Origin of the sequence: Allorhizobium paknamense, assembly GCF_030815125.1 — a bacterium.
Classification (GTDB): Bacteria; Pseudomonadota; Alphaproteobacteria; order Rhizobiales; family Rhizobiaceae; genus Allorhizobium; species Allorhizobium paknamense.
Genome location: NZ_JAUSWH010000003.1, coordinates 341,727 through 384,549, shown reverse-complemented (window position 1 = coordinate 384,549; position 42,823 = coordinate 341,727). Strand labels below are relative to the sequence as shown.

Genomic DNA, 42,823 nt, shown 5'->3' with positions numbered 1-42,823 from the left:
CGGTTTCAAACGTTCCCACTGGTCATCTCGAAGAACCTCACCATCCATCGCCAACCTCCAAAAGTTAGCGTTGAATCTGATTTGCGCCTCAAAGGGAATCCCAAACCATTAATTTGTCACTACAGCCTAGGGTCTGTGGACATGTGCCCTTGATCGACACAGAAACGCCGCCGGTAGTCTCCGGCGGCGTCGTCCGTTTCGAGGTGTATGATACGAAGAGCCATTGAAAATGACTCTTCGTATTCCCCTTTCGAATATCTCAAGTCCCTAATACATTTGAGATATTCGAAATTCTTTCAAGGCGAGGATGCGTTAGCATCTTCGAGCCTTGGTATGAGAAGCTTACGCCGCGTGGCGCTGACCGTAATGGGCCGGTGCCGCCTGGGTGCGAAAGCGGCGGATCATCTCGGCGAGATTTTCCGTTTCCTGCGTCAGGCTTTGCGCCGCTGCCGTGGTTTCTTCCACCATCGCCGCATTCTGCTGCGTTACCTTGTCCATCTGGTCGGCGGCACCCGTCACTTCCCGCAGGCTGCCAGCCTGTTCGCGGGCGGAGTTGGCGATCTCGGTGATCGTCGAGCTCATCTCGACAACCTGATCGACAATCTCCTTCAGCGACGAACCGGAGGCGCTGACGAGGTTCACGCCCGTCTGCACCTGGCTGCTGGAGGTCGAGATCAGGTCCTTGATCTCCTTGGCCGCCTGCGCCGAGCGCTGGGCCAGTTCACGCACTTCCTGCGCAACCACCGCAAAGCCCTTGCCGGCTTCTCCGGCACGCGCGGCTTCGACACCGGCATTCAGCGCCAGAAGGTTGGTCTGGAAGGCGATCTCGTCGATGACGCCGATGATGTTGCCGATCTTTTCCGAAGACCCCTGGATGGCCGTCATCGCTTCGATGGCGCGCGAGACGATCTCTCCCCCCTTGGCGGCGTTATCACGGGCGGCAGTAACCGCATGCTGGGCGCGGCTTGCGCCTTCCGCCGTGCCGTTGACACCGCGAGACACGTCACCAAGAGCTGCAACCGTTTCCTCCAGAGACGCCGCCTGCTGTTCGGTGCGCCGTGCCAGATCGTTGGAGGCGACCGAGATTTCCTTCAGGCCCGAGCGGATCGTGCTGACTGCCGTCACCACAGACCCCATCGCCTCTTCAAGCGAGGCAACGGAGGTATTGAAGTTCTGGCGGATCGGCTCGAATTCCGGTGCGACACGGTCCTGCATACGGAAGGTCAGATCGCCTTCGGCCAGCGCCGTAAAGCCCTTCTGAACCTGGAGAACGAAGAGGCGCAAATCCTCGGCCTTGGCGTTGTCGAGCGCCGACTGGCGCTGACGTTCGCTTTCCACCGTTTCCCGCAGGCGGTCCTGTTCGGCCTGCACGGCCTGGCCATTGGCGAGATCATGGCGGAATTTTTCCAGCGCACCGGCCAGAAGGCCGAATTCGTCGCGGCTTTCAAGCCCGGCCACTGGTCTTGCATAATCACCGGCGGCCATGGCGCGCACGGCGTCCACCATATGGCCGAGCGGCTTGCGGACGATAATCGAGGAGACCGCATAGATCATGGTCAGCGCTATCACCAGCAGCACGAGGCCGCTGATGGCCGTGGAGGTCACTTCATGCACAACCGGCGTGGTGAAGGTGGCGGCGGGCACATCGAGAATGGCGGCCCAGGTGCGGTTCATGCCCGGCGCGGTGAAGGGATAGACGAGACGGGTCGCACCATCCGGCAGCCCCTCGATGACCCGCATCTTGCCATCGGCAAGGGCGGCCTTGACCTGATCGGCGCCGGTTTCGGCATAGGGCTTCAGCAGCGTATCCTTGCTCGGATGCACCAGCCACTTGGTGTTATCGGCCACCAGCATGACGCGGCCATCGCCGAAGGGGCGCATGGCGTTGAGCGTGGCGGAAAGGTCATCGAGCTTGATATCGACGCCAGCCAGACCGACAATCTTGCCGGAGGCGCGCACGGGGATGGAGACCGAGGTGATCAGCCGGCCGACCGTGGAAATGTAAGGCTCGGTAATCAGCCCGGCATTGCTCTGCAAGGGCGCGGCGTACCACTGCTCCTTGGGATTGATGATCCAGGTGGAGAAATCCAGCGCGCCGCTATCGGATTTGGTCCAGTAGGGCGTGAAGACGCCGTCCTTGTTCAGGCCCTCGGTGCCGGTGAGTGCCTTGTCCTCAGGGCCGCCGGGAACCTCGCACATCCATGCGCCGAACAGGTTTTTATACTGGCTGGGCACGCCCTTGATGAAGTTGACGATCTCCGCCCGCGAGCGGGCGCCGTTTTCAATATAGCTCGAAAGGCTGCCCGCCAAGGCCGTCCCGGCGGATACCGCCGTGGTCACCTCACCGGCGACATTGGCAGAGACGGAGGCCGCCTTTTCCGTGGCCAGTTGCAGGACCTCTTCCTGTACGCGCTGACTGGCCTGCCAGCCGGCAAAGGCCGAATAGGTGACAATCAGGCCCGCCATGGCGGCGCCTGCGGCAAGCACCAATTTACCCGATACTGTTCCAACCCCGAATTTCATCTGTTCAACCCCGGTTTGCTTTTCGGCAAAACGTGGCACGTCTTTCTCACTAAAGTCTAAATCGGGTTTTTGCACTTCCCAGCAGGGGTTTTTATAAATCACTGAAAAGAAAAGTATATTAACTTCCCCTTTTGGTTGAATTTCTACAGATAAAAAAATTTTCTTTTAGATATGAGTTGTCTTTCCACAATCTAAAATCCGAAGTTGTGGAAAACAAACGAAAACGCCGCCGGAAGTCTCCGGCGGCGTCATCCGTTTCGAGGTGTATGAGAAGATTACGCAGCGTGGCGCTGACCGTAATGGGCCGGGGCCGCCTGGGTGCGGAAGCGGCGGATCATCTCGGCGAGATTTTCCGTTTCCTGCGTCAGGCTTTGCGCCGCTGCCGTGGTTTCTTCCACCATCGCCGCATTCTGCTGCGTTACCTTGTCCATCTGGTCAGCAGCACCCGTCACTTCCCGCAGGCTGCCAGCCTGTTCGCGGGCGGAGTTGGCGATCTCGGTGATCGTCGAGCTCATTTCGACAACCTGATCGACAATCTCCTTCAGCGACGAACCGGAGGCGCTGACGAGGTTCACGCCCGTCTGCACCTGGCTGCTGGAGGTCGAGATCAGGTCCTTGATCTCCTTGGCCGCCTGCGCCGAGCGCTGGGCCAGTTCACGCACTTCCTGCGCAACCACCGCAAACCCCTTGCCGGCTTCTCCGGCACGCGCGGCTTCAACACCGGCATTCAGCGCCAGAAGGTTGGTCTGGAAGGCGATCTCGTCGATGACACCGATGATGTTGCCGATCTTTTCCGAAGACCCCTGGATGGCCGTCATCGCTTCGATGGCGCGCGAGACGATCTCTCCCCCCTTGGCGGCGTTGTCACGGGCGGCAGCAACCGCATGCTGGGCGCGGCTTGCGCCTTCCGCCGTGCCGTTGACACCGCGAGACACGTCACCAAGAGCTGCAACCGTTTCCTCCAGAGACGCCGCCTGCTGTTCGGTGCGCCGTGCCAGATCGTTGGAGGCGACCGAGATTTCCTTCAGGCCCGAGCGGATCGTGCTGACTGCCGTCACCACAGACCCCATCGCCTCTTCAAGCGAGGCGACGGACTTGTTGAAGTGATCGCGGATTTCGACATAGCGATTGTCCACCGCGCCGATGCGCACGGTCAGATCGCCCTGGGACAGGGCATCGAGGCCGATGGAGATCTGCTCGAAGGCATGCGCCATGCGCTGGGCGTCCTCCGCCTTTTCGCGGTCCTGGCGCAGACGCTCTTCTTCTGCGGCCAGACGCGCCCGTTCGGCTGCCAGTTCCGCAGCCACCTTGCCGCGACCGGTATCCTGGAACACCAGCAGCGAGCGGGCCATGGCGCCGAGTTCGTTGTTGAACTCGGTGCCGGTGATGACGAGATCGTTATTGCCCCGGGCCAGTTCGTTCATATTGGCGGCCATGCGGGTCACAGCGCGGGAAATCAGCAGGCCGATGACATAAGCAAGCGCCAGACCGAGCACGATCACCACAACGCTGAAGGACAGGGTGAACCGGTTGGTGCTGTCAGCGCTTGCAACCGCCTCATGGCTCTGGGCGTTCTGACGCTGGCTGATATCCTGCTGCAACTGGGCGAACTGCCGGGCGATCTGCGGACCGATGGTGCCGAGCTGGCTATCGATGAGCCCGTGGGTTTCCTTGACCACGGCCTGAAGATCGGCCAGACGGGCGCTGTAATTGCCCATGAGGCGGGCTGCCGCCTGGACACGGCCAAGCTGGAGCTTGTTGTCCTTCACCACCTCGGCCAGTTGCTTCTGTTCGGCCAGCGCCTGGGTGAGTAGAGCCTGCGCCTTGTCGTAATCGGCAATATTGTCGCCTTCCAGAAATTTGCCGGAATAAAGCATGGAGGTGGCCATGGTGGCCGCCACCTGCTGGCCCTGATGCAGCGCCTCGATATCGCCCTGACGCCAGGCGGAGCGCAGAACGTCTTCGATGGCGATATTGGTCCAGGGGCCGAACTCGAACACCTTGTCGGCGAGCTTCAGCTTGCGCTGCCACAGCACGACGACCTTGTCGAAGGTGGCCTCATAGGCCGAAACATCGCCGCGCACCTTGTCCAGCGCTGCCGCGATTTGCGGCGAGCCCTGGAAGGCGGCGGAATCACGCTTGAACTCCTCGATGGCCTTCTTGACGCCAGCGGCCTGCTCGGCCTTGTGCTCGGCGGTATAGCGGGCGGCGTTCAGCCGCAAGGCCGCGAGGTCGTCGTTCAGTTCGGCCACCAGACGTGCGCTTTCGGCGCTGCGGCCCTGCTCGTCAATGGCCTGCGACAATTGCCCGACGCCGCTGACGGCACCGAGGACCAGAAGGCCCATCAGCGCGATCAAGGCCAGGAAGCCTATAGAAATTTGGGTTCGAATACCGAGTCTGTTCCAGACTTGCATGATGATCTAGCTCCATCGGATCAGGCAGTAGATGGCCTGACGGTCAACCGGAAACGGGGATGCGCCGGATGGGCGACCACGCCGTTTCGGCGCTGTTGTTGCAGGAAGAGGGTTCCGCGGGGCGCTTGTTGAGCGCCCTCGGGGAGAGCGCATGCAGAGATCGCTCCGCAGATCCTTGATCGGGATCGGCTACTGGGTCTTGGCCACGAACTGATCGATATTGGCCGGTGTCACCAGCTTGAACGGCACCGTGATGCGCTGCGCCACCGTTTCGCCGGAGGCGAGCTTGATGGCGGCCTCGACGCTGGCCTTGCCCAGGCCCGCGGCATCCTGCAACACGGTCACATCCAGATCGCCGGCCATCATGGCCTTCTTGCCGTCCGCCGTGGCGTCGATACCGGCGACGACGACCTTCTTCATATCGACATTATGCCGCTTCAGGGCGGCGATGGCCCCGAGCGCCATGGAATCATTGTTGGCGATCACGCCATCGAACTGCACACCGGCCTTCAGCCACTCTTCCGTCTGCTGGTCGGCCAGATCCGTTTCCCAGTCGGCGGACTGGTGCTCCACCACCTCGATGCCGTTGCAGGGCGCTTCGGAAAAAATCTTTTCCACCACGGCAGTGCGCGTGCGTGCGGCTTCATGATAGAGCGGGCCGGTGAGGATCACCGCCTTGCCTTTGCCGTTCATCAGGCGGCAGACTTCCTTGCCCTGCAAGGTTCCGGCCTCCTGCTCCTGCGAAGCGACGAGCGTCTCCTTCGGCGGCAGATCCTCGACATTGCTGGGCGTATTGTTGACATAAACCACCGGCACATTGGCCGCTGTCGCCATTTTCGAAACTTCCGCGCCCATGTCGCTGTCGATCAACGCAAGAATGGCGGCATCCGGCTTGGCGGCGATGATGGCCTTGATCTGCTCCATCTGCTTGGCCGGATCGGCCTTGGCATCGGAGACGGTGAGTGTCTGGCCGGACTGCTTGGCGGCATCTTCCACCGCTTTCAGAAGGCCTGACTGAAACGTGTCGCTGGCATTGGCGATGGCGAAGGCGAGCGTCTTGCTCCAGGCCGGTGCAGCCGAAAGCGAGAGCATCACCGAAACTGCGATAAGCGAACGCATATCGATCCCCCGAATGATATGAAACTGGCTAACCTTCGGCGAAACAATTTAAGAATTGAATAAAGCGGTTGTAGCGCGCAGATATTTGCGAGGAGAGGCAAGCAACCCGCATGTTTGACAGAGTGTTCGCAGATAATGCCGCCACCAGCGGGCCGGAATTGTTTCAACAGCCGAGGAAGAACACGCCAGCAGCGCCTGGAGATACTATATTATAAATATCTAATTTTATTTTTACTTATATATAGGACAGGGCCCGGCGGGTAGGAAAACCCGCCCCTCCGGCCCCTTACAGCGCCGTGCGTTTTATCAAACGCACAAAGGACGCTGTAAGGCTTTATGTCTGCTGCATAATTTTCACCTTAAATCGATTAGGATTTAAGGAATTATGCAGTTTGCGAGAAGATCAAACGAACTGGCTGAGGCCCGGTACGGAGGCCACGACCTTATCCACCACCTCATCGCCTGCATGCTCACGGGCAACGGCCATGGTCTCGCGGGCAAGGCTGGTGATCTCACCCATGCCGAGGCCAAGGCTCATCAATTGTTGGCCAAGGCCCATGATGCCGCCGCCAATGGCGCTCATCAAACCGCCCAGCAGGCCGCCGCTCTTGCCTTCGCCATTGTAGCGGGCGACGAGTTCCGGTGCGCCGGGCATGGCTTCGATCATGCGCGCCACGGCGCCGTCATCGCCCTCGCGTTGCAGGAAGCCCAGCATCATGCCAAGGGCCTTTTCCGCGACATCCGGTGCGATGCCGACATTGTCCGCGATGCGGGTGACGATTTCACTCATGACTTTCCTCCGAGGATTGACGTTAACGTCAACGTAATGGATCGAGGCCGTTGACTCAAGGGGGTGGGTTTGCGCCCTCCCCCTTCTTTAACGGGACCTTATTCACTATTCTTTTTAGAGCATTTCCAGGAAAAGTGGAATCCGGTTTTCCGTCCGGAAATGCGTAAAAACAAAGAGTTATAGCGTTTCAGTGTTTCCATGAAACACTGAAACGCTATAGAGCATAATCCGACCGGAGTGAAACGAGGACGATCAAGCTTATGCTTCAAAAAGAAATTTTTAGAGCGCCGATCTGATTCAAGCAGATCGAAAAGCGCTCTAAAGACGATGACAATGACCGGAATGAAAATGGTTACAGATCAGGGAAGGAGCCCATGGCGATGACGGAGGACGGCAGCCTTTTTCTCGGCGCAAGCCGCAAGGCCGATGGCAGCTTCAACAAGGCGGAATTTCTGGCCCTGAAATTCGCCAACCGGCACGGGCTGGTCACCGGGGCCACCGGCACCGGCAAGACGGTAACGCTGCAGGTGCTGGCCGAGGGCTTTTCCGCGGCTGGCGTGCCGGTGTTCTGCGCCGATATCAAGGGTGATCTTTCCGGAATCGGCGCGCGTGGCGAGCCGCGGGATTTCCTGCTGAAGCGGGCCGAGGAGGTCGGGCTTGAGCCTTACGCGATGACGGAGTTTCCCGTGATCTTCTGGGATCTGTTCGGGGAAAAGGGCCATCGGGTGCGCACCACCGTGGCGGAGATGGGGCCGCTTTTGCTGGCGCGCCTTCTGGATGCGACAGAGGCGCAGGAAGGCGTGCTGAACATTGCCTTCAAGATTGCCGATGAGGGCGGGCTTGCGCTGCTCGATCTCAAGGATCTTCAGGCGCTGCTGACCTATATGGCCGAACAGGCAGGCGCCTTGTCCGCCGAATACGGGCTGATCTCCAAGGCGTCCGTCGGCTCCCTGCAACGGGCGCTTCTGCTGCTGGAGCGCCAGGGGGCCGAGCATTTCTTCGGCGAACCGGCGCTGGCAATCAGCGATATCATGCGCATCGACGCCGATGGCCGCGGCACGATTTCCGTGCTGGCCGCCGACCGGCTGATGATGAACCCGCGCCTTTACGCCACCTTCCTGCTGTGGCTGCTATCCGAGCTTTTCGAGGAATTGCCGGAAGTGGGCGATCTCGACAAGCCGAAGCTGGTGTTCTTTTTCGATGAAGCGCATCTTCTCTTCAAGGATGCGCCGAAAATCCTGATCGAGCGGGTGGAACAGGTGGTGCGGCTGATCCGGTCCAAGGGGGTGGGTGTGTATTTCGTGACCCAGAACCCGCTCGATGTGCCGGAAAGCGTGCTGGCGCAGCTTGGCAACCGGGTGCAGCATGCGCTGCGCGCCTATTCCCCGCGTGAGCAGAAGGCGGTGAAGACCGCTGCCGAGACCTTCCGCCCCAATCCCGATTTTTCCACGCAAGAGGCGATCACGGCGCTCGGCACCGGCGAGGCGCTGGTTTCGACGCTTTCCGGCAAGGGCGCGCCCTCCATGGTGGAGCGCACGCTGATCCGCCCGCCTTCGGCCCGCGTGGGGCCGCTCAGCGATGCCGAGCGGCAGAGCCATCTGACGACAGGCCCGCTCTCCGGCGTCTATGATGAGACGGTGGACCGGGAATCGGCCTATGAAATTCTCGCCCGCCGGGCCGGAAAGGCAGTGGCACCGCAACAGGCCCCCGCCTCTCAGCAGACCCCTGAAAGCGATAGTGCCGCCAGCCGCTGGAAACTGCCGGGCTTCGGGCATGAGGACGAGGCACCGGCGCGCGAGGAGAGCCGCGCCCCTGCCCGCTCCCGCCAGCGGGAAACCGTGGTGGAAGCCGCGATGAAAAGTGCCGCCCGCTCCTTGGCCAGTCAGGTGGCCAACCAGCTCGGCCGGGCTTTGGTCAGGGGAATTTTGGGCAGCTTGAAGCGGTAGGGCAGCACATAGAGCATAATCCGACCGGAGTGAAACGAGGACGGTCAAGATTATGCTTCAACAATAAACCGTTACAGCGCCGATCTGATCCAATCAGATCGGCGCTGTAATGGATCAAGCCGGGAAGGCTCGGATCTTCATGCTGCCTTGGAGTAGGACGAGCGGCGTTCCCGGATGGTGAAGCGGCTGACCAGTTGCATCAGGCGGTTGCTTTCATTGGCAAGCGAGGAACTGGCGACGCTGGTTTCCTCCACCATGGCGGAGTTCTGCTGGGTCACCTGGTCCATCTGGTTGACGGCAGTGTTGACCTCCGACAGGCCGGTGGACTGTTCACGCGACGAGGTGGTGATGGCATCCATCAGGTCGTTGATTGACTGGACGTGGCTTTCAATGACCTTGAGCGCCTCGCCGGTCTGGCGCACGGCCTGCACGCCGCTTTCGACTTCCTGGGTGGAGTTGCCGATCAACTGCTTGATTTCCTTGGCAGCCTTGGCGGAACGCTGCGCCAGTTCGCGCACTTCCGTGGCCACCACGGCAAAGCCGCGCCCGGCCTCACCGGCACGCGCTGCTTCGACACCGGCGTTCAGCGCCAGAAGGTTGGTCTGGAAGGCAATCTCGTCGATCACGCCGATGATGTTGGAGATCTGGTTGGACGAATTTTCGATACGCTGGATGGTTTCGATGGCGTGGCTGACCACTTCGCCGGAGCGCACCGCGCTCTGATTGGCCTCCCGAGCCACGGAGCGCGCCTCTTCCACCCGCTTGGCGGCATTGGAAACGTTGACGGTGATTTCATCGAGGGCGGCGGCGGTTTCCTCAAGGGAAGCAGCCTGCTGCTCGGTGCGGCGCGCCAGATCCTCGGCGCTGCGGCTGACTTCCCGCGAGCCGCTATCAATGGTGCCGGCTGAATCGGCGACCGAAGCGATCACATCGCCAAGCTGGGTGACGGCGCTGTTGAGATCAACCCGCAAGGCTTCGAATTCCTCCGAGAAGGGCTCCGTCAGTTCGAAAGAGAGATCGCCCGCCGCCAGACGCTTGAGAGCTGAGGCAAGACCGGCCGTGGCATCCTGCAGCTTCTTCTGCGCGGCAGCGTCTGCCTCGCGCTGGACGCGGATCTTCTCAGCCTCGGCCTCCTCCCGCTGGCGGGCGGCATCAGCTTCCAGTGCACGGTTGCGCAGAATGCCATCCTTGAACACCTGCAGGGCGGCGGCCATGGCGCCGAGCTCATCCTTGCGGCCATTGCCCGGCACAGAAACGGATGTATCGCCCTCGGCCAGACCATGCATGGCCCGGGTCATCGCCGAAATCGGCCGCACGATATGCAGGAAGCTGACAGCCATGGCCACCAGCGCCAGGATGATGGAGATACCGAGCGCAAAATAGGTCACCTGCTGGGTGAAGCCGATTGTGTCGATATTATCCTTGCCCTCCTGGGTGACATTGTCCTTGATATCATCAACAGCAGCCTGAATGGTGTCACCGGCCTTGTTATAGACCGTCAGGCCCTCGCCAATGAACAGGGCAAGCGCTTCTTCGCTGCGGCCAGCATTTTCAAGAGCGACAACCTTGGCCCAGAAGGCCATGCTGCTCTTCCAAAGATCGTCAAATTGGCGAAACAGGGCGCGGTCTTCCGCATCCACCAGAACGGTTTCGTAAAGCTTCTTGTCTTCCTCGACCTTGCGTACGGCCTCGTCATAGGCCTTGGCAAATTGTGCGCGCGTCTCTCCGGAAGATTGCAGCATATGGGCCTGGGCAATGCGCACATCCCCCAGATCAGCATTCATCTGGCCAAGCGTCGTCAGCGCCGTGACACGCACGGTCTGGATATTTTCCGTACCTTGGCGAATATCCGTCAGCGAATGGACACCATAAAGCCCTTGCCCTGCGGCGATCATCACCAGAAGGCAGAACAGGCCGCTGAGAACCGTACCAATCGACAGACGCATCATCATTCCTTCCTCGAACGGAATTACAAAGGCGGCTCATGCCTGCCACGCATTTTTGCGGTTTCGCAAAGGGCGATGTCGTCCATCATGGACAAGAATTGTTCCATTTATAATGGGCGGCAGGTTAATTATTGCTTATATACGGAACAATTGATTGCTCTTTAAATTCCGGGAGGTTCTTGGCGAGTGTGAAACAGGAGCACGATGGAAGTAAAAAAGGCCGGTGTGCGGACCGGCCTTTTTTGATGAATATCAAGTTCATATCCCAGCATATGTTCTGGGGCACGCTTCCCGGATCCGCAGGAACGGTGTCCGGAAACTGTCCTGATCACGCGAGCGTGACCGGCACTTCCGTCGCCGTGCGCATGGCGTGGCTATAGGGGCAGACGATATGGGCGGCCTGGACCAGCTTTTCGGCAACATCGCGATCAAGGCCCGGAAGCTCGGCGGTGACGCTGGCTTCGATGCCGAAACCGGTGCCGTCATCACGCGGGCCGATGCCAACCTTGACAGTGATCTTGGCATCATCCGGCACCTTGATTTTCTGCTGGCCGGCGGCGTAGCGCAGCGCGCCCAGGAAGCAGGCCGAATAGCCAGCAGCAAAAAGCTGCTCGGGATTGGTGCCGGTGGCGCCATTGCCGCCCAGTTCCTTTGGCACGGTCAGCGTCACGTCCAGAACGCCATTGTCGGATACGGCGCGGCCGTCGCGGCCGCCGCCGGTTGCCGAAGCGTGGGTGGTGTAGAGAATGGCCATGGTACTCTCCCTTTCGGTTGGCGGGCTTCGTGGGAGCCCTGTTATCAGCGGCCTGTCCGCTGCGGATGATTTTCTATATCGCAAAATTAAATAGCGCACAATATAATTTTGCAAATTGATTTTCGCGCCGATTTTTGCGAGAAAGCTGAACTATGACGGATGATCTTGAAGCCTATCTGACACTGGATCAGCAGCTGTGTTTTGCCCTTTACGGCGCAACGCTCGCGGTTACGCGCACCTACAAGCCTTTGCTGGAATCGCTGGGCCTGACCTATCCGCAATATCTGACGATGATGGCGCTGTGGGAGGAGGACGGCCAGGGGGTGAAAAGCCTGGGCGAGAAACTGGGCCTGGATAGCGGCACGCTCTCCCCTCTTCTCAAGCGGCTGGAACAGAGCGGCTTCATTACCCGCAGGCGCGATGCCAGCGATGAGCGGCAGGTGACGATTTCGCTGACGGAGAAAGGTGCCGATCTGAAGGTCAGGGCCGTGGACGTCATGGCGTCGATCGGCGACGCCATGGGCTGCAGCCTGGAGGAGATGGCCAGCCTGCGCGAGGCGCTGCATGGCCTGCGCGACCGATTGAACGCCGCGCAGGACCATTCATCGTAGTTACTGCAAGACGACGATTTTCGCCTTGTTCGGCACGCGGTCGTAAAGATCGATGATGTCCTGATTCATCAACCGCACGCAGCCGGAAGAGACGGCCTTGCCGATGGAGTTCCATTCCGGCGAGCCGTGCAGGCGGTAGAGCGTGTCCTGGCCGTTCTGGAAGATATAGAGGGCGCGCGCGCCAAGCGGGTTCATCAGGCCAGGCGCCATGCCGCCATTGGCAGCGGAATATTGCGCAAGCTGTGGCTGGCGGGCCACCATTTCATCCGGCGGGGTCCATTTCGGCCATTTCTGACGCCATTGGATGACGCCTTCGCCCGACCAGGCAAAGCCTTCGCGGCCAATGCCCACGCCATAGCGCATGGCGGTGCCGCCGGGCTCTACGAGATAGAGGAAGCGGTTGGGCGTATCCACCACGATGGTGCCCGCCGGATAGCCGGTCGGGTCCTGCACGCGCTGACGATAATAGCGCGGCGGAATCTGGCGGTAGGGAATGGCGGGAATGACGAAACCGCCATCCTGCATTTCGCCATACATCACATCCAGTTCCGGATTGGAAGGCGCAAGCGGCGCGCTGGGGCTGACCATGCCGCCGAGGCTGGCGCCCTGATAGGGCGGCGGCGAATAGGTGGAGGCACAACTGGACAGAAGGGCGGCTGCACCAAGGCCGGAAAAGGACAGAAAGGCGCGGCGGGAAAGATCGATTGACGTCATATAAGCACAGGGTTCCTGCTGATCAGCGTGCAACAAACGGGCCGGACGCCGATTTGTTCCGCAACGCAGTATGGGTGGGAACAAAAGCGAAAGCCACCTTTGCCCCCTTCAACGCGGTTTCACTTTTATGCGACGAAGCATGGCGAAAATGCGCAGAAAATGTGACCGCCATGCCATGACCTTGCCCCTGTGGGAAAGATGTCACAGACTAAGCATTTCCAAGGAAAGTGGATACCGGTTTCCTGTCCGGAAATGCGATAGAACAAACACGCATTTCCAAGGAAAGTGGGCACCGGTTTCCTGTTCGGAAATGCGAAAACGTTAGAGGACCACGATCTCGGCGCGCTCGCTGACGCGATTGTAGAGATCGATCACATCCTGGTTGAACATGCGCACGCAGCCGGACGAAACCGCCTTGCCCACGGATTGCCAATCCGGCGTGCCGTGGATGCGGTAGAGCGTATCCTTGCCGTTCTGGAAGATATAAAGCGCGCGCGCGCCGAGCGGATTGTTGAGGCCGGGCTCCAGCCCGCCTTCTGCCGCCGCGAAATGCCTGAGATCCGGCTGGCGGCCCACCATGTCGTCGCTGGGTGTCCAGCGCGGCCATTTGCGCTTGAACTGGATGGTGCCGCGGCCCTGCCAGGCAAAGCCCTGCTTGCCAAGCCCGACGCCATAGCGCATGGCGCGGCCATTGCCTTCGATCAGATAGAGATAATGCGCCTTGGTATCCACCACGATGGTGCCAGGCCGCTCGCTGGTGGGATAATCCACCTCCTGCCGCAGGAAGCGGCGGTCGATCCGGTCCATCGGCAGGGCATTGATGGTGTGGCCATCATCCCGCATCTGCTCGTAGAGCGCCTTTTGCGGCGGCACGGAGAAGGCAGACGTGGTCATGGGATCCGTGCCTGGCACGCCATAGGACTGCACGCGGGAGGTGGTGAAGAGGTTCTTGAACTTGTCGCCAATGCTGGGCTCAGGCGGCGGCGCGGTCTTCAGCCCCCAGACGGGCGTGACCTCGGAGGCAAAGACATCCGGGTTCATGCGGCTGGTATCCGTGACGAACAGGCAGCCGCCGAGCAGCGAGAGCGACAGCCCCGTGGCCGCCAGCATAAGCGGGCGAACGAAACGCCGTGAAAAGGAAGTAGGCACCATGCGCAAACCTGCGAGTCTTGTCTCCAGATGGTGGCAAACTGGCAGGCGCGGCTGGTGCGAGGCTGGTGCGCGGGGGGCATGCAGTCATCAAAACTTCATTTGAACAGCACTGGCAGCGCAGCGGCGACATGCTACTTTTGATCAGGGGGCAGCGATGGAGGAAATGTAAGATGGCCTTGCAGCTTTACCGTTATGTGCCCGGAACCCTGGTGATCATCGGCAAACAGCCGGATGGGGATTCGGTGCGGTTCAGGCCCGACGATGCCGACAGTCTCAGCGATATTTACCGCGCGCATTTGCTGCGGCCCGCGAAAGATGGAACGCATCAATTGCGGCTGGAAGGCATCGACGCGCCGGAGACCCATTACGGCGGCAAGGCACAACCGCTGGGCAAGACGGTGCGGGACTATTTCCTGCGCGATGAACTTGGCTTTTCCTCGGTGACCTGGCAGGGCGAAAGCGTGGCGAGCGCCGAGCCCGAGACCTTGCGCGGCGCCATTCTCACCGCCTCCGCCGACGTGCATGGGCGGCCAATTTCCTATCTCCTTCCCGAGCAAAACCCGTTTGGCGGCGCGGACACGGGCGCGATTTCTCAAGAGGTGCTGAAGGCCTCGTTCAATTTCCAGCTTCTGGCCGGCGGCCATGTCTATCCCCTGCTCTACAGTTCCGCCCCTGTCGAGCAACGGCAATGGCTGACGGCATCGGCTCAGGAAGCGCGCAGCGCGGAGCTTGGTATCTGGGCGGTGGACAGCACACCGCGCTTTGCACTCGACACGCTGGCGGATGTGGGCTGGGCCAGCCGCAGCGACGTGGATGCCAGCGAAGAAAGCGGCAAGGGCCAGGCGCGGCTGATCTTCCCGAAGATCTTTCGCCGCGCGGTGGACTTTCTCGCCTCCGGCGAGGCCGATCTTGTCACCTGGCTCACGCAGAATGGCGGGGAGAACGATCTTGTCATCGTCGGCAACCGGCTGGAAGTGCCGCTCTCCCAGTTGATTCACAGGGAGAACGATCGCTACCGGCTGGAGATCGATGTGACGGAGGCGGTGTTTGTCGAGAAATAATCGTGAGGGGCAATTGCTCTTCAACGGTCGCATGCCTAAATCCAGCGCGTTCTTCAAAATTGTGGAAAGGCATGTTTCGTGCTTCTTGAGAAATTGAACTGGCGCTACGCCACCAAGAAAATGGACCCGGCCAAGTCTGTGCCGGAAGACAAGGTGGAGCGCATTGTCGAGGCCGCGCGGCTTGCCCCCACCTCCAGCGGCCTACAGCCGTTTCAGGTGCTGGTGGTGACCAACAAGGAGATCCGCGAGAAGATCCGTCCGGTCGCCTGGGATCAGGCGCAGATCACCGATTGCTCGCATCTCCTCGTCTTCGCCGCCTGGGATAACTACACGGTCGAGCGCATCAACATGATGTTCGACCTCGTCAATGACGAGCGCGGCTTCAAGAACGAAGGCTGGGAAGCCTATCGCCAGAAGCTGCTGGCCGCCTATCCGAACCGTCCGGCGGAGCAGAACTTCGAACACGCCGCCCGCCAGAGCTATATCGCGCTTGGCCTTGCCTGCGCCGCCGCAGCCTTCGAAGGTGTGGACGCGACGCCAATGGAAGGCTTCGACCCGGCAGCCGTCGACGAAATCCTCGGGCTGCGTGAAAAGGGCCTGCGCTCCGTCACCATCCTGCCGCTCGGCTACCGCGCCGCGGAAGGCGACTGGCTGGTGAACCTCAAGAAGGTTCGCCGCTCGCGCGACAACTTTGTTATCGATGTGAAGTAAGTCTAAAGCATTTCCAGGAAAAATGTCATCGCGGATTTCCTGGAAATGCTCTAAAGCACGTTTCGGCTTATCAGCCTCATGCAACGTGCTTTACGTTCTTGTTTTTACGCATTTCCGGACGGAAAACCGGATTCCACTTTTCCTGGAAATGCTTTAATGAGCGGCGAATCCGGCGACCAGGACAAGACACAGCGCTGAAAGATATTTAAAAAGCTTACTATCGGCCCCAGCACTTTTCAAAAAGAATTCGCGCGTCAGGCCGGATGTCAGCACTGTCAGCAGATCGAAGACAAAAGCGATCACCACAAAAATCACAGCCAGACGCGAGGCCTGAAGGAAGTAACCTTCTTCAGGATGAATGAAAGCAGGCAAAAAGGCCGCGAAGAACAAGGTAACTTTGGGATTCAACAGAGAAACAATCACACCCTGGACAAAATATTGTTTCTTCGGGATGTCCGACTGCTGATTTCCGCCGCCGGAACGAAGCGTCTTCCAAGCGAGATAGAGCAGATAGGCTGCTCCGATATACTTGATGATGTAAAGCGAAGCTGGAAAGGCGGCGAACAGAAGCGACAGGCCAAAAGCAGACGCCAGCGCATTGCCAAGCGCGCCAACAGCAATGCCCGACGCCGAAAGAACCCCCGCCCCAAAGCCACCCTCGACCGTGCGCGACAGAATATAGATGACCGCAGGCCCTGGTATGGCAACGATAGCAAGACAAGCAAGAACATAAATCCAGAGATCTGCCATTTTATAATTTCCCCTACACCAAAAATCAGTATTTTAAGCATAAAATTTCAATTATTATTTTAAAACATGAATTATAATAAAAAAATAAATAAATTTTCACCCAATATTCTATGCAAATTCCGCTATTATTTCTTTGATGATAGCCCTAAACACTTACATCTTAAAATTGGCGCACGCAACCGAAGATACATGCCGAAATCTCCTGGATGCACAGAAGAATTGAGCCGTTCGCGGATTGTGTCGCTCTTCCCGATTCTTTGATGGGGAACCCATTTAAGTTGAAAACCATATCCAGCAACTTTTGAGAGCGTACCGGAAGCGCTGCAACGCGCCCATACCAAGAGTCATTGAGATGACCCTTCGTATTTCATTTCGAATATCTTAAGCCTTTGATGCATTCGAGATCTTTTCACTGCGAGGATGCGTCAGCATCTTCGAGGCTTGGTGCAGAGCGTGCCCGTGGAATCCCTGTTCACCGGACACGCTCTAAGTTTTTGTTTTTACGCATTTCCTGACGGAAAACCGCGACTACACTGTTCCTGGAAATGCTCTAGATGGCAAAGTCCCGCTCGTGGAAACGCAATTCGCTCAGACGTTTGAAATCCTGGGTGACGTTAATCTTTTTCAGCCAGCGGTCGGAACCATCATATCGGGCCTGAAAGGAGCGACGTCCATGGACAGCACGATGGTTATCGACAATTAACAAATCGCCCTGATCGATTACCACGTCGCGCTGGCTCCGCTCGATACGCTCCACGAGACGTTGATATGCTGCTACAGATTTGTCTTGTGAATCAATAGGCTTCATGAATTGCGGATCAATGCGTATGTAGGGTTCCTTCAAATTCCCGAAAAGAACACTTTCAGCCGAGGGGTCGCTTAACATTGCCTGCATTTTCGCATGAGCAATTCGTCCGGCTTCCGTTGCCGCATGTGCAAGATGGCTCGCATGATCGGGATCAGGAATGAATACAAAGTTCTTGCTGAACAAGGCCTCCATGTCTTCCTTTTCCGTTTCGGGCGGAAGGCAAGCCACTGTCGTTGCCGCTTTTTGAGGATTGCGCATGCCAAACAACAGGATAAAGTCAGGTCGATATTCGGAAAATGCATCTTCCGTATGCCAAACCAGTTCCTCTTTGCTGCCAGAGCCCAACTGTGAAAACTCAGCCATTTTCATGGGAACAATATTCTGCGTAAGATGCCCCCCTTGCTGACTCGCGAACGAAAAGGGCGTCCCGAGACGACTGGCAATCAATGCAAGATAAATGTCCTCCCGCATGATGGGCCGGTTGGGATCAGGACGCGTTGTAAGAGGCGTTGAACCGATAACGGCGTCGTCGACCGGGAAGCCCGATATCTGTATCGCTGGCCCTAGAACTTCGGCTCGATAGTCGGCCAGCAAACGACGAATGGAAAGAGGCAACTCCTCACAGGCACGCCGAACGATTCGATGAAGTTCATTTTCATCGCGGACGGTTTTTTGGATCGAAGCGATGAGTTCCTCTATTGCCTCACGCTCATCGGCGTTCAGATCATAAATCTGATGCATAAAACCACCCTCACTTCATGCCTGGAATAATACGATTGGGACCGTGATCGTGCGGCTGCACGAAATCGAGAACGGTTCGCGAGCCGGAAATGAACCGAAGAAGCCGCTCAAACCCAATGCCGAATCCTGCTGTTTGAATTTTTCGGTTCCGTTTCCATTCTGCATGACCATGGGTGAGCGTGTTTTCCGGCTCTCCCAGATTGCTCAGCGACTGCGCCAGGATGGCTTCCCCGGTTTTGGGGCGAATACCTCCGGTTGCCAGTTCGCCATAGCCAAACGGCAGCATGAGATCATACGTATCGTAATTGCCTTCGGAATTTTCATGATACACAGCATCGCGGACGCCCTTCGGATAGTTATGTATCCAGAAGGGACGGTCGAATTTCTTGCTCAACCCCTGATCTTCTTCAAAAGTGAGATCTGTCTCACGGCCTTTTTCAGCACCGACAAGCTCCAACGCCTCGGCAAAGGTGATACGTGGAAAGTCACCCTTACAAATAGCAGCGATGTGATTCGGCGCATCAACTGTATTAATGTCGATTAAATCATTCGCCTTGGAAGACAAATAGGTTGCTATTCCAACCAATATATCCTCTCCAGCCCTCATCACCTCTTCCATTGACTCGGTCTTCAATTCAACTTCGATTTGAAAGAACGTATTGAGATGCTTCCGTGAAGAAGCCTCGCCCTTCTGAAGAAGACGTACGCACGGCGCGAGACAATAAACTTTTCCAAGAAATTCCGTCGCCTGCTGCTTCTCAAAGTTATGACTAACAGGAAGGTAGTAGGATTCCTTCCCCGTAACTGTTACTTGCCTTTCAATATTGCCGGTATCAATCCTTTTGACATCCGGGCGCAGACGATCGCCAATAACCGCATAGGAGTGGAACGCTCCTGGTTCCAGCTCACTGGACAGGATGGCTGGCACGATTTCATGAAATCCATGATCGTCCATGACCGTGCGAACAGCAGACAGTGTAACCGCTGTCCAGCCATAGGTTTGAGCATTTGAAAAGCTTCTCTTCTGATCAATCAATTTTATGTCTCCCTCAAAACGCTGAGGCTCGCCTCTTAGTGTCGGCTCTCAATTTTTACAACTTTTAATATTTATAAAAATTTAAAACTATCATAGGCTGTTTTTATGCCACCAAAATATGGTCGCCCGCGCTCCTTTTGCGGAACATCCGCAAACCCGGAGCTCAGTCGAAGAAAAATGTGCAACGGCTTTACGGTCAGACCTCTTTAAAAACAAAGAGTAAAGACATCTCGCGGTTCATTAGCCGCACGCAAAATGCTGTAATCCTATTATACCAAGGCTCGAAGATGCTCACGCATTCTCGCCTTGAAGGCATTTCGAATATCTCAATTGCGTCAGAGGCTTGAGATATTCGAAAAAGGAATAAGAAGAGTCATTTTCAATGATTCTTCTTATTCCGCTGTCAGGATCGACAATCCGCCAACGCCGTGACCGGGGCATTGACGATCAGCAGGCCGAAGGAGGGATAGAGCGGGGTCAGCACCGCCGTCACATCCGGAGCAACCACCCAGACCTGACGATCCTTGCTGCTGCAGGCTGCGTGGCGGGCGCCGAAGGCGGCTTCCAGCGCTTCATCGGTTTTGCTGAAACCCTTCAGGTCGTTATCGCCGGTGTTTAGAAACAGCCTGGACGGTTTGCCGAACATCGGCACGCCGCAGAGACGCAGGCTGGCGGAGAGCATGCCGATACCGCCCAGTTTTTCCGGCATCATGATGTCCAGCACCGCCGAACATTGATCGACATCCTGCCTGTTTGGCTCGCCATAGGGCTTCAGCCATTCGGCCATGGCCCTGGCGTCCGCCCAGGGCGGCGGTTCGGTTTTGATGCGTTGAAACAGCGCCGTCAGCGCCGCCTTGTCCACCAGCGCATTGGGGGGCGCGGCGTTGACCGTGCAATTGGCATCGGGAGGGTTGGAGGCCAGCAGGGTCAACTGCGCGATGGCCTCGCTCTCATAGACCTCCAGCCGCCACGAAAGCGAACGCATGGACGGCAAGGCCCAATTGGCACGATTGTCGTCGCTACAGGCGGGATCGGCGGGGCCGAAGCGCTGGACGAGCTGCTGCCTGAGTGCGTCGGCTTCCGCGCGGTTGTGCAGTCTGACCTCGATCAGCGTGCCATGGACATCCCCATGGATCATCGGCAGCACATAGACCAGCCCCGGAACATTGCCGGTGAGCTGATGCAGGGTTGAGGTTTCCTCCGGCGGGGAAACGAGCCCAGCGAAATGGGCCATCAAAACAGCCTCATCCCCCAGCGACTTTTCCGTATCGCCAAGCTTTTCGATGATTCTGGCGCCGTCCTGAGCGGAGAGAAAGCCGGGGTCAGGCGGCTGCTGAGCCCATGCCGCCGCAAAACCCGACAGGAGCAGGAATAACCATGCGGCAAGCCAGGCAATCAGGCGTGATGATGGAGCCATGCGAACTTTCGGCGAAAACCCTTATCTGTCCAAGTTAACACGGCCCCGTTATCGCGGCAAATCACTCTGCCAGCACCGCCTCCGGTTTAGTGCCGCGCGCCGTCGGCAATTGCACATTTTTCACGCAGCAGGCGGCGATGAAGCCGCAGGCGATCATCAGCGACATGGAGATGAAGACCGGGCCGAAGGCGTGGGCGTAGGTTTCGGCCACCAATGCCCGGGTTTGCGGGGAAAGCGCCGCCATGGCCGTGGGGGTAAGCTCCTCAATATTGCCGATGCCGGGAATGGCGGCGGCGCCATGGTTCATGAAAGCGCCGAGCACCGCGCCATAGATGGAGATGGCGATGGAAGCGCCACCCATGCGCGTCAATGTCACCGTTCCTGTGGCGGCCCCGACATCGCGCGGATTGGCGGCATTCTGCACGCCGATCACCGGCACCTGCTGGCCGATGCCGACGCTGATGCCATGCGCCAGCATGAGGAAGGTGATGAAGACAAGCGGCGTGCCGACAGGCAACTGGCTGAAGATGGCGAAGGCGATGCAGCTGCCCGCGCCGCTGATCATGCCGAAAATCTTGTAACGACCGGAACGGGCAATCAGCCGGCCGCTGGTGAGCGAGCCGATGGCAATGCCGCCGGTGGTGGCAATGAACAGCAGGCCCGCGCCCGTCGGTGAAAGGCCGGTGGTGGTTTGCAGGTAAAGCGCCACATAATTCACCGAGCCGATGCCGACGGCGCCGCTGGCGAGCGACACGATCAGCAGCAGCGGAATGGTGGGATTGGCAAACAGCCCGAGCGGCACCACCGGTTCGGCCACACGGCCTTCCACCTTGACCCAGAGAAAAGCGGCAAGCGCGCCGAAGGCGATGACGGCCAGGCTTTCCGGGGCAACCAGCGAGCCGAAGATCTGGGCGCTGTCAGCCCAGAAGACGAGGCTGGTGACCGCCATGGCCAGCAGTGCGGCACCGGCATAATCGATCTTCGGGCGGCGATGCGGCTTGCGATAAGGCAGAAACAGCGCGAGACCCGTGAGCACGATGATGCCGATCGGCAGGTTGACGAGAAAGATCGAGCGCCAGCCGAAGGCTTCGCTGAGGGTGCCGCCGAGAATGGGGCCGACCGCGCCGGAGGCCATCAGCACCAGGCTGGAATAGCTTTGATAGCGGGCGCGCACGCGCGGCTCGAACAGATCGGCATTGACGGAAAAGATCGACACCATGATGCCGCCGCCGCCCAGCCCCTGCAGCACGCGGGCGGCAATCAGCGTATTCATGGACACCGCCAGCCCGCAGACGAGCGAGCCGACGGTGAAGATGAAGATCGCCGCCATCATCACATATTTACGACCGAACAGATCGCCCAGCTTGCCGTAAAGCGGCATGACGGCGCTGGTGGCCAGAAGATAGGCCGAACCCACCCAGCCGAAGCGTTCCAGCTGGCCGAACTCGCCGACGATGGTGGGAAGGGCTGTGGAGACGATCTGGTTATCCAGCGTGGCCATGAACAGCGCCGCCATCAGGAAGCTGAACAGCACCATGCGCAGGCGCGGATCCGGCACCAGCGACTGGAAGCCGTCAGACGGGGGAGGATTGATGCCAGCAGCGGAGGCTGACCGGGGGGCGGGAGCTTGATCCATGAAATATCGCTTTATTCGGGTTGCGCTGAGGATGACGCGCCAGCAATTCAATGTCAACAGCACATATTTGCGAAAGTCATGCATTTTCATCAGGGCAAAGCTGTGCTAGAGACAAAGCATGACCCAACAGAACATGCAGAAGAGCTTTTCGCCCTTAACGCAGGCGGCTGAGACAGCGGATGCGCCGCAATCGCCTGATCGCGTAGAATTGATCGGCCGCATCGCCAGCGATATGGCGCGGCTTCGCCAGATGATGGGGCGGCGCTTCGTCTCGCGCATTGCGCTTGGTCGCCTTCAAGAGGGTCATGGGCTTGAGCTTTCGCATTTCGACGTGGTCACCTTCGTCGCGCGCCATCAGCGGGCAGCGCCCGTGACGGTAGGCATGATCGGCGAACAGATGCGCATCGACCCCTCCCGTGCCAGCCGGGTGGTGAGCGAACTGGTGAAGCGCGGCATTCTGCGCCGCGAGGCCTGCCAGGAAGATGCCCGCCGCACCATCGTGCGGCTGAGTGCCGAAGGACAGTCCCTTGCCGACTATTTCACATCGGTTCGCCAGGAAATTGTCATGCGGATACTGGAGGATTGGGAGGAGGCTGATCTTCAGCTCTTCGAACCCTTGTTCGACCGTTTTGTTGCCGGCCTTGAAAGCCGCATGACCACTTTGGCAGACGCGGAAACGGGTATGAAGGAATAAGGGCGGCCCCTCCGACAAACCCAGGTTCATCGGACAGACCGCCCTTTGATTTCACGCAATGTTCGAGGCAAGCCGCTAACACTTTTGCGCGACATGCCATCTTCCATCGCATGTCGCTATCGCAAAACCGCTAACACTTTTGCGCGACATGCTTGAGGTACAGCCCCCTTCACGCCATGCTCAGAAGCGGGCATCGATATCGACGATGTCGATCAGCTTGTGATTGACGAATTCCTTCAACCCCAGCCCCAGCAGTTCGCGGCCATAGCCGGAACGGCGAATGCCGCCGAAGGGCAGGTCCGCCTCCACCTTGGTGGGATGGTTGACGAAGACCATGCCGGTGGAAATGCGCTTTGCGACCTCCGCCCCGTGGCGCGGATTGCCGGTGAAGACGGAGCCGCCAAGGCCGAAGGGTGAGTCATTGGCGATGCGGATGGCATCTTCCTCGTCACGGGCGCGAAACAGCATGGAGACGGGGCCAAAGAATTCCCAGTAGCGGGCCGGATTGTCGTCTGCCAGTTCCGTCAGGATGGTGGGCTGAACGAAAGCGCCGCGATTGGGCACGGGCGGCCCCACTTCTTCGGCATGGGCGCCCAGCGCCACCGCCTCGCGGATCTTGTCGCGAATGTCATCGGCGGCCTTTTGGGAGGAAAGCGGCGCAAGCGTGGTGGCGGCGTCGAAGGGATCACCGGCGACCAGCGCCGCCACGCCATGCCGATAGCGGTTCAGGAATTCGTCATAGACCTCATCCACGATAATCATGCGCTTGGACGACACGCAGACCTGACCGCCATTCCAGTGCCGTCCGAACACCGCCCACTTCACCGTTTTCGCCAGATCGGCATCGGCCAGCACGATGAAAGCATCGGAGCCGCCCAGTTCCATGGTGGATTTCTTCAGCGCCCTGCCCGCCTGAGCGGCCACCACGGCACCGGCATCCTCCGAGCCGGTGAGCGCCACGCCATGCACGCGCGGATCATTGATGATCATTTCCACCTGCGCCCGCGTGGCATAGAGATTGGTGAAAGCACCGTCCGGCAAGCCGGCCTGTCGCATCAGCCTTTCAAAATTCGCCGCGCATTGCGGCACATTGCTGGCATGTTTCAAAAGCAGCGTATTGCCCGCCGAAAGCTGCGGGGCCAGAATTCGGGCAATCTGATAATAGGGAAAATTCCAGGGCTCGATGGCCAGCAGCACGCCCAGCGGCTCAGCCACCAGCACGGCCTCGCCCTCGGCCGGGTCCGCCACCGGCAGCCTTTCCGGTTGCAGCAGTTTTTCAGCATATTTCACGTAGTATTCGAGGATTTTTGCCGAGAGCTCCACCTCGGCCCGCGCTTCCGAAATCAGCTTGCCCATTTCCAGCGTCAACAGCCGGGCATGGTCATCGGCATTCTGCCGCAACAGATTGGCTGCCTTTTGCAGCACCGCTGCCCGCTCCGCAAAGGAGGTTTCCCGCCAGAACAGAAAGGCCCCATGGGCCGCCGTGATGGCATCCTTCACCTCGGCATCGGTCGCCTCGGGAAAATTCGCCAGAACTTCATTCGTATAGGGATTGATCGTCGCATAGGTCACAACACACTTCCTTCTGAATGGTTGGAGCAACTCGTCCAAGCCGCCTTATCCCCCTTGCGAGACCGATCTTAGGCCCCCTTGCCGCATCCACACTTGATCCAGATCAGGCTGGAAAACCGGTTCCCACTTTTCTCGGGACAATGCTTCTCCCAAACGCACTTCCAGACGGAAAACCGGTTCCCACTTTTCTCGGGACAATGCTTTTCCCGACGCATTTCCGGACGGAAAACCGGTTCCCACTTTTCTCAGGACAATGCTTTTCCCGACGCATTTCCGGACGGAAAACCGGTTCCCACTTTTCCTGGAAATGCTTATGCTCCCCCAGATTGCGTCTCGAAAAAATCTACCGGGGAATTTCATGGGTCTTTATACACGGCAGCTTATTGCCTCCTTCGCCGCCCTTTCTGTTCTTGCCGTCTCTCCCGCCTCCTTGTTTGCCGCCGTGCCCGCGCCGGTGGAAGGCAAGAACGGCATGGTGGTCACAGCCCAGCATCTGGCGACCGATGTGGGCGTGGAAGTTCTGAAAGCCGGTGGCAATGCCGTGGATGCGGCGGTGGCCGTGGCCTATACGCTGGCCGTGACCTACCCCACCGCCGGCAATATCGGCGGCGGCGGCTTCATGACGCTCCGGATGGCGGATGGCCGGACGGATTTTCTGGATTTTCGTGAGAAAGCCCCCCTTGCGGCCACCAAGACCATGTATCTCGATGACAAGGGCGAGATCGTGCCGCGCGCCAGCCTGGATGGCTATCTGGCTGTCGGAACGCCCGGCACGGTGAAGGGTCTGGAACTGGCGCGGGAAAAATACGGCAGCAAGGACCGCGCCACGCTGATGGCCCCGGCGATTGCCCTTGCCCGTGACGGCTTTACCCTGACTCAAGGCGATGCTTCCATCCTTGCGGGCGGCGCCAAACGGCTGGCGAAGGATCCGGAAGCGGCAAAAATCTTCCTGAAGAGTGACGGCACCCCCTATGGCGAAGGCGAGGTGCTGAAGCAGCCGGATCTGGCACGCGTGCTGGGCGAGATTTCCGCCAAGGGGCCGGATGCCTTCTACAAGGGCTTTGCGGCAGACTCCATCGTCAAGGCAAGCGAAGCGGGCAAGGGCATTCTGACCAAGGCTGATTTCGAGCAATATAAGGTGCGCGAATTCAAGCCGGTGGAGTGCGATTATCGCGGCTACCACATCATCTCCTCGCCACCGCCGTCTTCCGGCGGGGTGATCATCTGCGAAATCCTCAATATTCTCGAGGCCTATCCACTCGCAAGCCAGGGCTATGGCGCTGCCTCCACCGTGAGCCAGATGGCGGAAGCGATGCGCTATGCCTATGTGGACCGCAATGCCGCGCTGGGCGACCCGGATTTCGTGAAGAACCCGCTGCCGAAAATGCTGGACAAGGCCTATGCCGCCGAAATCCGCCAGAAGATAGATCCGGGCAAAGCCGGTAAATCCGCCGACCTCAAGCCCTTTGGCGGCAAGGAGAGCACCGAGACCACGCATTTTTCCATTCTCGACGGCAAGGGCAATGCGGTTTCGGTCACCTATACGTTGAACGGCTCCTTCGGCGCTGGCGTGGTGGCGCCCGGCACCGGCATTCTCCTGAACAACGAGATGGATGATTTCACCTCCAAGCCCGGCGTGCCCAATCTTTACGGGCTGGTGCAGGGCGAGGCCAATGCCATTGCTCCGCAGAAGACGCCGCTCTCCTCGATGAGCCCGACCATCATCACCCGTGACGGCAAGCCCTTCATGGTGATTGGCAGCCCCGGCGGGTCGCGCATCATCACCATCACGCTGGAAGCGATCCTGAATGTGGTGGATTTCGGCATGGATATTTCCATGGCCGTCAACGCGCCGCGCATTCACCACCAGTGGCAGCCTGACAAGATTTTCTATGAGCCCTACGCGCTTTCGCCCGATACGATCAAACTCCTGCAATCCATGGGCTATACGCTGGATGGCGGCAATGATGGCCCGGTCTGGGGCCAGGCTGCCGGCATTCTGGTGGGCGGCAAGAGCCTTGCCGAGATCGACAAGGCGGGAGCAAAGGCGACAGGCATGTTCGGCGCCATCGATGCCCGCGCCGTAGCAGGCTCCGCCAAGGGTTATTGATTGAAAATTAACGATCTTTTCCTGAAGCAGGCTCGGCGAACACCTGTTCGAAGAACCTGCTTCAGGAGTTTGTTTTACGCTCTTTTCATTTGAACAGAGCGCCGATAAGCTTCGATAAAAATCATTTCAAGGGAGTGTCCCCATGTTGAAGGTCTATGGCTGCTACAAGTCCCGCGCCACCCGCGTGCTCTGGCTGACGGAAGAGCTGGAACTGGCATTCGACCATGTGCCGGTTCTTCAGGCCAACAAGCTCCAGGATCCGAAGGCCGAGGGCGCGCCGATCAATACGCAATCGCCGGAGTTTCTGGCAGTCGCCCCCTTTGGCGGCATTCCGGTGATCGAGGATGACGGGCTGGTGCTGTTTGAATCGCTGGCCATCACGCTTTACCTCGCCAAGCAGTACAGCAATGGCAATCTGGGTCCGCAGGACCTGGAGGAAGACGGCCAGATGATGCAATGGGCGCTGTTTGCCGCCACCGAGATCGAAGCCAATGCGCTGAAGATTTCCAAGATCACCGCCGATGGCCGCCTGGACAGCGATGCCGGCAAGGCGGAAGCCGAAGTGGCCGCACGGCTCTTGAAGCGGCCCTTCGCAGCCCTTGAAAAACATCTTCTCAACCGCCTTTACATGGTGGGCGACCGCTTTACCGTGGCCGACATCAACACGGCGGAAATCGTGCGCTATGCCCAGGCCTACAAGCCGCTGATGGAGGCTTTCCCCGCTATTGCCGCCTGGCTGGAACGCTGCCAGAGCCGCCCCGCCTTCCAGGCGATGTGGGAAAAGCGGGCCGCAGAATGACAAGCCCCGTGAGCGCGGCACAGCCGGTGTTTCGGCTGGCGCCGCTTTCCCGGCACGACCGGTTTCGCGTCGAGCATCTGCAACTGCCGCCGCAGCAGCAGATGTTTGCCGGAACCATCGAGGCCGCCTTTGCCTCCGATGAGGCGGATGTGGATTTCCATATGGGGCTTGCCGGTGACGAGCCGGTCTGCTTTTTCAAGATCGACCGCGGCTATGCGGAAAGGCTGGCGGATTTCGATCTGGCGACGGCTGGCTTCGTGCCCGGCGATCTGGGCTTGAGAGCCATGATCGTCGGCAGCCAGTATCAGGGCAAGGGCTATGGCAAGGCGGCCATGGCGGCCCTGCCCGATCATCTGCGGCAGCATTATCCGGCCCACAATGCCTTTCTCACCGTCAACCTGAGAAATCCGGTGGCCATCGGCGTCTACAAAAAGGGCGGCTGGGAAGACACCGGCCAGCATTATCTCGGCGGCAAGGTCGGGCCGCAGCACCTGTTCCGGCTCAGGCTGCGGTAATGCGGTGGCTGCGGAGCGACCGGCACGGCGATCTTCCGCTCATTCTGGAGGCGTTGCGGCGGGACAGGCTTCGCAATGTCTCGGTGCTGAAATATCTCTTGGCCTTTCCGCAGAACAGCCTTGCCCTCCAGGTTCAGACGGCAGGGCGCGTCGCGACCGCCCTGCTTCTCGAACAGCGAGTGGTGGATTATGACCGGCAAGCCTATCCGACTGCCGAAACCATCATCTTCCTGCAAAGCGGCGATGCCGAACTGACCCGGCATTTGATGACGGCATTTCCGCAAGATCGGATCATCGTCTTCAAGCTGATGAGTACCGTGGACGAAGCAGTCCTTGCTGCCGGTTTTCCGCTGGAACGGCAGCGCGGCTATATGACCTATACCACCAGCAAGGCCCCCGACCTCCCCTCCTCTGCCCGGCTGGAAACAGCAGCAGACGGGCTGCCTTTCGACCTCTTTGCCGCCCAGGGCCACGCAGCGGGCTGGGTCCGCTGCATGGTGGAGACGGGCCGCGCCTTTGCCAGCGTTTACCGGGCAGCGGATGCACCGCTTGCCACCTGCCTTGCCTTTGAACTGGACGAGGGTTTGTGGGAAATCGGCGCGCTTTATACCGTACCGGACGCACGGGGCCGAGGGCTGGGGCGGCAGGTGGTGACCACCGCCCTTCGCACCATTCTCGAGGCAGGCCACATTCCTCGCTACCATGTGGAAGACAGCAACATGGCCTCGATGACTTTGGCGCAAGGTCTCGGGCTCAGCCGCGCTCAGGTGCTGACGCATTTTCTGAGCGTGCCGGGACGAGCACATCCGGTGACGACAGCCTCACCGGCTTCTCTTTGACATTTTGTTTTTAAGCACAAGATCTCACACCACGCCGGGCACATCCTGCAGCCTGTACCAGACGGGAATGCCGCGCTCGGTGGCGATTTTTACGTCATTGTCCGCCCCTTTCGAGGCACCGGGCAAGCGCAGTACGCCTTCGCACAGTTGCAGAAGGCGGTGCGCCGTGGGGTGGAAGATTTCCTCATACAAGGCGTCACCAATCTCCCTCCCGCCTGCAGCATGCCAGACCGGAAGGGCCACCCATTCACCAATCATCGGAATGTGCCCGGCCTTGAACAGCGCATGCGAGGGTGCCTCCAGCACTTTCAGGTTTGCCGCCATTTTTTCCGGATCGTCCCCTGTGCCCGAACGATAGGGACCGGCAATCAAGATCAACATGTCTTTCTCCTTTGCAGACTTGCACGAACACGCATGAATCCGCACGATTCTGCTTGAATGTCGAATCTTTTTTTGCGATGTTGTAGATAATATAAATTTTTGTGCGATTTCATGCATGCTGACCAGTCAACGCAAAGCCTTGATTCTCGACCGTCTCCGGCAGACGGGGCGCGCCGTCGCCAAGGAGATCGCGATGGAACTCGCACTATCGGAGGATACGATCCGCCGTGACATGCGGGATATGGCGGCAGCGGGGCTTTTGCAGCGGGTGCATGGCGGTGCGCTGCCACTTTCGCCTGAACTGCCGGATTTTACCGCCCGCAAAAGCCGGGCGACGGCGGAAAAGCAGGCTCTGGCCGCACAGGCCGTAACCCTGGTGGAAGCCGGGCAAACGCTGTTTCTGGATGGCGGCACCACCAATGCCGAGATTGCCCGCCGCCTGCCTGCCGGGACTGGGCTGACGGTCATCACCCACAGCCCCACCATTGCCTGCGAACTGGAAAATCGCCGGGATATCGACGTCATCCTGCTCGGCGGCAGGCTCTACCGTCATTCCATGGTCGCGATGGGCACGGAAACGGCCGCCGCCATCGGCAGGCTGCGGCCCGATCTTTTCTTTCTCGGGGCCACGGCACTGCACCCCCAGGCTGGCGCCAGTACCGGCGATCATGAAGAGGCGGCCATCAAGCGGATGATCGCCTCGGTCTCCCGCCGCACCTGCCTGTGTGTGACGGCAGAGAAGCTTGATCGGGTTTCACCGCACATCATTTTGCCGGTTGACGCGATTGCCCTGGCAATTCTTCCAGAAGACATCGGGGAAGCACGGCGAAAGCCCTATGAAGCCGCTGGCCTTATTGCATAATTCCTTAAATCGGAATCGATTTAAGGTGAAAATTATGCAGCAGATATAAAGCGCTACAGCGAACCTTTGTGCGCCATATATGGCGCACGGCGCTGTAGTCTGATGGCCGCGCAGTAGCGCAGCCACAATCCCACCCGTGAACGACAGTTAAATGCGGTCTTCAGACTGCGTTCTGCTGCGGCTTTGTACAAGGGAGGCGTTCAACCGCGGTTCCATCCGCCAAGGAGACGCCCCATGATCCGCACTTCTCTTATTGCCGCAACCCTTGCCGCTCTGGCTGGTTTCGCTTCCGTCGTTCCGGCCAGCGCCAATGATGTGAATATCGAGCAATATGGCTGGTCCAACCGTGCCGGTGGCGCGCAGAACGGATATTATAATCGCATCCGCAGCTATCAGGATGGCGATTATAATGGTCTGGCCGTTCACCAGCGCGGCAATCGCAACCTCTCGGCCATTGGCCAGCGCGGCTACAATCATTATGGCGCCACCTACCAGACCGGCAACGGCAATGTCGCGGGCGTCGGCCAGTTCGGCTCCAACCACACCACGATCCTGACCCAGGACGGCAATGGCAACATTACCGCCGGTGTGCAGGTGGGCAATGGCTGCGCCGCCAAGGTGCGCCAGGGCGGCAATGGCAATGTCGCGGCCTTCGTGCAGGCCTGTGATTAATACGAAGAGTCATTGAAAATGACTTTTCGTATTCCCCTTTCGAATATCTCAAGCCCCTGATGCATTTGAGATATTCGAAATTCTTTCAAGGCGAGGATGCATGAGCATCTTCGAGCCTTGGTATAATAAAGGAAAGTCCCGAAGGGAGATCCGCCATGCATCTTCTTCGCACTCTGTCTGTTTTTGCGAAAAACCGGCTGCCGCTTCTGCCGGACATGCGGCCGCGCCATCTTCTTGCTGCGGGGCTCGCGCTTGTCATTCCCGCCTCCGCCATTGCGGGGGCGATCATCACCGACCGGGGCGGCACATCCGGGCCGCTCCGGTGTGAAATCCGCGCCACGCCGCAAGGTGGCGGCATCGCCATCGAGGCCCGCGCCCGGGCAGACCTGCCCACCAGCGGCACCTATGCGCTGAAGGTGGAAGGCTCGGGCGCAGGCTCGGGCTCAGGCAGCACCCGGATCAACCAGGGCGGGGCGTTCATCGTCACGCCCGGCATTCCGGCCAGGCTTGGCAGCGTCACGCTCGCGGCCAATGGCGCCCGCTACGATATCTCGCTCGACCTCAGCACCGATGGCGGCACCGTGCGCTGCCAGCGAACGGTCGGGGACGATGGATAAAGCATTTCCAGCAAAAGTGGGAACCGGTTTTGCGTGCGGAAATGCGTAAAAACAAAAGCATTTCCAGCAAAAGTGGGAACCGGTTTTCCCGAAAGACAAACGAAAACAAGAGAGGCCAGAGCCTGTCTGGTTTGATCTGAACCTGACAGACTCTGGGCAAAGGAGAGGTCTGACCATGCGCACCATCGCTTTCCCCCTGATCGCCGCAGGGCTTGCCGCCGCCCTGCTGGTTCAAACGGCCCCGGCGCGGGCTGGCGGGATGTTTTCCTTCAACATTGCGCCCTCCAATCCCGGTGACCAGCAATTGCTCTCCACCGGCATGCATCTCTATTCGCTCTATCGCGGTTTCAGGGGTGGCAGCATTGAGCAATATGGGCAGGGCAACAGCGCCGGTCTTTCGCAACGCGGGCATGACAATATCGGCTTTATCCAGCAGCGCGGACGCGGCCATTCGGCCACGCTGGAGCAGACCGGCAATGACAATGCCTGGGCGATTTTCCAATATGGCCGCAATGCCGATAACCGCGTGGTGCAAAACGGCAATGGCGGCGCGGGCGCGACCTTCAGTTATGGCTGGTAAAACCCTGAGAATATCTGGCCAATATTCCAGGATGTGTGGACAGTCGCTCTAGAGAAACAGCGCATCCGTCACACGGACATCGCCGACATGGCGGCCGTTCCAGTTTTTCATCGACCGGTTCGCCATGACCATCAGCGCCGCACCGGCCTCGCTGTCGCGCCCCAGGAAACGGGCCAGAAGGGCCGTGACCATGGCTTCCGCTGCGCGCGTGGCGCCATCCTCCGCCTTGACGGCGATGGAAAGCCCTTCTTCCGGCAACACGGCGCAGAAAACGCCCTCGGCACCGGTCTTGGCGAAGATGCGTCCCGGGGCGAGTTCCATGATCTTCGTGCAGGCGCGGCCCGTGCCCGCCACGTAGAAGGGCGCGGCCATGCAGGCCTCGATCAACCGGCGGGCCGCCTTGGCGCGCAGCGGCTGAAGCCCCCTGCCGGTTGCCATGTTTGCAAAGCCGCGGGCAAGGCCGGTGAGCGGCACAGCGTAAGTGGGAATGGAACAGCCATCCGTGCCGCAATGATCGGCATCGAGAACAGCACCCGTCAGCCCCGCCATGATGGCGCGGATTTCCGCCTGCAGCGGATGGTCGTATTCCACGTAGCCTGCCGGTTCGATGCCCTGATGCACGCAGGCGCAGACAAAGCCGGAATGCTTGCCGGAGCAATTGTTGTGCAGGCAGCCGGGCTTTTCCAGCGTCCGGGCCTGATGGATCAGCGTCTTCTGGTCGGAAGACCAGTGCGCCCCGCATTCCAGCGCCGTCTCGTCCCGCCCGGCCCGCGACAGCATGGAGGCGGCCAGCGCCACATGCGCTTCCTCGCCGGAATGGGAGGAACAGGCCAGCGCCAGTTCCGAATGTCCGAAACCGAAAGCCTCCGCCGCACCGCTTTCCACCAGCGGCAATGCCTGCATGGCCTTGCAGGCCGAACGCGGAAACACGCCCGCCTCGACATCACCCGCCTGGAAGACGATCCGTCCATCGCCATCCACCACCACCGCCATGCCGCGATGGCGGCTTTCGACCCGGTTGCCACGGGTAACCTCGACGGTGACGGGATTGTGCATGATAATCTCTTTCAATCCATTGCTTTATAAAAAAGGCGCGGTACGCGGCGGCAGGGCCGGAACGTCGATGTGATCGGGGGCAAGGCCGTTCCGCGCCCGCTCGACCATCATCTCATAGCCCCGCTCCAGATGTCGCGTAAAGCGCTCCGGATCGAAAAGCGGCTTGGTGTCGCGGTTTTCGGCAATACGGTGGCGCAACGCGGCAAGATGGTCCGGCGCATGGGTCAATGCAATCGCCCGCTCGATGAAATCACCGGCATGATCGGCAACCAGATCCGGCATATCCAGCGCCTTCAGCAGGCTTTCTGAAACGCGAGACGCGAAATGTCGCCCCTTGAGCGTCAGAAGCGGAACGCCTGCCCACAGCACATCCGAGGTGGTTGCGTGGCCGTTATAGGGATAATTGTCGAGACAAAGATCGACGGCTGTGATGCGCGAAAGGTGCTCGTCATAGGGCAGAGTGCCGGCAAACAGCAATTGGCGTGCCGGTACACCCTTTTCCGCAAAGGCGCGGGCGACATTCTGCCGCTGAAGATCGAAGGGGGCAACCATCAGCAGATGCGCGTCCGATGCTCCGCGCAGGATCTCAGACCAGAGGTCCACGGTTTGCGGCGTCAGCTTGCGGATGTTGTTGAAGGAGGCGAAGAGAAATCCCGCCGGCAATCCCAGCGCCTCGCGGGTGACAGGCCGAGGAAGGGGCCGTGCGCTGCGGGTATTGCCCTGATAGGTTTCCGGCAGGCGGCAAAAACGCTCGTGATACCATGGAGCGCTTTCATCCGGCGTCACCACATGATCGCCAATAATATAATCGCAATCAATGCCGATCCCCGATCCGGGAAAGCCGATCCAGGCCACCTGAACGGGCGCAAGGCCCGCATTGAGCAGATCCGGCCAGGCGCCGCTGGTGGGCCCGTTAAGATCGACAAGTATATCGATGCCGTGGCCCCGCACAGTCTCCCGCGCTGCCTGAAGACCCAGATGGCCGAGCCTGATCACCCGGCCGAGAGAGGCCTGAAAAGCGCGTGTCGGTTCATCCGGCTCTGCTTTCGCAATGTCGAAAAAGGTTACATCGAAGCGCTGGGGATCGTGATTGGCGATGATGCCGTGCGCGATACGCATCACCGGGTGGTTTTCCTGAAAATCGGAAAACAAATAGGCCAGGCGGATGCGCGATTGAAACACATGAGGCTCGGCCCGCCGCCTGGCCCGAGACTCCGGCGAAAACGGCACCACAATCTCTGCCGGATCGGCAGAGGCCAGCACGGCCTCGTCGTCGCACCAGGTCACGAGATCGAAAAGAACCTCATGGCGGCGGCAGAACGGGTCGCCCTTGCGTAGTTTTTCCAGCACCAGCGCGTCCCATTGGCGAAGATCATCGATGGCGGCAAACTGGTGCATCGCATAGCGCAGATAGCGATAGGCCTGGGCGTGGTTCGGATCCTTTTCGAGCAGCAGTTTGGCCACTTCATAACCGTTGCTGCTCAGCAGTTTGCCGGCCAGAAGACGTCGCATGAAGGCGGCAAGCGATCGCTCCAGCAGGTCGCGTCGCGCGGGCCGGGTTTTCGTTGCCGCCGCACCGAAATAGGTGCCGGCAGCATCATCCGCCCCCACCGCCTCGTGGCTCTCTGCCAGCAGGACAAGACATTCGCATGACAGCGCCTCGGTCGCGCGCCATCTTGGATCGGCGCCTGCCATACGCACGACATCTGCATGATCTCCCCGCGCATGGGCGTGGCGAAGAGCAGCCTCCTCATCACCCTGCGCCGGGGCAAGATCTGCCGCCGGCAGGAAGGCAGAGTGGCGCGGCGGCAGGGCCGGAACGTCGATGTGATCGGGAGCAAGGCCCTGGCGCGCCCGCGCGGCCATCATCTCATAGGCCCGTTCCAGGTGGCGGGTAAAGCGTTCGGTATCGTAAAGCGGCATGCGGGCGCGGTTTTCCTGAAGCCGGGCGCGGAGCGTGGCAAGCGCCTCGCGGTTGCCCGCAAGGGCGACAGCCCGTGCCAGGAAATCCGTCTCATCCTCTGCCACCAGTTCGGGCAGGCCTATGGCCGTCAGCAGGCTTTCCGACACCCTGGCAGCAAAGGTCCGGCCCCGTCTGGTCAGCACCGGAAGCCCGCCCCAGAGCAGGTCGGAGGTGGTGGTGTGGCCATTATAGGGGAAGGTATCCAGCGCCAGATCGGCAAGGCCGACGCGGCTGATATGGTCGGCATAGGCACTGCCCTCGGCAAAGATCAGGCGCTGGCGCGGGATGCCGAGCCGGGCGAATTCAGCCGCCAGATTGGCCTGCTGCTCAGCGCCCGCGCAGAGGATCCAGAACAGGCTGTCCGGCACGGCCTCAAGCACACGCGCCCAGAGCGCCATGGTCTCCGGGCTGATTTTGGCGGGGGAATTGAAGGAGGCGAAGAGGAAGGTGTCCTCCGGCAGGCCGTGATCGGCCCGGCGCTGCGGTTTTGGGCGCGGCTTGGTGACGCTGCAATTGCCCTGATAGGTTTCCGGCAGGCGGCAGAGCTTTTCCTCATACCAGGGCTTGGCCGCGTCCGGCGTGACGATGGGATCGGTGATGTGATAATCCAGCCCCGCCCCGCGCACCGAACCCGGATAGCCGATCCAGGTGGCCTTGACCGGCGCGTCGGAGATGGCCACCGCGCCCAGCCGGTGGCCCGTGGTGTGGCCCTTCAGATCGACCAGGATATCGATGCCGCGGCGGCTGATCTCTTCGGCGATCTCCGTGCTGATCATCTGGCGCACCGGCACGATTTCCGCCTGCAGGACCGGATCCCAGGTGCTCTGGATGGCCGCCTGGCTGGCGGGGGTGTGGCAGAAAAAGGTAATATCGAAACGGCTGCGGTCATGGGCGACGAAGACGTCGTAGAGCAGATACATGGTGGCATGCAGGGTGAGATCGGAGGAGATATAGCCGATCCTCAGCTTCTCGCCCGAAGGCCGGATCGCCCGGCGCGGCATGGGCGTGCCATGGCTTGCGACAAGATGGTCGATGGTGCCGGAGGCACTGTTCAGCACCGCCTCGTCATCGCTCCAGTAGCGGCGCGACAGCGGCTGGTCGCGATAGAGGATTTCCGCCGTCAGCGGATCCTCGGGCGTCTTCATCATCTCCAGCCAGCGCCGGGCGCCGGTGAAATTCAGGCTGGAGCGGCAGAACATGAAATAGTGCATGGCGATGAAGCTGTCGTCCGGGCTTTCGCCATAACGCTGTTCGATCAGCGGCCTCAGCTTTTCCGGCTTGCGCGTCAGTTGATAATGGGTGATCACCGCCTGCAAATGCCAATTGTTGCGCATGTCGAGCAGCGGCACCAGCGCTTCCAACGCCGGGTGAATGCCCGCGCCGAGAAGCATGTTCGCCATTTCATAGATGAAATCGCCATCGCCGGCATTGGCCGCACCGGCCTCCGGCGCGATGGTGGCGAGAAGATCCGGTCGCCGCTCCATGACATAGAGCCGGGCGGCAAATTTCAGGAATTCCGCCTTTTGCTGGGGCGCAAACACGGCGGCCTGCCGGAAAGCCTTTGCGCTTTCGAGCTTCTCGCCGAGTTTCAACTGGCAATTGGCGATCAGCATCCAGACCTTGCCCGCCACTTCGGGATCGGTGGTGGTCGCGGCGCGGGCATGGCGAAGGGCAAGTGCGAAATCTCCCTTGCGATAGGCTTCGAACGCGACGATCAGTTCCTTATCCATCCCATGGCCCGTATCGGTTATTGCACTGCCCCGGAAACCGGCGTCACGGCATGTCCTCCGGGCAAGCGTTCAAAGAAAAGGGTGGGGAGCCTCTACATTCTCCCCTACCGAGGGGCATAGGGGAAGGGCATTGTCCGAGGCTTGCCCCAAACGAAAGGCAACAAAAAAGGGCCGCTTGCGCGACCCTTCCATGAGACATGGTCTTTTTGCGAGACCCGGCGGTGAAACACCGCCTGAGGAGGATGTGCTCAGGCCGAGGGCTGCCCCTTCCCGACCATCACCTTTCCAAAGCCTGCTTTCGAGACCAAACGCTCACTAGACATTGGATCACCTCCTTTCAATTTGTTGAACATGAAAGGAAGATAGGAGCGAAAGCAGCAGTGTTCAAGGCAAGTTTGATAAAGAAAAGTTTCACTTCGTGATGGAGAGCATGATCTTACCGATATGATGGCTTTCCTCCATCAGCCGGTGCGCGTCTGCAACCTCTTCGAAGGGCAGGACCTTATGGATGACGGGCTGAAGCTTGCCATCCTCCAGCAACGGCCAGACATGGGCGACGAGATCATCGCGGATGGCGCGTTTTTCCTCCGCCGTGCGTGGCCGCATGGTGGAGCCGGTGACGGTCAGGCGCTTGACCATGATCGGGCCGAGATTGACCTTTTCCGCCACGGCTCCGCCCAGAAAGGCGATGATCGACAGGCATCCATCCTTGGCAAGCGAAGCGATATTCTTTTCGAAATAGGCAGCGCCGATCATGTCGAGGATGACATCGACGCCCTTGCCGCCGGTTTCGGCCTTGATTACCTCGGCAAAATCCTCCGTGCGGTAATTGATGCCGCGTTTTGCCCCCAGCGCTTCGCAGGCCCGGCATTTTTCATCGGAGCCCGCCGTGGCGAAGGCGGTGGCGCCAAAGGCCTTCGCCAGTTGAATGGCCGTTGTGCCGATGCCGGAGGTGCCGCCATGGATCAGCACCGTCTCGTTTTCCGTGAGCCCCGCCATCTGAAAGAGATTGGCCCAGACGGTGAAAAAGGTTTCCGGCAGGGCTGCCGCCTTCACCGCGTCATAGCCCTTGGGAAAGGGCAGGACCTGACCGGCAGGCAGCGCGCAAAACTCCGCATAGCCGCCGCCATTGGCAAGCCCGCAGACGGCATCGCCCGGCTTGAACTCGCTTACCCCCTCGCCCACGGCCACGACCTCACCGGACACCTCCAGGCCCAGCACCGGGCTTGCATCCTTCGGCGGCGGATAGCTGCCCTGGCGCTGCGCCACATCCGGGCGATTGACACCGGCGGCTGTCACCTTGACCAGCACCTCGCCCGGACGCACCGGCGGCAGCGGGCCTGAGGAAATCCGCATGACCTCCGGTCCGCCATGGGACGGAAGATCGACATAGCGCATGCTTGTAGGGAGCGTCATGAAAAGCCTCTGAAGTTTTCTTTTGCCGATAATTAGGCAGCAAAGGCCGCAAAGAAAAGGAGGCGGATCGACGCGGGGGGCGGGAAACGCCCTGCCCCTACTGCATAATTCCTTAAATCGGAGTGGATTTAAGGTGAAAATTATGCAGCAGCTTTAAAGTGTTACAGCGTCCTTTGTGCGTTTGATAAAACGCACGGCGCTGTAATGCTCTATGCCTGCGGCGGGCGGATGGTGGAAACGTAGAGCCCGGCTTCGCTATCCTTGGCGCTTTTCTTCAGCGTGGCGATTTCCGCCGAAAGGCGGCTGACGTCGTCGATCACCAGGCCCTTTGGCAATTCCAGCACGCCGATGGAGCAGCGCATCAGCGGAAAGTCCCGTTCCACGCCATTGCGGTCCTCGCCGCGAATGCGACCCTGCTGCCGGTCTTCCGGCGCATAAAGCTCCACCACGTCACCATGAAAATCCGAAAGCAGCCGGTCGAGGATTTCGGTCAGTTCCTCGCGGGTCCAGTCGGTGAGGCCGATGAAGAAGTCATCGCCGCCGACATGGCCGAGAAACACATCCGCCGAGAAGAAATAGCGGCGCATCAGCGCGGCGAAGAGCGAGATGGCGTGATCGCCGAGGTGGAAGCCGTAATGATCGTTGAAGGGTTTGAAGTTGTCGAAATCGCAATAGCAGAAATGCCGCGCGCCATCGCTGTCGCGGCCCGCCTGCTGCATGAAATCGCGGATGGCGCGATTGCCCGGCAGGCCGGTCAGCGGGTTCTGGTCCTGGGCGTTCTTCAACTGCTTTTCATTGATGATGCGAATGAGCGAGGCCGCCGAAATCACCCCGGCATAGCGCAGGTTTTCCGTCAGCAGCACGCAGTCGGAGCCTTCCATATTGGCGAAAATCGACATCAGCCGGTCGGCATCGGCATCCAGCCCCACCACGGGCGCCCGCTCCACGAAATGCGAGATGGAGCGTTCATAGACCTTGTTCTTCAACAGATCGCGGCCGAAGGGCTGGTAGATATATTCTTTCAAATGCAGTTCGTGGATGATGCCGCGGGGCTCACCATTGGCATTGAGCACGGGAAAGAAGGACTGGCGCGGATTGCGCCGGAAAAGATCGAATACCGTTTCGATACTGTCATTCTCATAGACCGCCGGCAGAGTTTCCACCTCGCGGCGGATCAGGATTTCATCCAGCGACTGACCGACCCTACGCAGCGGCCCGGCTTCCTTGAGATGCGGATAGGCAGGCTTCAGTTCGCTCAGATGCGGGGTGGGCCGGGCAATATGCCAGCCCTGCACCAGATCGACGCCCATATCCCGGCAGGTAACAAATTCGCCTTCGGTCTCGATGCCTTCGGCAATCACCCTGACGCCCAGCACATGCGCCGTCTGCACGATGTTTTTCACCAGATGCCGCTTGCGCGGATTGTGATCGAGTTGGTGAATGAAATGCCGGTCGACCTTGAGGTAATCCACCGGATAATCGCAGAGCAGCTTCATCTCGCCATGACCGATGCCGAAATCATCGATGGCGAGCTTGAAACCGGCGCTGCGCAGGCGCGTGACGAGGCGCGAAAAATCGGCATGGCTGGTGTTGTCGCTGCGCTCCGACAGTTCGAAACAGACCGAGGACGGGGCAATGGCCGCCGCCCGCAGATGGGTAAGCAAGCCCTCCACCAGCGTGTCGCCATGGGCGATCAGCCTATGGTCGAGATTGAGAAACAGCGTGTAATGAGCGTGATCGGGCAGGCTTGCGAATTTCGCCAGCGCCCGGCTGGTGAGCATCTGTTCGAGCGCCAGCAACTGCCCGGCGCTCTCCGCCTGATCCAGAAGATCGAGCGGCGTCTCGAAGCCGATGCGTTCCTGCCCGCGCATCAGCGCTTCGTGGCCGAACACCGCGCCGGTCTGCACCTCGACAATAGGTTGGAAGGCATTTTCCATCACGGCCTTTGCAAGCGTCAGAAGCTGATCACTGGCATAGCGGCGCAATAAACCCGCTTCCACCGCAGCAGCACGTCCCGTCATGAAATCCCCCTAACCCTGAAATCGGCCCGGGCGTCTTATGTTGACACCTCGGATGTTTGAAAATGCCGCGGGAACATCCATCCGGGCGCTCCTCAGGCGCGCCCACGCTGGCGGAAAAGCCTCAACGAAAGCTTTCCAGAAGATGAAAGTTTGATGACAAGCCACAGAGGCAACGAGCCGAAGCCTTCCTGAAGAGAAAAGGCGGCGCAAAACCATCCGGGTTCGGCGCATTTTTTATTGATTGATGAGTCAATCAAAATTAAACTGGCATTCATCAAGGAGACAAAATGCCCAAACTCGGAATGGAGCCGCTCAGGCGCAAGGCATTGGTGGACGCAGCCCTGAAGGCCATTGGCCATCATGGGTCGCTTTCCGTCACCATGTCGGAAATTGCCCGCACCGCCGGCGTATCTCCGGCGCTGGCGCATCATTATTTCGGCTCCAAGGAGCAGTTGCTGATCGAAACGATCCGCTCGCTTCTCAGGCAATTGCGTGAGGATGGCGTGGCAGCGCTCAGGGCGGCGGAAACGCCAAGAGCGCGCATTTCCGCCATCATCCGCGTCAGCTTCCAGGCAGACCAGTTTGCGCCGGAAACGGTGGCGGCCTGGCTTGCCTTTTATACCGAGGCGCAGCGCTCGGAGGAGACACGACGCCTGCTGGTGCTTTATGCAAGGCGGCTGCGCTCCAACCTGCTGGATGCGCTGAAGGGCCTCACCCCTCGCGCTGAGGCCGAGCAGATTGCCGAAGGCACCGCCGCGATGATCGACGGGCTTTACCTTCGCCAGAGCCTGCGGGCTGTGCCTTTATCCATTGAAACCTCCATTAGTCTGGTGGAGAGCTATGTTCGCCAACATCTGGAGGACATGGCATGCCCGCAGTGAGAAAAGCGAAATTCGTCGATCAGGCCTTTGGGCCGGATATCGATAGCCCCGCCGACCCCTTGCTGATTGAGGCCTGGGATGCGGAAAGGCCCTCCGAGCAGGTGAAGCTGGCGAGAGCGGCGCTGAATGTCGATGCCGACGCCATCGACGCCTATAATCTTCTCGGCATTCATGCCGGCACGCACGCCGAAAGCGTGGCGCTGTTTCGCGAGGCGGTGCGCATCGGCGAACGGCTGTTCAAGCCGGTGCTGACTGACCCGGAGATGGAATGGTGGGGCTATCTCGGCACCCGGCCCTGGATGCGTGCCCAGCACAATCTCGGCCTGGCGCTGATGCAGCTTGAGGACTGGCAGGACGCCATTGCCGTTTTCCAGCGCCTGCTGGATCTGAACCCCAATGACAATCAGGGCATTCGCTATGTGCTGCTGCAGCTTTACTGCCGGACAGGTGATTTTGCCGGTTGCCGCCCCATTCTCGAGACCTATTCGGAAGACGGTTCGGTGACCTTCCCGGCCACGGCGCTGCTGGTGGACCTTGCAACGCGCAAGAAGATCGACTTTGCCAAGCATTTCCAGGCCATTCGCGACAGCAATGAATACGCTCTGCCCATGCTTGCCCTCGCTGCCCGTGAGGGGAAATGGCCGCCCATGCCCAAGCTTCCGGGTGGTTATGTGGAAATGGGCGGAAAGGCGGAGGCGGCGCTTTATCTGCGCGAATTCCGTGAAGCCTGGGAAAGGAGGGCGAAAGTGCTGCCCGCCTTCCTTGAAGCCTATGACGCCGACCTGAAACAAGCCGGAAAGAAACCATGAAAGCCCAGCCCAAAGCCTCTCACTTCATCGATGGCGCCTATGTGGAAGACACATCCGGCAGCGTGATCGAGAGCATTTATCCCGCCACTGGCGAGGTAATTGCCCGCCTTTATGCCGCCACACCGGCCATCGTGGAACAGGCCATCGCGTCGGCAAAGCGGGCGCAGAAGGAATGGGCGGCGCTTTCTCCCACCGCCCGCGGGCGGGTGCTGAAAAAGGCCGCCGAGATCATGCGGGAGCGTAACCGCGAATTGTCGGAACTGGAAACGCTGGATACCGGCAAGCCCATTCAGGAAACCATCGTGGCGGACCCGACCTCGGGCGCGGATGCCTTTGAATTCTTCGGTGGCATTGCCGCCACCGCTCTCAACGGCGCGCATATTCCGCTGGGGGGTGACTGGGCCTATACCAAGCGCGTGCCGCTTGGCGTATGCGTGGGCATCGGCGCCTGGAATTATCCGCAGCAGATCGCCTGCTGGAAGGCGGCGCCCGCCCTCGCCGCCGGCAATGCCATGATCTTCAAGCCTTCGGAAGTCACCCCGCTGGGTGCTTTGAAGATCGCTGAAATCCTGATCGAGGCCGGTGCGCCGAAGGGGCTTTTCAATGTCATTCAGGGCGACCGGGAGACCGGGCCGCTTTTGGTCAATCATCCCGATATTGCCAAGGTTTCGCTCACCGGTTCGGTGCCGACTGGGCGCAAGGTGGCGGCGGCTGCCGCTGGCCATCTCAAGCATGTGACGATGGAACTGGGCGGCAAATCGCCGCTGATCGTGTTTGACGATGCCGATATCGAAAGCGCGGTTTCCGGCGCCATGCTCGGCAATTTCTATTCCACCGGGCAGGTCTGCTCCAATGGTACCCGCGTCTTCGTGCATCGCGCCATCAAGGAGAAATTCCTCGCCCGCGCCAAGGCGCGTACGGAAGCCATCATCCTCGGCGATCCGCAGGATGAGGCAACGCAGATGGGGCCGCTCGTGTCCTTCGCCCAGCGGGAAAAAGTGCTGGCCTATATGGAAAAGGGCAAGGCGGAAGGCGCGCGTCTCATCACCGGCGGCGGCATTCCCAACACCGTATCCGGACAGGGTGCATTCGTGCAGCCGACGATTTTTGCCGATGTGACCGATGACATGACCATTGCGCGGGAGGAAATCTTCGGCCCGGTGATGTGCGTGCTGGA

35 protein-coding genes and 1 pseudogene (1 of these 36 running past the window's edge) are annotated in these 42,823 nt (G+C 59.7%); 17 read left to right on the top strand and 19 right to left on the bottom strand.

What is annotated here, in order from left to right; all coding sequences use genetic code 11:
* Positions 1–342 precede the first annotated feature (342 nt).
* The 4 genes from QO005_RS07665 to QO005_RS07650 all read right to left on the bottom strand — a co-directional run bounded on the left by QO005_RS07665 (position 343) and on the right by QO005_RS07650 (position 6,846).
* Complete coding sequence (locus QO005_RS07665) at positions 343–2,523, bottom strand: methyl-accepting chemotaxis protein (RefSeq protein ID WP_307157399.1); 2,181 nt, start codon at positions 2,521–2,523, stop codon at positions 343–345.
* Positions 2,524–2,798: 275 nt separating this feature from the next.
* The gene (locus QO005_RS07660) at positions 2,799–4,940 is read right to left on the bottom strand and encodes a methyl-accepting chemotaxis protein (RefSeq protein ID WP_442476149.1); all 2,142 of its coding nucleotides are present in this window, start codon (positions 4,938–4,940) and stop codon (positions 2,799–2,801) included.
* A 186-nt stretch (positions 4,941–5,126) separates the two neighbouring features.
* A complete protein-coding gene (locus QO005_RS07655; RefSeq protein WP_307157397.1) occupies positions 5,127–6,056 on the bottom strand; it encodes a substrate-binding domain-containing protein in 930 nt (309 codons plus the stop codon).
* A gap of 403 nt (positions 6,057–6,459) precedes the next feature.
* Positions 6,460–6,846 (bottom strand): hypothetical protein, encoded by a 387-nt coding sequence (locus QO005_RS07650; protein WP_307157396.1) that lies wholly within the window; start codon positions 6,844–6,846, stop codon positions 6,460–6,462.
* Positions 6,847–7,226: 380 nt separating this feature from the next.
* Between QO005_RS07650 and QO005_RS07645 the strand changes: the two genes are divergently transcribed.
* Together QO005_RS07645 and QO005_RS24280 are read left to right on the top strand one after the other, a co-directional pair.
* The gene (locus QO005_RS07645; RefSeq protein WP_307157418.1) at positions 7,227–8,792 is read left to right on the top strand and encodes a helicase HerA-like C-terminal domain-containing protein; all 1,566 of its coding nucleotides are present in this window, start codon (positions 7,227–7,229) and stop codon (positions 8,790–8,792) included.
* Positions 8,793–8,800: 8 nt separating this feature from the next.
* Positions 8,801–8,890: pseudogene (locus tag QO005_RS24280) on the top strand (invasion associated locus B family protein); the annotation flags it as partial.
* Positions 8,891–8,929: 39 nt separating this feature from the next.
* Here the strand turns inward: QO005_RS24280 and QO005_RS07635 are convergent.
* Together QO005_RS07635 and QO005_RS07630 are read right to left on the bottom strand one after the other, a co-directional pair.
* A complete protein-coding gene (locus tag QO005_RS07635; protein WP_307157395.1) occupies positions 8,930–10,744 on the bottom strand; it encodes a HAMP domain-containing methyl-accepting chemotaxis protein in 1,815 nt (604 codons plus the stop codon).
* A 322-nt stretch (positions 10,745–11,066) separates the two neighbouring features.
* On the bottom strand, positions 11,067–11,492 hold the full coding sequence (locus QO005_RS07630; protein WP_307157394.1) for an organic hydroperoxide resistance protein: 426 nt from the start codon (positions 11,490–11,492) through the stop codon (positions 11,067–11,069).
* A gap of 152 nt (positions 11,493–11,644) precedes the next feature.
* On the opposite strand from QO005_RS07630, the gene QO005_RS07625 reads away from it, so the two are divergent.
* The gene (locus QO005_RS07625; RefSeq protein WP_307157393.1) at positions 11,645–12,103 is read left to right on the top strand and encodes a MarR family winged helix-turn-helix transcriptional regulator; all 459 of its coding nucleotides are present in this window, start codon (positions 11,645–11,647) and stop codon (positions 12,101–12,103) included.
* On the opposite strand, the gene QO005_RS07620 is transcribed toward QO005_RS07625, so the two are convergent.
* A complete protein-coding gene (locus QO005_RS07620) occupies positions 12,104–12,817 on the bottom strand; it encodes a L,D-transpeptidase (protein ID WP_307157392.1) in 714 nt (237 codons plus the stop codon).
* 321 nt (positions 12,818–13,138) lie between these two features.
* Positions 13,139–13,927 carry a L,D-transpeptidase gene (locus QO005_RS07615; RefSeq protein WP_370878017.1) on the bottom strand — a complete coding sequence of 263 codons (789 nt, stop codon included), beginning with the start codon at positions 13,925–13,927 and terminating at the stop codon, positions 13,139–13,141.
* 212 nt (positions 13,928–14,139) lie between these two features.
* On the opposite strand from QO005_RS07615, the gene QO005_RS07610 reads away from it, so the two are divergent.
* Positions 14,140–15,030 (top strand): thermonuclease family protein, encoded by an 891-nt coding sequence (locus tag QO005_RS07610; protein WP_307157390.1) that lies wholly within the window; start codon positions 14,140–14,142, stop codon positions 15,028–15,030.
* Between the two features lie 78 nt (positions 15,031–15,108).
* The gene (locus QO005_RS07605; protein ID WP_307157389.1) at positions 15,109–15,741 is read left to right on the top strand and encodes an NAD(P)H-dependent oxidoreductase; all 633 of its coding nucleotides are present in this window, start codon (positions 15,109–15,111) and stop codon (positions 15,739–15,741) included.
* Positions 15,742–15,894: 153 nt separating this feature from the next.
* Here the strand turns inward: QO005_RS07605 and QO005_RS07600 are convergent, their stop codons facing one another.
* The 5 genes from QO005_RS07600 to QO005_RS07580 form a co-directional block, all read right to left on the bottom strand.
* Entirely contained in the window at positions 15,895–16,491 is a 597-nt protein-coding gene (locus QO005_RS07600; RefSeq protein WP_307157388.1) for a LysE family translocator, read from the bottom strand.
* Between the two features lie 550 nt (positions 16,492–17,041).
* Positions 17,042–18,040, bottom strand: coding sequence for a TauD/TfdA family dioxygenase (locus QO005_RS07595; RefSeq protein WP_307157387.1), 999 nt, complete (start codon positions 18,038–18,040; stop codon positions 17,042–17,044).
* A gap of 10 nt (positions 18,041–18,050) precedes the next feature.
* Complete coding sequence (locus QO005_RS07590; protein WP_307157386.1) at positions 18,051–19,076, bottom strand: amino acid--tRNA ligase-related protein; 1,026 nt, start codon at positions 19,074–19,076, stop codon at positions 18,051–18,053.
* A gap of 403 nt (positions 19,077–19,479) precedes the next feature.
* Positions 19,480–20,493 carry a hypothetical protein gene (locus tag QO005_RS07585; RefSeq protein ID WP_307157385.1) on the bottom strand — a complete coding sequence of 338 codons (1,014 nt, stop codon included), beginning with the start codon at positions 20,491–20,493 and terminating at the stop codon, positions 19,480–19,482.
* A 61-nt stretch (positions 20,494–20,554) separates the two neighbouring features.
* Complete coding sequence (locus tag QO005_RS07580; RefSeq protein ID WP_307157417.1) at positions 20,555–22,030, bottom strand: MDR family MFS transporter; 1,476 nt, start codon at positions 22,028–22,030, stop codon at positions 20,555–20,557.
* A gap of 217 nt (positions 22,031–22,247) precedes the next feature.
* On the opposite strand from QO005_RS07580, the gene QO005_RS07575 reads away from it, so the two are divergent.
* The gene (locus QO005_RS07575; RefSeq protein WP_307157384.1) at positions 22,248–22,823 is read left to right on the top strand and encodes a MarR family winged helix-turn-helix transcriptional regulator; all 576 of its coding nucleotides are present in this window, start codon (positions 22,248–22,250) and stop codon (positions 22,821–22,823) included.
* Positions 22,824–23,003: 180 nt separating this feature from the next.
* On the opposite strand, the gene QO005_RS07570 is transcribed toward QO005_RS07575, so the two are convergent.
* Positions 23,004–24,395, bottom strand: coding sequence for an NAD-dependent succinate-semialdehyde dehydrogenase (locus tag QO005_RS07570; protein ID WP_307157383.1), 1,392 nt, complete (start codon positions 24,393–24,395; stop codon positions 23,004–23,006).
* A 358-nt stretch (positions 24,396–24,753) separates the two neighbouring features.
* On the opposite strand from QO005_RS07570, the gene ggt reads away from it, so the two are divergent.
* From ggt to QO005_RS07550, 4 genes are all read left to right on the top strand, one after another.
* On the top strand, positions 24,754–26,505 hold the full coding sequence (gene ggt / locus QO005_RS07565) for a gamma-glutamyltransferase (RefSeq protein WP_307157382.1): 1,752 nt from the start codon (positions 24,754–24,756) through the stop codon (positions 26,503–26,505).
* Between the two features lie 142 nt (positions 26,506–26,647).
* Positions 26,648–27,304, top strand: coding sequence for a glutathione S-transferase family protein (locus QO005_RS07560; protein ID WP_307157381.1), 657 nt, complete (start codon positions 26,648–26,650; stop codon positions 27,302–27,304).
* Positions 27,301–27,819, top strand: a complete 519-nt coding sequence (locus QO005_RS07555; protein ID WP_307157380.1) for a GNAT family N-acetyltransferase — start codon at positions 27,301–27,303, stop codon at positions 27,817–27,819. The genes QO005_RS07560 and QO005_RS07555 overlap by 4 nt, the downstream gene beginning before the upstream one ends.
* Complete coding sequence (locus QO005_RS07550) at positions 27,819–28,658, top strand: GNAT family N-acetyltransferase (RefSeq protein WP_307157379.1); 840 nt, start codon at positions 27,819–27,821, stop codon at positions 28,656–28,658. The genes QO005_RS07555 and QO005_RS07550 overlap by 1 nt, the downstream gene beginning before the upstream one ends.
* A 24-nt stretch (positions 28,659–28,682) precedes the next feature.
* Here the strand turns inward: QO005_RS07550 and QO005_RS07545 are convergent, their stop codons facing one another.
* Positions 28,683–29,039, bottom strand: a complete 357-nt coding sequence (locus QO005_RS07545) for a DUF4406 domain-containing protein (protein ID WP_307157378.1) — start codon at positions 29,037–29,039, stop codon at positions 28,683–28,685.
* A 115-nt stretch (positions 29,040–29,154) separates the two neighbouring features.
* Here QO005_RS07545 and QO005_RS07540 point away from each other — a divergent pair, with 115 nt between their 5' ends.
* From QO005_RS07540 to QO005_RS07525, 4 genes are all read left to right on the top strand, one after another.
* Positions 29,155–29,901 (top strand): DeoR/GlpR family DNA-binding transcription regulator, encoded by a 747-nt coding sequence (locus QO005_RS07540; protein WP_307157377.1) that lies wholly within the window; start codon positions 29,155–29,157, stop codon positions 29,899–29,901.
* A 234-nt stretch (positions 29,902–30,135) separates the two neighbouring features.
* Positions 30,136–30,573 (top strand): curlin, encoded by a 438-nt coding sequence (locus QO005_RS07535; protein ID WP_307157376.1) that lies wholly within the window; start codon positions 30,136–30,138, stop codon positions 30,571–30,573.
* A 155-nt stretch (positions 30,574–30,728) separates the two neighbouring features.
* Positions 30,729–31,190, top strand: coding sequence for a curli-like amyloid fiber formation chaperone CsgH (gene csgH / locus QO005_RS07530; RefSeq protein ID WP_307157375.1), 462 nt, complete (start codon positions 30,729–30,731; stop codon positions 31,188–31,190).
* Positions 31,191–31,365: 175 nt separating this feature from the next.
* A complete protein-coding gene (locus QO005_RS07525; protein ID WP_307157374.1) occupies positions 31,366–31,770 on the top strand; it encodes a curlin in 405 nt (134 codons plus the stop codon).
* A 48-nt stretch (positions 31,771–31,818) separates the two neighbouring features.
* Here QO005_RS07525 and QO005_RS07520 read toward each other — a convergent pair whose 3' ends face one another.
* The 4 genes from QO005_RS07520 to QO005_RS07505 form a co-directional block, all read right to left on the bottom strand.
* Positions 31,819–32,826, bottom strand: a complete 1,008-nt coding sequence (locus QO005_RS07520; protein ID WP_307157373.1) for an asparaginase — start codon at positions 32,824–32,826, stop codon at positions 31,819–31,821.
* 24 nt (positions 32,827–32,850) lie between these two features.
* Positions 32,851–36,519, bottom strand: coding sequence for an O-linked N-acetylglucosamine transferase, SPINDLY family protein (locus tag QO005_RS07515; protein ID WP_307157372.1), 3,669 nt, complete (start codon positions 36,517–36,519; stop codon positions 32,851–32,853).
* 411 nt (positions 36,520–36,930) lie between these two features.
* Positions 36,931–37,935, bottom strand: a complete 1,005-nt coding sequence (locus tag QO005_RS07510; RefSeq protein WP_307157371.1) for an NAD(P)H-quinone oxidoreductase — start codon at positions 37,933–37,935, stop codon at positions 36,931–36,933.
* A 209-nt stretch (positions 37,936–38,144) separates the two neighbouring features.
* Positions 38,145–39,956 carry a bifunctional diguanylate cyclase/phosphodiesterase gene (locus QO005_RS07505; RefSeq protein ID WP_307157370.1) on the bottom strand — a complete coding sequence of 604 codons (1,812 nt, stop codon included), beginning with the start codon at positions 39,954–39,956 and terminating at the stop codon, positions 38,145–38,147.
* 287 nt (positions 39,957–40,243) lie between these two features.
* On the opposite strand from QO005_RS07505, the gene betI reads away from it, so the two are divergent.
* The 3 genes in view from betI to betB are tightly spaced (each overlapping or abutting the next) and all read left to right on the top strand, a layout consistent with a single transcriptional unit that may run on beyond the window.
* Positions 40,244–40,837 carry a transcriptional regulator BetI gene (gene betI, locus QO005_RS07500; protein ID WP_307157369.1) on the top strand — a complete coding sequence of 198 codons (594 nt, stop codon included), beginning with the start codon at positions 40,244–40,246 and terminating at the stop codon, positions 40,835–40,837.
* On the top strand, positions 40,825–41,646 hold the full coding sequence (locus tag QO005_RS07495; protein WP_307157368.1) for a tetratricopeptide repeat protein: 822 nt from the start codon (positions 40,825–40,827) through the stop codon (positions 41,644–41,646). Before betI ends, QO005_RS07495 begins: the two co-directional genes overlap by 13 nt.
* Positions 41,643–42,823 carry the 5' portion of a betaine-aldehyde dehydrogenase gene (gene betB, locus QO005_RS07490; RefSeq protein ID WP_307157367.1) on the top strand. Its footprint extends 283 nt past the window's final position, so 1,181 of the gene's 1,464 nt are visible here — the first part of the coding sequence; its start codon is at positions 41,643–41,645; the stop codon falls past the right edge of the window. Before QO005_RS07495 ends, betB begins: the two co-directional genes overlap by 4 nt.

Excerpts from the sequence above, each read along its gene's own strand:
- QO005_RS07665 (WP_307157399.1), bottom strand. The coding sequence starts at position 2,523 with ATGAAATTCGGGGTTGGAACAGTATCGGGTAAATTGGTGCTTGCCGCA.
- QO005_RS07655 (WP_307157397.1), bottom strand. The coding sequence starts at position 6,056 with ATGCGTTCGCTTATCGCAGTTTCGGTGATGCTCTCGCTTTCGGCTGCA.
- QO005_RS07650 (WP_307157396.1), bottom strand. The coding sequence starts at position 6,846 with ATGAGTGAAATCGTCACCCGCATCGCGGACAATGTCGGCATCGCACCG.
- QO005_RS07645 (WP_307157418.1), top strand. The coding sequence starts at position 7,227 with ATGACGGAGGACGGCAGCCTTTTTCTCGGCGCAAGCCGCAAGGCCGAT.
- QO005_RS07635 (WP_307157395.1), bottom strand. The coding sequence starts at position 10,744 with ATGATGATGCGTCTGTCGATTGGTACGGTTCTCAGCGGCCTGTTCTGC.
- QO005_RS07630 (WP_307157394.1), bottom strand. The coding sequence starts at position 11,492 with ATGGCCATTCTCTACACCACCCACGCTTCGGCAACCGGCGGCGGCCGC.
- QO005_RS07625 (WP_307157393.1), top strand. The coding sequence starts at position 11,645 with ATGACGGATGATCTTGAAGCCTATCTGACACTGGATCAGCAGCTGTGT.
- QO005_RS07620 (WP_307157392.1), bottom strand. The coding sequence starts at position 12,817 with ATGACGTCAATCGATCTTTCCCGCCGCGCCTTTCTGTCCTTTTCCGGC.
- QO005_RS07615 (WP_370878017.1), bottom strand. The coding sequence starts at position 13,927 with ATGCTGGCGGCCACGGGGCTGTCGCTCTCGCTGCTCGGCGGCTGCCTG.
- QO005_RS07610 (WP_307157390.1), top strand. The coding sequence starts at position 14,140 with ATGGCCTTGCAGCTTTACCGTTATGTGCCCGGAACCCTGGTGATCATC.
- QO005_RS07600 (WP_307157388.1), bottom strand. The coding sequence starts at position 16,491 with ATGGCAGATCTCTGGATTTATGTTCTTGCTTGTCTTGCTATCGTTGCC.
- QO005_RS07595 (WP_307157387.1), bottom strand. The coding sequence starts at position 18,040 with ATGCATCAGATTTATGATCTGAACGCCGATGAGCGTGAGGCAATAGAG.
- QO005_RS07585 (WP_307157385.1), bottom strand. The coding sequence starts at position 20,493 with ATGGCTCCATCATCACGCCTGATTGCCTGGCTTGCCGCATGGTTATTC.
- QO005_RS07580 (WP_307157417.1), bottom strand. The coding sequence starts at position 22,030 with ATGGTGCTGTTCAGCTTCCTGATGGCGGCGCTGTTCATGGCCACGCTG.
- QO005_RS07575 (WP_307157384.1), top strand. The coding sequence starts at position 22,248 with ATGACCCAACAGAACATGCAGAAGAGCTTTTCGCCCTTAACGCAGGCG.
- ggt (WP_307157382.1), top strand. The coding sequence starts at position 24,754 with ATGGGTCTTTATACACGGCAGCTTATTGCCTCCTTCGCCGCCCTTTCT.
- QO005_RS07560 (WP_307157381.1), top strand. The coding sequence starts at position 26,648 with ATGTTGAAGGTCTATGGCTGCTACAAGTCCCGCGCCACCCGCGTGCTC.
- QO005_RS07555 (WP_307157380.1), top strand. The coding sequence starts at position 27,301 with ATGACAAGCCCCGTGAGCGCGGCACAGCCGGTGTTTCGGCTGGCGCCG.
- QO005_RS07550 (WP_307157379.1), top strand. The coding sequence starts at position 27,819 with ATGCGGTGGCTGCGGAGCGACCGGCACGGCGATCTTCCGCTCATTCTG.
- QO005_RS07545 (WP_307157378.1), bottom strand. The coding sequence starts at position 29,039 with ATGTTGATCTTGATTGCCGGTCCCTATCGTTCGGGCACAGGGGACGAT.
- QO005_RS07540 (WP_307157377.1), top strand. The coding sequence starts at position 29,155 with ATGCTGACCAGTCAACGCAAAGCCTTGATTCTCGACCGTCTCCGGCAG.
- QO005_RS07535 (WP_307157376.1), top strand. The coding sequence starts at position 30,136 with ATGATCCGCACTTCTCTTATTGCCGCAACCCTTGCCGCTCTGGCTGGT.
- csgH (WP_307157375.1), top strand. The coding sequence starts at position 30,729 with ATGCATCTTCTTCGCACTCTGTCTGTTTTTGCGAAAAACCGGCTGCCG.
- QO005_RS07525 (WP_307157374.1), top strand. The coding sequence starts at position 31,366 with ATGCGCACCATCGCTTTCCCCCTGATCGCCGCAGGGCTTGCCGCCGCC.
- QO005_RS07520 (WP_307157373.1), bottom strand. The coding sequence starts at position 32,826 with ATGCACAATCCCGTCACCGTCGAGGTTACCCGTGGCAACCGGGTCGAA.
- QO005_RS07515 (WP_307157372.1), bottom strand. The coding sequence starts at position 36,519 with ATGGATAAGGAACTGATCGTCGCGTTCGAAGCCTATCGCAAGGGAGAT.
- QO005_RS07510 (WP_307157371.1), bottom strand. The coding sequence starts at position 37,935 with ATGACGCTCCCTACAAGCATGCGCTATGTCGATCTTCCGTCCCATGGC.
- QO005_RS07505 (WP_307157370.1), bottom strand. The coding sequence starts at position 39,956 with ATGACGGGACGTGCTGCTGCGGTGGAAGCGGGTTTATTGCGCCGCTAT.
- betI (WP_307157369.1), top strand. The coding sequence starts at position 40,244 with ATGCCCAAACTCGGAATGGAGCCGCTCAGGCGCAAGGCATTGGTGGAC.
- QO005_RS07495 (WP_307157368.1), top strand. The coding sequence starts at position 40,825 with ATGCCCGCAGTGAGAAAAGCGAAATTCGTCGATCAGGCCTTTGGGCCG.